The following is a 56580-nucleotide window of genomic DNA, read 5'->3' as shown; positions in this document are numbered from 1 at the left end:
TCCGCGACAGGCCCAAACGACGGGCAATGTCGGCGGTGGCGGCGCGGGCGTCCTCGCGAAGCAGGGACAGCAATTGTTCGTCGGCAGGGGAAATTCTCATATCGTCGAATGATAACGTCGATTCGCCCAATATGCTCGGCATTCAAGGCGAATTCACCCTACCTTATGACGGCGATCCCGCCATAATGTCAGGTTTCGCCAGCCGCCATCTTGCGGCCCGGCCCGGACGGGAGACACCTCATGAGCCTGATCGACACCCTCGCCCCCTTGCGGGCCCACGGCAAGGCCCGCACCACCGGGCTGGACGACGCCACCCTGCTCGACTTCGCCGCGCGCGATCCGCTGCTGGGCGAGGCCGTGGCCGCCGCCGCGCAGGAGTACGCCGCCGTTCGCGCCGAATTCCCGGAGCTGCTGGCGCTGGACGAAAACGCCCAAGCCGCGCAGGTGCAGGCCGGCTTCGTCAATTTCTACGCTGCCGACGCCGCCAACCCCTACGTGGCGCTGACCGCGCGCGGCCCGTGGATCGTCACCCTGAAGGGCGCGGTGCTGTACGACACCGGCGGCTACGGCATGCTGGGCCTGGGCCACGCACCGGCGGCCGTGATCGCGGCGATGAGCAAGCCGCAGGCGATGGCCAACATCATGACCCCGCACGTCTCGCAGCTGCGCTTCACCAATGCGATGCGCAAGGAGATCGGCCAGACGCGCGCCGCCAGGCAAGGCGACAGCTGCCCGTACACCGCCTTCATGTGCCTGAACTCCGGCTCGGAGTCGGTGTCGCTGGCTTCGCGGATCGTGGATGCCAACGCCAAGGTCCAGACCGACGCCGGTGCGCGCCATGCCGGCAAGGCGATCAAGCGGCTGGTGGTGAAGGGCGCCTTCCATGGCCGCACCGAGCGTCCGGCGCTGTACTCCGACTCCAGCCGCAAGACCTACATCCAGCACCTGGCCAGCTTCCGCGGCGAGGATTCGGTGCTGACCGTGGCCCCGTACGACAACGACGCGCTGCGCAAGATCTTCGCCGAGGCCGACGTCAACGGCTGGTTCATCGAGGCGATGTTCCTCGAGCCGGTGATGGGCGAAGGCGACCCCGGCCGCAGTGTGCCGGTGGAGTTCTACAACCTGGCCCGCGAGCTGACCCGCGCCCACGGCAGCCTGCTGCTGGTGGACTCCATCCAGGCCGGCCTGCGCGCCACCGGCTACCTGTCGATCGTGGACTACCCCGGCTTCGAGAACGCCGAGGCACCGGACATGGAAACCTATTCCAAGGCGCTCAACGCCGGCCAGTACCCGCTGTCGGTGCTGGCGGTGGGCGACACCGCCGCAGGCATCTACAAGCGCGGCCTGTACGGCAACACCATGACCGCCAACCCGCGCGCGCTGGACGTGGCCTGCACCGTGCTGGCCTCGCTGACGCCGGAACTGCGCGCCAACATCCAGCAGCGCGGCCGCGATGCGCTCGCCCTGCTGGAGGCACTGAAGGCCGAATTGAACGGCCCGATCACCAAGGTGCAGGGCACCGGGTTGCTGTTCTCCTGCGAGTTGACCAAGCAGTTCAAGGGCTACGGTGCCGGCTCCACCGAGGAATGGATGCGCGAACATGGCATCGGCGTGATCCACGGCGGCGAGAACTCGCTGCGCTTCACCCCGCAGTTCGCGATCAGCGATGCAGAGCTCAAGCTGGTGGTGGCGATGGTCAAGCGTGCCATTCTGGAAGGCCCGCGCATGGCGGCTTGACGGCTGTCCGCTGTTTGCGCGTCAATGCGGGGCGGCCATCGGTCGCCCCGTTTTTTGTCCGGGCCACGCGCCCGTGATGCCTGCCGAACGCGGCCTGTCCAATGAGGCTTGTGCAATGAAAATCGTCGAAGTCGACCACCCGCTGGTGCGCCACAAGCTGGGCAAGCTGCGCGACATCGCCACCGACCCGGTGCATTTCCGCCAGCTTGCCGGCGAGATCGCCGGGCTGCTGGCGTTCGAAGCCACCCGCGACCTGCCCACCGAAGCCATCACCGTGCAGACCTGGGCCGGCCCGCTGCAAGTGCAGCACGTGCGCGGCGAGGACCTGACCCTGGTGCCGATCCTGCGCGCCGGCCTCGGCTTCCTGCCCGGCGTGCAGGCATTGCTGCCCGCTGCGCCGGTCAGCGTGGTGGGCCTGCGCCGCAACGAAACCACCTATCGTCCGGAAGGCTATTACCAGCGCCTGGCCGACCGCATGGAGCAGCGCACCGCGCTGCTGATCGACCCGATGCTGGCCACCGGCGGCAGTGCGGCGGCGGCGATCGGCTTGCTCAAGGACGCCGGCTGCCCGCGCATCAAGTGCATCTTCCTGGTGGCCGCGCCAGAAGGCCTGCGCGCGCTGGAAGCCGCGCATCCGGACATCGAGGTCTTCGTGGCCGCCATCGACGAGCGGCTGGACGAGAATGCGTATATCCACCCCGGATTGGGCGATGCCGGTGATCGCCTGTTCGGCACCCCGGTGGACTGAGCGCCCCTGCCCGTTCGCCGTGGCCCAGCCGGCCATGCCCTGCCTGGCAGCAGTTACCCCGCGCGATGGTAGGGATGGTTGGCCAGCAGCGCGGCAGCGCGATAGACCTGCTCGGCCAGCACCAGCCGCACCAGCATGTGCGGCAGGGTCAGCGGGCCCAGCGACCAGTGTTCGTCGGCGCGGGCGATGACCTCCGGCGCGTGACCTTCGGGGCCCCCGATCAGGAAGGCGAGATCACGGCCCTGCCCGCGCCAATGCTCCAGCCGTTGCGCAAGCTGCTCGGAGGAATGCATCTTCCCGCGCCCGTCCAGCACCACCACGTGGGCGCCCTTCGGCAGCGCGGCCAGCACGCGGGCACCCTCGTCGGCCATCGCCCGGGCGGTGTCGCGGCCCTTGCCGCGCATGCCGGGCTCCACCTCCATCAGCGCCAGCGGCAACCAGTGCGAGAGGCGTTTCTGATATTCGGAAAACCCCTGCGCCACCCAGCCGGGTGCGCGCTCGCCAACGGCGATCAACAGGGCCTTCATCCTGCGCACCCGCCCCCGACCAGGGGAAGCGGCTCAGGCAACCCCGGCCTCGGCGTCGTCCCCCGGGGGCTGGTCGCCGACCGACCACAACCGCTCCAATGCGTAGAACTCGCGCACGCGCGGCAGCATGACGTGGACGATCACGTCGCCCAGATCCACCAGCACCCACTCGGCTTCGCGCTCGCCTTCCACGCCCAGCGGCATCACGTCGAGTTTCTTGGCGAAACGCACCACTTCGTCGGCCGCCGACTTCACGTGGCGGGTGGAGGTACCGGAGGCCACCACCATGTAGTCGCAAACGCTGCTCTTGCCACGCACGTCGAGTTCGACGATGTCTTTGGCCTTGAGTTCCTCCAGGCCGGCGTGGACGGCTTGCAACAGGGCATCCACCGACGGCGGCGGGGTGGGCAAACTGGTCTTGATGACTTGGGCGGCGTTGGTCAAGGAGAAGCGCTCGTTGGACTGGCAGCCATTATAACGGCCGGGACGCGGTACAAATTGAGGCGGGCGATGCAGGCGGCCACCGGTTCAGATACCCAGTCCTGCCAGGGCTCGCCGGCGGCGATGCGACGGCGCAGCTCGGTGGAGGATTCCGGGCGCAATCCGGGCAGCGGCAAGACGGTGAAGCCGCCCTGCGGGCGGCCAGCCAATGCCCCCGCAGGCAGCCCGCGGGGGCTGATCTCCGCCAGCACCTCGGGCGCGGCATCCCGCAGGTGCTGCGCATCCAGCGAGGTCTCCGGGCGCTGCACCACCACCAGATGCGCCAGCGCGAACAACTCGCGCCAACGGTGCCAGGTATGCAATTGCAGCAGGGAATCGGCACCGATCAGCCACGCCAACGGCACCTGCGGGCCCAGCTCGGCCCGCAGCTCAAGCAGGGTTTCGACGGTATAGGACGGCCCTGCACGCCGCAGTTCACGGCGGTCCACGCGCAGCCCGGCCTCGCCGGCCACCGCCAGATCCAGCAGCATGGCACGCTGTTCGGCGTTGGCGTGGGTGCCGACCTTGTGCGGCGGGTCGCCGGCCGGCAACAGGCTGACCTCGGCGCGCAGAGCATCGCGGGCGGCCCGGGCAATGGCCAGGTGGCCGTTGTGCACCGGGTCGAAGCTGCCACCGTACAGCACCCGCAGCGGCGTGCTCACGAGGCCAGCAGGCGCAAGGCGCCGGGGTCGGCCACCGCCAGCAGCAGGCGCTCCAATTGCAACCAGGGATCGAACGATTCACGCCCCGGGCGGGCCCGGCCCTTGGCCACCCGGTCCACCCCACCGGCTTCCACCAGCATGCGCTGCCAACGTTCCGGGGAATGCCGCGACAAGGCCCGTTTGTAGGTCGCTTGCTTGGATTCCCAGATGCGTTGCGCCTTGCATTCGGCGGCAAAATCGCGCGCACGCGCCAGGGTTGCCACGGTGTGCAATTCCTTCACCACCATCCCCATCAACGCGGGGATGGCCTCGCCTTCGGCCTGCAGGCCGGCCACGATGCGCGACACCTGCGCAGGCTGGCCATTCAACGCGGCGTCCATCAACCGGAACACGTCGAAACGTGCCGAATCGGCGACCAGCGCGTCCATGCGCGCAACATCCAGCACGTCGTCCTGCCCTTGCAGCAGCAGCGCGAGCTTGTCCACTTCCTGCGCCGCCGCCAGCAGATTGCCTTCCACCCGCTGCGCCAGTCGCGCGATGGCGTCCGGGGTGGCTTTCAAGCCCCGGCTGCGCAGGCGCTGCCCCAACCAACTCCCCATTTCGTGCGGCTTCACCGGCCAGAACGTGACCAGGTGCCCGGCCTTGGCCACCGCCTCGCTCCATTTGCCGGCATGCGCCTTCGACCATTCACCCGCCACCACCAGCAAGGTCACGTCGGCGGCGGGTTGCGCACAGAAGCCGCTGATCAGCTTCGCGCCCTCGGTACCCGGCTTGCCGGTCGGCAGGCGGATTTCCACCAGCCGCCGGCTGGCAAACAGGCTGGGCGCATGCAGCGATGCTTGCAGTGCACCCCAATCGGCATCGCGGCCTTCCATGTCATGCACTTCGCGCTCGGCGATCCCCTGCGCGCGCGCGGCGGCACGCACCGCGTCGGCCGCCTCCAGCACCAGCAGCGTCTCGCTGCCGGCGATCAGGTAGACCGGGCGCAGCGGCTCCCCGCGCAACTGCGCCGCCAGGCGGTCGCCGGAGAGCTCCATCCCGGCTTACGGTGCCGGCTTGGTGGTGGTGGCATCCACCCGGCGCAGGATGGCCGCCGCCATGTCGCGCTGCAGTTCGCGCACCAGCAATTCGCGCTCGCTGGCCTTGCCGATGGAGTCCACCGCCGGGGCCAGGTAGTCGCGCGACAGCTCCACCGCCTGCTGCGGCACCGCCACGCTGCCGTCGGCACGACGCAGGCTGAACACCACCGCGTAGCGCAGCATGTACTCCTGCGCGCGGCCGGACGGGTCGTGGCTGATGGGCGTGTCGGCCCATTGCTCGGAAATGATTTGCAAGGTGGCCGCACCTTCGCTGGCATCCTGCGGTGCCGCTTTTGCACCGGCGCGTTGCAGGCCGTCGGCCAGCAAGTCCGCCAGCGGGCTGAAGCTGTCCACGGCCAGTACCCGCACCGGGCCGAGGTTGGCCGGCAGGTTGAGCGCATTGCGCAGATGGAAGCCGCAGCCGGACAGCAGCGCGACGGACAGGGCGAGGATGGCGAGGCGACGGGTCATGGCGGCAGTCCAGGAGGTTTTGATCGTCATCCCCGCGAAGGCGGGGATGACGGCATTGTCACACCACGATATTGACGATCTTTCCGGGGACGACAATCACCTTCTTCGGCGCCTGCCCGGCCACGAACGCGGCCACGTTCGGCTCCGCCAGCGCGGCGGCTTCGATCGCCTCGCGCGGGGTGTCCACGCCGACCTCGATCGTGCCGCGCAGCTTGCCGTTGACCTGCACCGCCAGCGTCACCGCATCGCGCACCAGCGCGGCCGCATCCGGTTTCGGGAATGGCACATCTTCCAGCAGCGTTTCCGGATGGCCCAGCACCTGCCACAGCGCGTGGCAGACATGCGGGGTGATGGGATTGAGCAGCAGCACGATCGCCTCGAACGCCTCATGGCGCACCGCGCGGCCCTGCCCGCTCATGTCGCCGAACTTGCCGACGTGGTTGAGCAGTTCCATCAGCGCGGCGATGGCGGTGTTGAAGCTGTGGCGGCGTCCGTAGTCGTCCCCCACTTTCTGGATGGCTTCGTGCACCTGCCGGCGCAAGGTCTTCTGCGCGGCATCAAGCTGCGCGGCGTCAACGGCCGGGTGGTCCGGCTGCGCGGCGTGCGCGTGCACGTCGCGCCACAGGCGGCGCAGGAAGCGCGCCATGCCCTCCACCCCGGCATCGCTCCACTCCAGCGACTGCTCCGGCGGCGCGGCGAACATCGAGAACAGGCGCACGGTGTCAGCGCCGTACTTGTCCACCAGCAGCTGCGGGTCAACGCCGTTGTTCTTCGACTTCGACATCTTCTCGGTGCCGCCGATCGACACCGGCTGGCCGTCGCTGCGCGAAATCGCGCCGATGACGCGCATCCGCTCGTCCTGGATCAGCTCGACCTCGGCGGGGTTGATCCATTCCTTCGCGCCGTGCGCGTCTTCGCGGTAGAAGGTATCGGCAATCACCATGCCCTGGGTGAGCAGGCGGGTGGCCGGCTCGCTGCTGCGCACCAGCCCCGCGTCGCGCAGCAGCTTGTGGTAGAAACGGAAGTACATCAGGTGCAGGATCGCGTGTTCGATGCCGCCGATGTACTGGTCGACCGGCAGCCAGTAGTTGGCGCGCTCGTCCACCATGTCGGCGGCACCCGGTGCCGTGTAGCGGGCGTAGTACCAGCTCGACTCCATGAAGGTGTCGAAGGTGTCGGTCTCGCGCTCGGCCGCGCCACCGCACTGCGGGCAGCAGGTCTTGCGCCATTCCGGGTCGGACTTGATCGGCGAATGCACGTCGCCGCTGGCGAAGGCATCGGCCACGTCCTCGGGCAGCAGTACCGGCAGCTGATCCTCCGGCACCGGCACCGCGCCGCAACTTGCGCAGTAGACCACCGGGATCGGGCAACCCCAATAACGCTGGCGCGACACGCCCCAGTCGCGCAGGCGGAAATTGACGCGACGCCTGCCCTTGCCCTCGGCCTCGAGTTTGGCGGCAATGGCATCGAAGGCAGCATCGAAGTCCAGGCCGTTGAACTCCCCGGAATTGATCAGCCAGCCGCACTCGGTGTGCGCGCATTCGTGCTCGATCCGATCCATGTAGCCGTCAACCACGGCGACGGCGGCATCCACGTCCACCACGTCAACCGGGCCACGTTCGCCCAGCGCCGCAGCCATTGGATCATCGTGCTCCCGCAAATGCGCGGTGATTTCCTCCAGCGCATCGCGGGTGGCGGCATCCACGATCACCGGCATCGCCGGCAAACCGTAGGCGTCGGCGAACTCCCAATCGCGCTGGTCGTGCGCCGGCACCGCCATCACCGCACCGGTGCCGTAGCCCATCAGCACGAAGTTGGCGACATAGATCGGGATGTCCGCGCCAGTCAGCGGGTGCTTCGCCCACTGCCCGGTGGCCATGCCGCGTTTTTCCTGGGTTTCCAGTTCCGCCTCGGACACCCCGCCATGCTTGAGTTCGGCCAGGAACGCGGCCAGTTCCGGGTTGCCTTGCGCGGCTTTCAGCGCCAACGGGTGTTCGCCCGCAATGCTGATGAAGGTCACGCCCATCAAGGTATCGGGGCGGGTGGTGAAGACCGTCAACGGCGCGGCCTCGCCATCCACCTCGAACTGGATTTCCAGGCCTTCGCTGCGACCGATCCAGTTGCGCTGCATGGTCTTGACCGAATCCGGCCAGCCATCCAGCCCGTTCAATTCATCCAGCAGTTCCTGTGCGTAATCGGTGATGCGCAGGAACCACTGCGGAATCTCGCGCTTTTCCACCAATGCGCCGGTGCGCCAGCCGCGGCCATCGATCACCTGCTCGTTGGCCAGCACGGTCTGGTCCACCGGATCCCAGTTCACCACCGAGTTCTTGCGATAGGCCACGCCCTTTTTCAGCAGGCGCACGAACATGCGCTGCTCGTGGGCGTAGTAATCGGGCTTGCAGGTGGCGAACTCGCGGCTCCAGTCGATGGCATAGCCCAGCGACTTCAACTGCCCGCGCATGTGCTCGATGTTGGAATACGTCCACTTCGCCGGCGCGGTTTTGTTCTTGATCGCGGCGTTCTCGGCCGGCAGACCGAAGGCGTCCCAGCCCATCGGCTGCAGCACGTTGTGGCCGGTCATGCGCTTGTGGCGGCTGATGACATCGCCGATGGTGTAATTGCGAACGTGGCCGACGTGCAGCGCGCCGGACGGGTACGGCAGCATCGACAGGCAGTAGTACTTGGGCTTGGCCGAATCCTCGCGCACCTCGAAGGCGCGGGTGCTGGCCCAGAACGACTGGGCGGCGGATTCGACGGTGCGGGGATCGTAAATGACAGGTTCGGACACGGCGGACAACGCTGGAATCGGGCCGGAAAGCCTACCGCAGTGCGGCATTTGCCGCCATGATGACCGTTTCTCGGATATCCGGTTCCCCCCCATGACCCTGGAATGGCTCGGCTACGTGGCCGCCACCTGCACCACGCTGTCATTCGTGCCGCAGGCGGTGAAAACCCTGCGCACGCGCGACACCTCGGGCATTTCGCTGTGGATGTACGTGGTATTCACCTTCGGCATCGCCTGCTGGTTCGGCTACGGCATCTTCCTGGAGTCGTGGCCGATGATCGTCTCCAACGCGATCACTTTCGGCTTGGGTGCGCTGATTTTGCGCTTGAAGTTGAAACACGGCTGAGCACGACGGCGGCCAACAGCCACCAGCCAAACCACAGTGCGAACGCCAGCCGCTGTGCCACCCCCACCCATGCCCCGACGGGAGCCAGCACCGCGATCACCGGCACCAGTACCCCCGCGCCCACGCACGCCAGCGCAAACGCCCACTGCCGCCGCAGCCCCAGCAGCCCCGCGCCGGGCACGAACGCAAGCCACCACAGCATCCACATCAGTGCATGCAGGCGCATGGCCTGCACATCCACGCCACTGGCATCCAGTGCGAATACCCCTTGCAACGCGAACGCCAGCGCCGACAATTGCACCAGCGCCAGCCCGACCCGCGCCGCCCAGCCGGCCTCGCGCAGGCCCGTGCGCAGCCTGTGCGCCGCCAGCGCCAAGGCGAGCCCCGGCAACAAAAACGCCGCCGCGTTGAACAGCATCGCCCCCGGCAAACCGCTAGCCCCGCGCAAGGCCACCGGATGGATGCGATGAGAAAACTCGGGCACGCCGAGGTTGGCCAGCAACAAGGCCAGCGTGAACAGAAGGATGGCGACCAGCACCCAACCTGTCGCCACGTGAATACGTTTCATCCCTGCCTGCTCCACTGGAACACCTCCTCGATGCGCACGCCGAGCGCGTCGGCGATGCGGAAGCCCAATTCCAATGATGGGGCGTAACGCCCCGCCTCCAGCGCGATGATGGTCTGGCGGGTGACACCGCAGGCGTCCGCCAGCGCCTGCTGGGTCATTTCCCCATGCTCGAAACGCAGGCGGCGTATCTGGTTGGTGATGGGGGTGCCGCTCATGCCACCGCCCGCCGATCCCGCCAATACAAGCCGGCCATCACCACCTGCTCACACCACAGGCCTGCCAGCAGCACCAACATCAACGCATGGGCGATAAAGGGGTAGCTGAAACCATGCAAGCGTTCGGTTTCGGAAAACCCCAGCAACACCGCAATACCGATGATGCCCACCACCATCACGCAGCGCGCCCAATTACCGGCGGCCAAGGTGATCTGCGCATCGCGTTCATCGGCCAGCACCTTGCCGCCCCAACGCCGCTTCAATACCTGCGCCAACACCACCCACGCCACGAACAACATGCCGATCTGCCGGCCGGCCGCGCCGGCATCAGGGTTGCGGCCAATGGGCACCGCCGGCTGGAATGCGGGCGCGTGCACGAAACAGGCGGCGATGACGACACTGACGAATGCCACCCCCACCCACGCCTGCCATTCGCCCGGCGCGATCTGCGCCTCAGCCTCGCTGTGCGGGATGCGCTGCACGGCATCCACACACCACCACACGGCAGCAACGAAGACCACGGCCCCCACCCAATCCGCCGGAAACGGGATATCGCGGTACGCGCCGCTGAAAAACAGTGCCAAACCCAACCCGCCCAACAGCAGGCAGGCGATCAATTGGGATCGCGGCGACAAGCTCAGCATGACGTAAACTCCAGAGAACTAAATGTAAGGTGTAATTTACATATCAGTCTCGCAATGTCAATTGTTTTTTACATTGCCTTGTGATTTCACGTCCTTGTCGCCATGTTCTTGTCATCGCAATGCCCATAACTGCCCCCCATGACCAACGCCCCCAATCCCCACGTCTTCGACGCCACCGCCGCCACGTTTGAAGACACGGTGATCCGCAAATCGCTGGAGACCCCCGTGCTGGTGGATTTCTGGGCGACATGGTGCGCGCCGTGCAAGACCCTGGGGCCGATCCTGGAGAAGCTGGCCGCCGAGTATCACGGCGCCTTCGTGCTGGCCAAGGTGGACGTGGACAAGGAGCAGGAGCTGGCGGCCGCGTTCCAGATCCGCTCGGTGCCCACGATTGCCGTCGTGAAGGATGGGCAGTTGCTGGGGGCGGTGCCGGGTGCGCTGCCGGAAGGGCAATTGCGCGAGATGCTCAAGCAGGTCGGCATCGAGCCGGCCGCGGCCCCGGTGGAAGACGCCGTGGCTCAAGCCGCCCCCATCGACCCGCATCAAGAGGTGCTGCGCCTGCGCAACCTGGCCGAGGCCGAGCCGGACAAGGCCGAACACCAGCTTGATCTCGCCCTGGCCCTGCTGCAGATCGGTGCCGCCGGCGAGGCCGAGCAGTTGCTGGACGCATTGCCGGCCAACCTGGCCACCGACGACCGCGCCATCAAGGCCCGTGCCAAGCTGGGCTTTGCCGCCCTGCTCAAGGACGCGCCACCGGCCGAAGTGCTGGAGACGGCGCTGGCCCGCGACCCCGGCGACCTGCGTGCGCGCCACCTGTTGGGGGTGCGCCTGCTGGTGGCCGGCGATGCCGAAGCCGGGCTGGCGCAATTCATCGAGATGCTCCGGCGCAACAAGGCGTTTGGCGACGGACTGGCGCGCAAGACCCTGATCGACGCCTTCCGCGTGCTGGACGACGACGACCTGGTGAGCCGCGTGCGCCGGCAGATGTCGGCGCTGCTGCTGGTGTAAGCGGAAACGCCGGGCCGGCGTCGTACCGCGGATCGGTGGCATTCCCTTGCGCGCGGTGTCCGTCGTATCCTCCGCCCGGGCCTGGGCGCGAGGAACGCCGTGACGGACATGTCTTATCCCGTGATCAACGGCTACCGCATCCTGCGGGTGATCGGCCATGGCGGCATGGCCACGGTGTACCTGGCCGAACAGCTGTCGCTGGACCGCAAGGTGGCACTGAAGGTGATGTTGGCCGAGGCACTGGCCGACGAGGTCAGCCGCGCCCGCTTCGAGAACGAGGCACGCACCATTGCCCGGCTGGAACATCCCAACATCGTCGGCATCTACGAAGTGGGGCGCACCGCCGATGGCCTGCCTTTCTATTCGATGCCGCACCTGCCGCACGGCCACTTGGCCCAGCGCAAGCTGGCCGGCGACCAGCCGCGGGTGGCGTCGATCCTGCGCAGCCTGCTGCAAGGCCTGGACTACGCCCATGTGCGCGGGGTGGTGCATCGCGACGTCAAGGCCGAGAACGTCCTGTTCGATGAAACCGACCGCCCGTTGCTGGCGGATTTCGGCATCGCCCTGCGGCGTGGCAACAATCCGCGCCTGACCAACGCTGGCCTGGCGGTGGGCAGTACCGCCTACATGCCCCCCGAACAGGCGCGCGGACAAACCGTGGACCGCCGCGCGGACCTGTACAGCATCGGCGTGCTGGCTTACGAAATGCTGCTGGGCCGGCTGCCCTACAACGCCGGCGATGCCCTGTCGATGGCACTCAAGCATGTGCAGGAGCCGATCCCGCGCCTGCCCGCGGCACTCAAGCACTGGCAGGACTTCATCGACAAGGCGATGGCCAAGCAGCCCGAGCAGCGCCATGCCAGCGCCAACGAGATGCTGGGCGCGCTGGACGCGCTGGAACGCCGGGCCGGCAAGGCCTTCGCAGCCGTGGAAGTGCCGGCGGCGGAGCAGCCCGTGCCCGCGGCCATCGCCCGCTGGCGCTGGCCCGCCGTGGCCATCGGCGCAGGGCTGACAGCGGTGGCGGTTGCCGCCCTCATTCACTGGCGGCAGCCGCTGCCGGCGACACCGGAAACCACCGCCACGGCCACCACCACCCCGGCCGCACCAACCGCCACCGCACCCTCTTCTCCCCCCGCGCCGGTCATCGACGTCACCAGCGCACCCGACAGCGCCGGGTTGACTGCCTACATCGCCAACGCCGAAGCGCAATTGCGTGCCGGCCAACTGCTGGCACCCGCCAATGGCAATGCCTGGGACAGCGTGGAAGCCGCATGGCGCACCGACGCCACCCATGCCGACACCCTGCGCCTGACCGCATTGCTGTTCGACGCCCTGGGCAGCGCCGCCGAACGCGCGCTGCGCAACGACAACCCGGTGCAGGCCCGCGCCGCCTTCGAACACGCCAGGACCCTGGATGTCCGCCGGGGCGGCACCGGTGTCGCCGTGGTCGCCCTGCGCAAGCGCCTGGATGCCGCGCTGGACGACCGCGTGACCTTGTTGCTAGCCAAGCCGGCCACGCGTGCCGCCGCCGGCAAATTGCTGGCCGCCACCACCCCATGGCTGGAGCTGGAGCCCACCCGCCAGAAGAGCCTGCAGGCCCGCATCGCCGCCATGGCCGGCACGCTTCCAGCCGCCACTGCGGATGCCGTCGCCAAGCCCGCGCCCGCGCCGGCCTCCCCATTGACCTTCCTCACCGTCACCCGCGCCGATTACGCCCGCTTCGCCAATGCCCATGGGCGCGCACCGGCCGAGTGCGGCAAGGGGTTCTTCGGTCGCACCCTGCGCTGGAACAATACCGGCGGCGACCGCCGCCCGGTGGTCTGCGTGTCCGCCGCTGATGCCCTGGCCTACGCCAACTGGCTGGGTGCGCAGGATGGCCACCGCTATCGCCTGCCCAGCGCCGGCGAGGCCGCTGCCCAAGGGCGCTTGCCGCTGGCGGCATGGTTGAACCTGTGCGCCGACCACACCTGCCAGCAGCGTGCCGCCAGCGGCAGACCGCAACCGCTGGACGCCGGCCGCGGCTACGACAACGTGGGCATCGTGCTGGCACGCACGCAGTGACGCACTCGCCTCCGGCCCGGAACCGGCCGGAGGCCTGCGGCGTCAGGCCGCACGCAAGCGGAATTTCGCCACTTGTCCGGCCAGCGCATGGGCCTGGTCGGCCATCGAACGAGCCGCGGCACTGGCCTCTTCCACCAGCGCGGCGTTCTGCTGGGTACCGTTGTCCAGTTCGGTCACGGCCTGGTTGACGACGCCGACCCCTGCCGACTGCTCATCGGTGGCCGCGCTGATGTCCGCCACCAATCCCGACACCTTGCCCACTTCCTTCACCAGCTTGTCGATGGCGTCGCCCGCCTGACGCACCTGCACCGAGCCTTGATCCACCGCCTGCACCGAGGACTCGATCAATGCCTTGATCTCGCGCGCCGAGGTGGCCGACCGCTGCGCCAGCGCCCGCACTTCACCGGCCACCACCGCAAAGCCGCGCCCCTGCTCACCGGCACGCGCCGCTTCCACTGCCGCATTCAATGCCAGGATATTGGTCTGGAAGGCGATGCCGTCGATCACGCCGATGATTTCCTCGATCTTGTGCGAGGCGGTGGTGATCTTCTGCATCGTGGCCACCGCCGACGCCACCACCCGGCTGCCCTCGCCGGCGATGCCGGCGGCATTCTCGGCCAGCGTGCGGGCGTTGCGGGCGTTGGCGGCGTTGTGCTGCACGGTGGAGGCCAGTTCCTCCATCGACGATGCGGTTTCTTCCAGGCTGGCGGCTTGCATTTCCGTGCGCTGCGACAGGTCGTCGTTGCCGGAAGCGATTTCCGCTGCTGCGGCGTTGATGGCCGCCACCGCCTCCTGGATCTGCCCCACCATCTCGGTGAGCTTGTCCACGGTGCCATTGGCGTTGGCCGCCATCTCCCCGAACGCGCCGCCCAGCCGCACTTCCACGCGGTGGGTCAAATCCCCCTCGGCCAAGGCATGCAGGACCCCCTGGATCGTCTGGATCGCCAACTGGATGTTGCCCAGCATGGCATTGACATTGCGCGCCAGCGCCAGATGGAAATCCCGCTTGCCCCGTTCGTCGATCCGCCCGTCCAGGTCGCCGTGCGCCGCCTGCGCGACGATCGAGGCGATCTCGTCCTCGACGGCCAGTTCCAGCGTGCGGTCCTTCCACTCGCCGACATAACTGACCACGCCGCCCTTTTCGTCCAGCACCGGGGTGATGACGACATCGAACGTCAACCCGCCCAGTACCATCCGTTCCGCATGCGGTGCCTGCAACTGCTCCAGCAGCGCGCTCCAGCGGGCCGGATCGGGCGACAGGTTTTCCAGTTGCATGCCCGTCATCGCATCGCAGCGGAACCCGGGCAGTTGCTCGGCGATGGCGGATTCGGCATGGCCGAACGTCTCGCGCATGGCCCGGTTGACGAACGTGACCTTGCGCTTGCCGTCGGCCACCAGCAGGTTGGTGCCGATGTCCAGCGACCGGACGATGCGCGCGGCCTTGTCGGCTTCGCGGCGCATTTCCTCGGTCTGGAAATGCTGGCGTACCTGCATGCTCTTGATGCCGCGCAGCACGTCGCCCAGCTCGTCGCCCCGGGCGATGTCCACCGCCCCGGTGAACACGTTGCCGGCCATTTCACGCAGGACCCGGCTTGCGGCCGTGCAGCGCCCGTTCAAATCCCTGGCCAGCCACCAGCCGGCGAACAGCGAGAACAACGTGCCGGCCAGCAACAGCCCCCATTCCAATGCGGCCGCATGCCCCGCCAGCAGCAGCAACGCCGCCGCCAGCACCGGCCCGAACGCTGCCAGCAGGTAGTAGCGGGCACCCAGCGACAGCTTCCACAAGGGATTCAAGCGCTCGGCCAGCGGCACTTCCACCACCTGCCCGTTGCGGATGGCCACGTTGCGCAGCCGTCCGGCCCGCAATGCCGCGTAGTCGCGCTCGGCCTGCGCCACCAGGGCCCGGCCCGGCTTGCGCCGCACCGACAGATACCCGGTGATATCCCCCTTTTCATCACGAATCGGTGCCACATGGGCATCCACCCAGTAGTGGTCGCCGTTCTTGCAACAGTTCTTCACCAACCCGGTCCATGGATGCCCCTGCTGGAGGGTGGCCCACATGTCCGCGAAGGCGGCCGCCGGCATGTCCGGGTGACGAATGATGTTGTGCGGCTGGCCTATCAGCTCTTCTTCGCTGTAGCCGCTGATTTCGCAGAAATAGTCGTTGATGTAGGTGATCGCCCCGCCCTTGTTGGTGCGGGAAATGATCAGCTCGCCGTCGCGGTATTCGCGCTCGTGCCCGGTGACGGGGCGCTCTTGCAGGGCCTTGCGGGAGAGTCGCGTCCGCCCGCCACCCGCAAGCCCCCTGGAATCTCGTCCGGCGCTTGCGCCACCGTGTTCACCGTCGGCCATGTTCCCCTCGTCCCATTGGTTTTTTCCTGACTCTCGGTAACGACTGTGTTCAGGGAAACTTTAGGAATGCCGGGCTGGCATGCGGCGGCATCCACTAGACTGTACGCATGCCCCCTTCCCCCTCGCTTGGCCTGCGCCTGCAGCGCCTGTTCCTGACCGGCCTGCTCACCCTGTTGCCACTGTGGCTGACCTGGGTGGTGGTGAAGTTCGTCTTCCTGCTGCTGGGCGACCTCAGCCGGCCGCTGGTGGAGCCGGGGCTGCAAAGCGTGGCCGCCGGCAACCCGCTCACGTTCGGCTGGCTGGTGGAGCCCTGGGTGCGCAACGCCATCGCGCTGGTGGCCACGGTGGGGGCCATCCTGCTGGCCGGCTGGCTGACACGGCGGGTGGTGGGCCAACGCCTGCTGGGCTGGTTCGAAGCCCTGATCGCCCGCATTCCGCTGGCCAGCACCATCTACGGCAGCGCGCGCAAGCTGCTGGACATCCTGCAAACCAAGCCGGATGGCACCCAGCGGGTGGTCCTGATCGACTTCCCGCACAACGAAATGAAGACCCTGGGCTTCGTCACCCGGGTGATGCGCGAGCAAGGCAGCGGGCGCGAACTGGCGGCGGTGTATGTCCCCACCACCCCCAACCCGACCTCCGGCTACCTGGAAATCGTGCCGATGGAGAAGATCACCCCCACCGACTGGACGGTGGACCAGGCGATGAGCTTCATCATCAGTGGCGGCGCGGTGGCACCGGACTCGATCCCGTTCTCGCCACCGACACCCGCGCCAGCCCGCGACTGACCGCCGTTCTTCCTGCGGCCTGACATCGGTCAAGGCGGTGCCGCCGTCGCTGGCCGATCATGCCGCCACAGCACTCCCCTCCCCCTTTTTCATCCGGAGCTTCCCCATGTTGTTCGATGTCCTTGGCCTTGTCGACGAAACCACCGCCCGTTCCATCGCGTTTGCGGTCCATGCGCTGGACCCGCAGGCCAAGATCACCGCCAACATCGGCCGCGGCCGCCTGCTGGTGGAAAGCGGCACGCTGAAGGAAGCCGATATCGGCGATGCCCTGCGCGCCGCCGGTTTCCCGGCTTCGCTGGCCCCGGAGCACCCGGAAGGCAGCACCTGCTGCGGCAGTTGCGGCTGATCCCCACGCATCCCCGGCCAAGGCCCGCGCACTGCAGGCCTTGGCGTTTCAGGCACCCACCACGTCCCACCCCAGGCACACCACCTGGTCACGCCCGGTGTGTTTGGCCCGGTACAGCGCCGCGTCGGCACGCCGCACCAGGTTTTCCACCGACAACCCCGGTTCGGCATGCACGCCGATGCTGAGGGTGACATCCCCCGGCAGGGCCTGGCCATGCATCGCCTGCGCCTTCACTGCGGCACGCACGCGCTCGGCGATGCCCAGCGCCACGCCCTGGTCCACACCGTGCAGCAGGATGACGAACTCATCGCCGCCGGCACGCTCGAACAGGTCCCCGGCCCGCAACTGGGCACGCACGGCATCGGCCAGCCGCGCCAGCACGTCATCGCCTGCGGCATGGCCATGGGTGTCGTTGATCACCTTGAAATGGTCGATGTCCAGGCTGATGGCGGCGCAGGCCGTCGCTCCCTCCCGTGCGATATCCGCCTGCAACGCATCCTCGAACCCGCGTCGATTCAATGCGCCAGTGAGGGGGTCGGTCATCGCGCTGCGCCGCAAGCCTTCGGCGGCCCGGAAGCTGGCCAGCATCAGCATGCAGAAATTGAGCATGAACCAGGACGAGACGTCCACGCTGACCCAGACGTCATCGAACCCGAACAAGCCCTGCGTCCAGCCCGGAATGACACTGCCATAGAGCACGCCCAGCACCGCACACCCGGCCAGCATCAGCCGTGCCGGCACCCGCGCCGGGGCTTGGTTCAGTGCCCGCAGATGCCAGCCGATGAGGGTGAACGCACCCAATTCCACCACCGTGAGCGCCATCGTCTGCGCGCCACGCGTGTCCCATCCCAGCCAGGTTGCCAGCACCAATGCCGCCGACAAAGGCATCAGGCCCAGTTCCCATGGCCGCAAAGGGCGTTGCCGGACAAACAGCACCATCGCCCACGCCAGCCCCGTCATCGCCAGGCTGGCCACCAGCACGCCGGCATGCCGCAGCACATCGGCTGCGGCAGGATGGCCCGCTGCGGCCAACATCGGCGCCACCGCATCCAGCAGCGTGGTACCCAGCGTGTAGCAAAAGTGCATCCAGCCCCACAGCGCCACCCCGCGCACCTCGCGCGACAGCCGCGCCAGGTACAGGAACAGCACCAGCAACCCCGCTGCCAGCAGCAGATCCATCAACAGGGCCTGATAGACCTCGTTGGCCAGTGCATCCATACACCCCCTCCCCGACCCGCAGCATGGGCGACGCGCAACCCTTCAAGCATTGCCCGCGCCGCCCGCCGGCGCGACAATGGGCGGATGATCGATACATCCCGCTACCCCCATCTGTCAAGGATCGACAGCCCCGCCGACCTGCGCCGCTTCCCTGCCAGCGAACTTCGCACCGTGGCCGACGAGCTGCGCGCCTACCTGATCGAGTCGGTGGGCAAGTCCGGCGGGCATTTCGGTGCCGGGCTGGGCGTGGTGGAGCTGACCTGCGTGCTGCACTACCTGTACGACACCCCGGAAGACCGCATCGTCTGGGACGTCGGCCACCAGAGCTATCCGCACAAGATCCTCACCGGCCGCCGCGACCGCATCCACACGGTCAAGCAGAAAGGCGGCGTGGCCCCGTTCCCGAAGCGCGAGGAAAGCGCGTACGACACCTTCGGCGTCGGCCACTCGTCCACCTCGATCTCGGCCGCGCTGGGCATGGCGATTGCCAATGCCCGCGCCGGCATCGACCGCAAGGTGGTGGCAGTGATCGGCGATGGCGCGATGACCGCCGGCATGGCCTGGGAAGCGCTGGAACACGCCGGCGGCATGGACGAAGAGCCCAACCTGCTGGTGATCCTCAACGACAACCGCATGTCGATCAGCGAAGCAGTGGGCGGGCTGACCAAGCTGCTGGGGCGGATGACCGGCAACCGCGCGCTCAACCACCTGCGCGAAGGCGGCAAGAAACTGCTGGGCGACAAGCACAGCCCGCCGGCGCGCTTCGTCAAGCGCTGGGAAGAACACTGGAAGGGCATGTTCGTGCCGTCCACCCTGTTCGAGCAGATGGGTTTCCACTACACCGGCCCGATCGACGGCCACGACACCGACGCGCTGCTGGACGTGCTGCAAACGCTCAAGGCCCTGAAAGGCCCGCAGCTGCTGCACGTCATCACCACCAAGGGCAAGGGCTACGAACTGGCCGAAGACGACCAGATCGGCTACCACGCGGTGGGCCCGTTCGACCCCGAGAAGGGCGTGGTGTCGAAGCCGGGCGGTGCGAAGAAGCCCACCTATACCGACGTGTTCGGCGACTGGCTGTGCGACATGGCCGCCAGCGACCCCAAGCTGCTGGGCATCACCCCGGCGATGCGCGAAGGCTCGGGGCTGGTGCGTTTCAGCCAGGAATACCCGCAACGCTATTTCGATGTCGCCATCGCCGAACAGCACGCGGTGACGCTGGCCGCCGGCATGGCCTGCGAAGGCGCCAAGCCCGTCGTCGCCATCTATTCCACCTTCCTGCAGCGCGGCTACGACCAACTGGTGCACGACGTCGCCACCCAGAAGCTCGACGTGCTGTTCGCGATCGACCGCGGTGGCGTGGTCGGCCCGGACGGTGCCACGCATGCCGGCAACCTGGATCTCAGCTACCTGCGCTGCGTGCCGAACATGCTGGTGATGGCACCGGCCGACGAGAACGAATGCCGGCAATTGCTCAGCACCGGCTTCCACCACCCGGGCCCGGCCGCCGTGCGCTATCCGCGCGGCAGCGGCCCCGGCGTGCCGGTGCAGGCCAGCCTGGACACCTTGCCCATCGGCAAGGCGCAGCTGCGCCGCAAGGGTGCAGGGGTCGCGCTGCTGGCGTTTGGCGCGCTGGTGCCGGCTGCCGAACAGGTCGGTGAGGCACTGGGCCTCACCGTGGTCAACATGCGCTTCATCAAGCCGCTGGACCGCGCACTGCTGCTGGAGCTGGCCAGGACCCATGACGGGTTGGTGACGCTGGAAGACAACGTGGTGGCGGGGGGTGCCGGCAGCGGCGTGGCCGAACTGCTGGCCGCCGAAGGCATCGTGCTGCCGATCCTGCACCTCGGCCTGCCCGATGCCTTCCAGCACCACGCCAGCCGCGAAGACCTGCTGGCCGAGGCCGGGCTGGACGTGGCCGGCATCCGCGCGGCGGTACTGAAACGGTGGCCGCACCTGCTGCAAGGCCCGCGCACGCAAGCGGCTTCCTGACCCAAGCAAGGGAGTCGCACTCCCCTGCTCACCCGTACTTACTCATCGGGCCCGATGACGGTGTAGCCCTTGGCTTGCAGCGCGGCCAGATAGCCGTTGGTGCCCAGCATGTCGTTGAGCGAGAGCATGGCGAAGCTGACCGAGTTGCGCTCCAGCGCGGCTTCCGCGGCTTCCAGCCACTTGGCACGCACCTTTTGCCGGGCGTCGCCGAAGCCCAGCCGCTTGCCGATGCCGGCTTCGGTGAAGGCGCTGTTGCACGCTTCCCATTGGTAGGCCGGCGGCAGGCTGCGCAGCGCGGCCACGTCGCCGCTGGCCCAGGCATTGGCGCGGGCGCGCATGGCATCGATGTCGGTTTCCAGCCGCGTCATGGTGTTGTCGAAGCAGGCCAGATCGTCCAGCGTGGTTTTTTTCCACTCCCGCAGCAAGGGCTTGGGGTCGGTGACGACGATCGTTTCCTTCACCTCGGTGACCCGCAACGAATGCGCCTTGATCGCGGCATCGATCACCGGCGTCACGATGTTCTGGCCGTTCAGGCCGGCCCGCTTCATCGCCTCGCCGTACATTTCCTGCGCGGCGAACAGCGGGCGCATCTTCTCCGCACCGCCGCCCACGCCGGGGTAACGCAGCTTCAATGCCTGCCAGCGCGCATACGATGCCGGTGAAACCACGTCCTGCAAGTGCTTGCCATCGGGATTGTTGCGCGCGCCCAGCATTTGCGGCAGCAACAGCAACTGGCTGAAGAACCCGGCCTTCACGTCCAGCGAAACCCATGGCGCGCGGATCACTTCCTGTGCGCCGGCCAGCACCTGCTGCACCTGCTGCGCGCGCCACTGCATCTTGGTCGGCAGCGGGCTGAGCATGCCGAGCACGTAGAGGTCATGGCCGCCCTTGCGCACGATCCACAGCCCCGGGCCGGGTTGTTCGCCTTCCACCACCACGGTGGCCTCGGTGCGAATGCCGTCTGCGGGGAGTGCCTGCGTCGCGCCGGCTTGCTGCGCGTGCAGCGGCAGTGCGCCCAGGGAGGCCAGCAGGGCCATGGTCAATACGGTTGCGCGCATCCAGCCTGTCCTTGTGCAATGGAAGGGCGCAGTGTGCCCGCAAGCCGCGCGGGAAATCCGCATCGCCGCTGAATAACGGAATTTCAACTCGCCATCACGGCAGTGGCGGAATCATGCGGTACCGGCCACCCGGCTTGCAGCGGCACCACCGCGCGTGGATGCTGCCCGTATCGGCTTGATGAAACAGCAGGAGGCCACATGGCCATTCGCGTCGTCCGTCTGGGAACCCCACGCGCCAACGGCGAGGCGCTGCGCGTGGGCACCGTGCGCCGGCCGCCACGCGGGGTGCCGAAGTCGGAATTCGCCAAGCGCGACTTCTACGATGTCTGGCTGCCCACGGTGGCCCCCACGCAGGAGGCGATGGACATCGCCCATGCCGCCGTCACCGACAAGGACTGGGCTGGCTTCTTCAGGCACTACCGTGCCGAGATGAAGCGACCCGATGCCCAGCACGCCATCGCATTGCTGGCGGCGATGTCGCACGCCGTGGATTTTTCCGTGGGCTGCTATTGCGAAAACGAGGCGCATTGCCATCGCCACGCACTGCGCGAATTGCTCCGCGAGGCCGGCGCGGCCATCGTCTGAGCGGGTCGTCCGTGGTCAGCCCTGCGAGCGCTTGACGGGCTTCGCACCCGCGGCCGCATCGGCGATCCGCCACAGGTAAAAGCTGGCGTAACTGCGATACGGCCCCCAGCGTTCACCGCGCGCGGCGAGCGCTTTCGGTGCCGGCATCGCATCCAGTTTGTCCACCGCCTGCGCGCCCTTGCGGATGCCGAGGTCGTCGATCGGCAGCACGTCGGGGCGGCCGAGGCGGAACATCAGCATCATCTCCACCGTCCAGCGACCGATGCCGCGCACCGGCACCAGCGCCGCGACGATGGCGTCGTCGCTCATCGTCGCCATCCTCCGCAGGCTGGGGATTTCACCGGCCTCCTCGCGCCGCGCCAGATCCCGCAAGGCCAACGTCTTGTTGCCCGAGACGCCGCAGCCACGCAGCGTGGCGTCGTCGATGCGCGCCAGCGTGTCGCAATGGAAGCGATCGCTGCCGATGGCGGTTTCGACGCGGCCGACAATCGTCGCCGCCGCCTTGCCGCTGAGCTGTTGGTAGAGGATGGCGCGGGCCAGCGCATCCACCGGGTCGAAAGGTTTGCGCCACTGCGGGTTGGCCTCGATCGGGCCCAGCCGTCGCAGCCACGCGCCCAGCTTGCGGTCACGCTTGCACAGGTGCGCAAACGCCTCCTCCACATCGAATCCACGCGCCACGGCCCGCCCCGCCTCAGCCACGCAACCGGTCGTAGGCATGCAGCAGCCAGCCGGTGATCAGCAGGCCGCCACCGAAGGGAGCCAGCACGGGGGTCAGCCCCAGCAAGGCCGCCGCCAGCAGGCTGCCGCTGAACAGGAACGCCCCCACCAGCAGCATCGCCAGTGCCAGCAGGCAGGTGGGCCGCTGCGCCAGCGGTGCCAGCGCGGTCAATGCCAGCCCGTGGGCAAAGGCGAATACCGCCGCCTGCACCAGGCGCGGCTGCAGGCCTGGCGCGGCCGCATGCATGGCATAGGCGGCAAGTGCCACCGACAGGCCGGCCAGCAGGCTGCCAAGTGCGGCCAGGTAGCGGCGCTGGAGGACGAAACCGGGGGGATTGGAGGTGTGCATCCGTGCATTCTGCCAACACCCGTGGCTGCAAATGCAAACGCCGCGTCAAGGACGCGGCGTTTGTGGTGGCTCCGGGTGCGGATGCGGCTTACTTCACCGGCCAATAGACATCGAACTGGCCATTCTCGGTGAACGAGCCCGCCACGCCGGACTTGTAGTCTTCGTAAGCACGATCCTTGGCATCGTAGCCGTGGGTGGCCGCCCATGCATGCAGGGCATTGCGCACGCCTTCCAGCTCGGCCATGTAGCCGGTATAGGACGCCATCGCCACCTTCATCGGCGGGTTCTGCACGAACAGCACCGGGGCACCGGCCGGGATCGCCACCTTGCCAACGTCGCCGCCATCCTTGCGACGCACCACCTGGGCCACGTCGAAGGTATAGGTCTCGCGCCCCATGTCGGTGGTGATGATGCGCACCGGGCCCACGGCCTCCAGGCCATTGGCATCCATGGTGCGCTTGATCCATTCGCTGTTGGCGGTGATCGAAGCCTGGATTTGCGCGTTGCCGCGGTCCACGGCACCGGCACTGACATACAGGATGGCCTCGGCCGGGCGCTCCACCACCTTCGGGGTGGTCATCTTCATGCCGTTGGCCGCGTAGTCCACGTTCGGGACCGACGCCAGCATGGTGGTCAGGCGCGCCAGCCCCAACTTCATGTCGTCACCGACGTGGCGGCCCACGTACAGGCCGGCGTAGCGGCCCAGCAGATTCCAGCCGTAATCCACGTCGTAGGTCTGGGTGATCTCGACGTTGCGGTTGTTGCGGCCGGTGAGCTTGAACATGAACGCGGTGCGCTTGTTCTCGCCACGCTCGATGTTGCTGATGTTGATGGCGATCTTCTCGCGCGGCACGCTCTCGACGATCTCGTAGGAGCCCTGGCCCAGGCGCTCTTCCTTGGAGTTGAAATCGAGCTTGGCACCCACGCCTTCGGCCGGGCCGGACAGGGTCAGCTGCATGGCGGGATCACGCAGCACCAGCGGATTCCAGTCCTTGAAGCGGCGGAAGCTGTTCAAGCTGTCGAACACGATGGTCAACTTGCGATTGGTCTCGACCTTTTCGGCCAGATGGCGCGAGGACGGCAGCACCAGCCCCACCACGAGGTACAGGACGAAAACGATCACGAGGGAAATCAGGATCTCGAGCAAACGAGTCATTCGGGAATCTCCGGGGAAGGCCGCAGGCGGCCAGGGGCCGCACAGACCCGCCATCCTAGCAAATCAAGGCGGCCGCATGCGAGAGGCTGCGCCAACGCAAACCGCGACACCCCGCACCGTTCCGCAGGCCGATCACACCAATTGCAACTCGAACGCCTTCAGCACCGCCCGCGTACGGTCGCGTACGCCCAGCTTCGACAGGATGTTGGAAACGTGGTTCTTGATCGTCCCTTCGGCCACGCCCAGCGAATTGGCGATTTCCTTGTTGGAAAAACCCGAGGCCATCAAACGCAGGATTTCGGTTTCGCGGTCGGTGAGCGGGTCCGGCCGCTCGAGGCTGACGAACTCGTTGCGCATGTGCTCCAGCCCCGACAGCAGGCGCTGGGTGACCGCCGGCTGCACCAGCGAGCCACCGGCCGCCACCGCCTGGATGGCATCCACCAGTTGCTCCAGCGAGACATCCTTCAGCAGGTAGCCCTTGGCGCCGGCCTTGATCCCCGCCAGCACCAACGCATCATCGTCGAAGGTGGTCAGGATGATGGTGGGCGGCAGCGTGCCGGCGCGGCCCATCGCCTGCAACGCCTCCAACCCCGACATCACCGGCATGCGCATGTCCATCAACACCACGTCGGGCTTGACCTGCGGAATCAGCTCCACGGCCTGGCGGCCGTCGAAGGCCTCGGCCACCACGTCCACGCCCTCGGCCAGTGCCAGCAACGAGCGAATGCCCTGGCGCACCAGGGTCTGGTCGTCGACCAGGAAGACACGAATCATGCTGCAACTCCTTCAGGCAGACGGGTGGCGGCATTGGGCGCCACCGGCAAGGTGATGGTGATCTTGAAGCCCTGGCCACGGCGGCTGGCGATGTCCAGTTTGCCGCCATGCTCGCGCAGGCGCTCGCCGAGGCCACGCAGGCCATTGCCGGGGTCCAGTTGCTCGCAGCCGCGCCCATCATCGCGCACCTGCAGGACCACGTTGCTGCCCTCGCGCCGGGCCTGCAGCCACAGGTTGCCGGCATCGGCATGGCGCACCGCGTTGGTGATGGCTTCCTGCGCGCAGCGCAGCAGCACGTGCGCGCGCTCGGGGTCGTCCACGGTGAGCGGGGTTTCGATGTCCACGTGGATGTCGAGCTTGGGCACGTTCTCGGCCAGCGGCCGCAGCGCAGCGCCGAGGTCGATGGCACCGCCCTCGCGCAGCTGGCTGACCGCCTCGCGCACGTCGGTCAGCAACAGCCGGGCCAGCGTGTGCGCCTGTTGCACATGCTCCTTGACGCGCCCTTCCGACAGGTGCCCGGCCACCTCCAGGTTCAGGCTGAGCGCGGTCAGGTGGTGGCCCAGCAGGTCGTGCAACTCGCGCGAGATGCGGGTGCGCTCGTTGACCCGCGCACTGTCGGCCAGCAAGGCGCGGGTGGCACGCAACTCGGCGTTGAGCCGGCGCTGCTCCTCCCGCGCCTGCGCCTGCTGCATGGCAACGAGGCTGACGATGAAGACGAAGCCCGAAAACCCCGCGTACAGCATCGACTGCATCAGGGCTTCCAGCGGCGGGAATCCCAGCCAGCGGATGAACACCGGAGCCACCGCCAGCTGCCCGGCCAGCAACCAGGCCACCCCCAGCGACAGGGGCAGGCGCCAGGGCAGCACGCAGGCACCCACCATCAACAACACGCTGCCCAGGCCGGATCGGTTGAAATAACTCACCCCCAGCGCCGCCAGGGTCAGCACCACCAGCAAGGGGTAATCGGCCAGGTGCCGCCCGCGCCCGCCCAGGTTGCGGGTCAGCCACGCATACCCGGCACCGAACGCCAGATAGGCCAGCCAGCCCTGCCACGGCATCGAACGCAGCGCCAGCGCCTCCTCGCCGGCACCGGACAGGCGCGGCCCCAGCCAGGAATACAGCAGCGGCAAGCCCACCACCGCCCAGGTGAACAGGCCGGCGTAGCGCAGCAAACGGGTATGGGAAAGTTGGGCGAACATGCCGCCTTATACCGTTTCCGGGGCCCTCCCGGCTTGCACCGAAGGTCATGGTCGCATCCCGGCGGCGCATGCGATAATCCCCGCTTGGCGTGCAACCGCGCGCCGTCTGCTGCAGATTCGGAGTTGCAAGGAATGATGATCGCCATCCGCGACGTGCGTGAGCACGAGCTGGATTCCGTCCTGGCCCTCAACAACACGGCTGGCCCCGCGATCCTCCCGCTGGACGCGGCCAAGCTGCGCCAGCTGTACGACAACGCGGAGTATTTCCGGGTGGCCGAGCGCGACGGTGCCATCGCCGGCTTCCTGATCGGCTTCGGTGCCCACCAGCGGCACGACAGCAGCAATTTCGCCTGGTTCCGCCAGCGCCACCCGGATTTCTTCTACATCGACCGCGTGGCGGTGGCCAGTCGCCGGCGCGGCGGCGGCGTCGGCCGCGCGCTGTATGCCGACGTGCAAAGCTATGCCGAGCTGCGCTATCCGCAACTGGCCTGTGAAGTCTTTCTCGAGCACGGCGCCGACCATGCCCTGCTCTTCCATGGCAGCTTCGGCTTTCGCGAAATCGGCCAGAACGTGATGCAGGGCGCCGAAGGCCCCGGCCACGACGTGCGCGCGGCCATGCTGATGAAAACCCTGTGCAGCTACCCGTGGGTGCGCGAGACCTACGGCGACGCCCTGCCCGACGTGCCCTGGCTGCAGCGGCCGCGCCACCTCGCCGCGCCGCACGCGACCGAGACACGCGCATGAGCGCGCAGGTGGATTACGCCCAGGCCGGGGAACTGAAATTCGGCCAGGTGGGCATCGCCAACCTGCGCGTGCGCACGCTGGACGTGGCGCAACTTGTCGCGGAAATGCGCGAGCGCGTGCAGCGCGCACCCAACTTGTTCGCCCGCGCCGCGGTGGTACTGGATTTCGGCGGCCTGCTGCAGGCTCCCGGCGTGGACGAGGCCCACGCGCTGGTGACGGGCCTGCGCGAGGCCGGGGTGCTGCCGGTGGCGCTGGCCTACGGCACCAAGGAGATCGACGCACTGTCGCAGCAGCTCGGCCTGCCGCTGCTGGCCAAGTTCCGTGCCCAGTACGAACGCAGCGACACCACGCCGGCTCCGGCACCCGCATCCGCGCCTGCACCAACCCCGCCGCCCCCCGTGACGGCCGTCGCGCCCGGGCTGATCCAGACCGCCCCGGTGCGTTCCGGCCAGCAGGTTTATGCCGAACAGCGCGATCTCACCGTGCTGGCCACGGTGGGTGCTGGCGCCGAAGTGCTGGCCGATGGCAGCATCCACATCTATGGTGCCTTGCGGGGCCGCGCGCTGGCCGGCGCGCAGGGCAACGAATCCGCCCGCATCTTCTGCCGCGAGTTCCACGCCGAACTGGTCGCAGTGGCCGGGCAATACAAGGTACTGGAAGACATCCCGGCAGCGCTGCACGGCAAACCCGTGCAAGTGTGGCTGGAACACGGGCAACTCAAGCTGGCGGCGCTGGATTGAAGCACAATCCATCCACGCCCCCGGTGCGGGGCCTGCCCCGCTGCCGCAACCACGGTCACGGCCGGGCAAACCCGGCTCTATAACAGACAACTTCAGGACGGAGGAAGCCAACTTGGCCGAAATCATCGTAGTCACCTCGGGCAAGGGCGGTGTGGGCAAGACCACGACCAGCGCCAGCCTGGCAACCGGCCTTGCCCGCCACGGCAAGAAAGTGGCGGTCATCGACTTCGACGTCGGCCTGCGCAACCTCGACCTCATCATGGGCTGCGAGCGCCGCGTGGTGTACGACTTCGTCAACGTGATCCACGGCGAAGCCACGCTCAAGCAGGCGTTGATCAAGGACAAGCGCTTCGACAACCTGTTCGTGCTGGCCGCCAGCCAGACCCGCGACAAGGATGCGCTGTCGCGTGACGGCGTGGAGAAGGTACTGAAGGACCTGGCTGCCGACGGCTTCGACTTCATCATCTGCGACAGCCCGGCCGGGATCGAGAAGGGTGCGTTCCTCGCCATGTATTTCGCCGACCGGGCGGTGGTGGTGGTCAACCCGGAAGTCTCCAGCGTGCGCGACTCCGACCGCGTGCTGGGGCTGCTGGCCTCCAAGACCCACCGCGCCGAACGCAGCGACGGCGAAGTCACCGCGCACCTGCTGCTGACCCGCTACAGCCCCGCGCGGGTGGAACAGGGGGAAATGCTGTCGATCAAGGACGTCGAGGACGTGCTGGGCCTGAAGACAATAGGTGTCATCCCCGAATCGGGCGACGTGCTGAACGCTTCCAACAAGGGCGAGCCGGTGATCATGGACGCCGAATCCATCGCCGGCCAGGCCTACGACGATGCGGTGGCGCGACTGCTGGGCGAGGAGCGCCCGCTGCGCTTCACCACGGTGGAAAAGAAAGGCTTCTTCAGCAAGTTGTTCGGGGGTTGAGGCATGGCCATTTTCGACTTCCTCAAGCCCAAGAAGAACACCGCGCAAACCGCCAAGAACCGCCTGCAGATCATCATCGCGCAGGAACGCAGCTCGGCCGGCGCGCCGGACTACCTGCCGCTGATGCGCCGCGAGATCCTGGAAGTGATCCGCAAGTACGTGAACGTGGATACCGACGCGGTCAAGGTGGACGTGGTCAAGGACGGCGAGCACGACGTGCTGGACATTTCGGTATCGCTGCCGGAACGCGGGGCCACGCCGGCCTGAGCGGCACGCGCCCGGCACCATGAGCGTCCTCACCCTGGCCGACATCGGCTTCGATGCCCCGCGCACGCTGCTGGCCCGCTACGGGCTGGCGCTTGCGCAGGTGGCCGACGGCGCGCCCATTCCCGGCAGCTACTGGGGCGAGGCCGAGGCCGGCATCATCGGCACCACCGTGTACGCGCGCGCCGACACCCCCGTGCATTCGCTGCTGCACGAAGCCGGCCACCTGATCGTGCTGCCGCCGGAACGCCGCGCCGGCGTGCATACCGACGCCACCGACTCGGTGCCCGAAGAAGACGCGGTCTGCGTGCTGCAGGGCCTGCTGGGCGATGCCCTGCCCAACGTTGGCCGCGAGCGGGTCTGGGCCGACATGGACGCCTGGGGCTACACGTTCCGGCTGGGCTCCGCCCGCGCCTATGTCGAGCACGATGCCGACGACGCCTGGCGGTGGCTGCACGCGCACGGGCTGATCGACGCCCGGCGTTGCCTGCAATTTCCGCCACCGCAGGCCTGAGCCACGCTCACAGTTCCTGCAGCGGCTCCAGCGCCGCCGGCGCGTCGGGCATGCGCACGGCACGCCGCCCGGCGTGGGTTTCCCACCACCAGAACAGCCAGCCCGCCACCGAGAACGCCGCCGCGCCCAGCGCCAATGCCAGCATGCTGCCGCTGAGCAGGGGCGACAACAGGCCGGCCACCAGCGCATTCACCAGCAGGCCGATGAACGCCTGCAACGACGACGCCCCGCCGCGCTGCTGCGGATACATGTCGAGGATGGCCAGGGTGATGATGGGAAACGCCAGCGCGATGCCGAAGGCGTTCAGGCTGGTCGGCAACACCGCCCATGGCACCACCGGCAACGGCACCAGGGCCGCCTGGGCGATATTCAGCACGGCGGCGAGCAGGCAGCAGGCGAACCCCAGCGCGGCCATGCGCGCGCCCGTCACCCGGCCCGCCGCCCTGCCGGACACGAACGCACCCAGCATCATCCCGCTGATCATCGGAATGAAGAACCAGCCGAACTGCTGCGGACCCAGCCGCAACCGTTCCAGCACGAACACCGGTGCCGACGCGATGTACACGAACAGGGCACCGAAATTCAGCGCCGCAGCCGCCGACAGGCGCCAGAACCGCGCGTTGCGCAGGATGCCGGCATACCCGCGCAGCAACGCCCGCGGATGCAACGGCAGCCGCGCTGCCGGCAGATGGGTTTCCGGCAGCGCACGCCAGACCGCGGCCAGCAGCGCCAGCGCGAAAGCCGCCAGGAACCAGAAAATCGCCGGCCAGCGCGTCCAGCCCAGCAGCCAGCCACCCAGCACCGGCGCCACCGCCGGGGCGATGCCGAAGATCATCGACACCTGGCTCATCAGCCGCTGCGCATCGTGCCCGTGCAGCACGTCGCGAATCACCGCTCGCCCCACGATCAGACCGACGCCGGCACTGAGACCCTGCAGCGCGCGGAACACCAGCAATTGCGGCAACGTGACCGCCAACGCGCAGCCCATCGACGCCAACGCGAACACCAGCAACCCGGACACGATCACCCGCTTGCGCCCCAGCGCATCCGACAGCGGCCCGTGCAGCAGGCTCATCGCCGCATACGCCAGCAGGTAGACGCTGATGGTCTGCTGCATCGCCAGCGCATCCGCCCCCATTTGCGCACCGATCTGCGGGAACGCGGGAAACAGGGTGTCGATGGAAAACGGGCCGAACATCGCCAGCCCGCCCAACAGCAGGGCCATGCGGCGGTTGGATGGAATGGATGCAGGCATCCGCGTATTGTAGGCAGGCGCAGGCGGCATCGTCGGGCCTGCGCGAGAACCTTGCGTTCTGCCGACACGCCGATTCCGCCCGGCACATGCGCGCCGATGGCCGCGCCTCCCCACCGAAATCCGTGCTTATCGGAAAACCGGCGTGGAACCGTGGCATGGCGCATGCATGGTTCCATTCACGCGTCGCCATGGCGAACGGACTAGAGTAGGCACGCACCTGTTCGCCACGCTGCCCGGTTCACCCTGCCCCGTTGAGTCAACGTCACCGGAGGATGTATGGACGTGATCAGCCGCCTCGCCACGCGCTACGCACAAGGCCGCGAAGAGGAAATGTCGATCGACGACTACCTGGCCCTGTGCAAGGCCGACCCGATGGCCTACGCCACCGCCGCCGAACGCATGCTGCACGCGATCGGCGAACCGGAGATGGTGGATACCCGCGAAGACCCGCGGCTGTCGCGCATCTTCGCCAACAAGCTGCTGCGCCGCTACCCGGCGTTTTCCGAGTTCTACGGCCTGGAAGATGCCATCGAGCAGGTGGTGAGCTACTTCCGCCACGCCGCGCAGGGGCTGGAGGAGCGCAAGCAGGTGCTGTACCTGCTCGGCCCGGTGGGCGGTGGCAAGAGCTCGATTGCCGACCGCCTGAAATACCTGATGCAGAAAGTGCCTTTCTACGCACTGAAAGACTCGCCGGTGAACGAATCCCCGCTGGGCCTGTTCGACCCGGTGGAGGACGGCCCGCTGCTGGAGCAGGAGTTCGGCATCCCGCGCCGCTACCTGCAACGCGTGCTGTCGCCGTGGGCGGTGAAACGGCTGGAGGAATACGGCGGCGACATCCGCAAGTTCCGCGTGGTCAAGCGCCACCCCAGCATCCTGCAGCAGGTCGCCATCGCCAAGACCGAACCGGGCGACGAAAACAACCAGGACATTTCCAGCCTCGTCGGCAAGGTGGACATCCGCAAGCTGGAACACTACTCGCAGGACGACACCGACGCCTACAGCTACTCCGGCGGGCTGTGCCTGGCCAACCAGGGCCTGCTGGAATTCGTGGAAATGTTCAAGGCACCGATCAAGGTGCTGCACCCGCTGCTGACCGCGACCCAGGAAGGCAACTACAAGGGCACCGAGGGCTTCGGCGCGATCCCGTTCGACGGCATCGTGCTGGCGCACAGCAACGAAAGCGAGTGGATGGCGTTCCGCAACAACCGCAACAACGAGGCCTTCCTCGACCGCATCTACATCGTCAAGGTGCCGTACTGCCTGCGGGTGTCGGAAGAAGTGAGGATCTACGAGAAACTGATCCGCGAATCCTCGCTGGGCAAGGCCGTCTGCGCCCCCGGCACGCTGAAGATGATGGCGCGCTTCTCGGTGCTTACCCGCCTGAAGGAACCGGAAAATTCCTCGATCTTCAGCAAGATGGAGGTGTACGACGGCAAGAGCCTGAAAGACACCGACCCGCGCGCCAAGAGCTATCAGGAATACCGCGATTACGCCGGCGTCGACGAAGGCATGAACGGCATCTCCACCCGCTTCGCCTTCAAGATCCTGTCGCGGGTGTTCAACTACGACAGCAGCGAAGTGGCCGCCAACCCGGTGCACCTGATGTACGTGCTGGAACGGCAGATCCAGCGCGAGCAGTTCCCCGCGGAACTGGAGCAGAAATACACCGGCTACATCAAGGAATACCTGTCGCCGCGCTATGCCGAGTTCATCGGCAAGGAAATCCAGACCGCCTATCTGGAAAGCTACAGCGAGTACGGGCAGAACATCTTCGACCGCTACGTCACCTACGCCGACTACTGGATCCAGGACAGCGAATACCGCGACACCGACACCGGCGAGGTCTTCGACCGCTCCGCGCTGAACGCGGAACTGGAGAAGATCGAAAAACCCGCCGGCATCGCCAACCCCAAGGACTTCCGCAACGAAATCGTCAACTTCGTGCTGCGCGCGCGCGCCAACAACCAGGGCAAGAACCCGAAGTGGACCAGCTACGAAAAGATGCGTGCGATCGTCGAGAAGAAGATGTTCTCCAACACCGAGGAGCTGCTGCCGGTGATCAGCTTCAATGCCAAGGCCAGCGCCGAGGACGCGCGCAAGCACGAGGACTTCGTGTCGCGCATGGTGGAGAAAGGCTATACCCCCAAGCAGGTGCGGCTGCTGTGCGAATGGTATTTGCGGGTACGCAAAAGCAGCTGATCGTGGGCACCCAGGCAGGAGGCTTCGCAGATGGCATTGCAGATCATCGACCGCAGGCTTTCCGGAAAGAACAAATCGGTGGGCAACCGCGAGCGCTTCCTGCGCCGCTACAAGGCGCAGATCGCCGACGCCGCAAGGCGCGCGGTGTCCAGCCGCGGCATCCGCGAGATCGAGCAGGCCGAACGCATCGGCATTCCGCGCAAGGACATCAGCGAACCCAGCTTCCACCACGGTCGCGGCGGCATCCGCGACACCGTCCATCCCGGCAACCCGGGCTATGTGCGCGGTGACGCGATCAAGCGGCCGCAAGGTGGGGCTGGCGATGGCGGCTCACGGGCCAGCGACCAGGGCGAAGGCGAGGATGACTTCACCTTCACCCTGAGCAAGGACGAGTTCATGCAGCTCTTCTTCGAAGACCTGGAGCTGCCGCACCTGCTGCGCACCCACATCGGCGACACCCCGCAATGGACAACGCGGCGCGCCGGCTTCAGCACCGACGGCACCCCCCACAACCTCGCCGTGGTGCGCACCATGCGGCAGGCGCTGGGGCGGCGAATTGCGCTGTCCAAGGCCGGCAAGCGCACCCTGGATGAGCTGGAAGCGCAGTTGCAAGCGCTCCATGCGGAAGGCCACGGCGACGGCGGCGAGGCGCGCGCGCTGGCCGAACGCATCGGGCTGCTGCGCAAGCGCATCGGCAAGACGCCCTACCTGGATCCCATCGACCTGCGTTTCCGTGCCCACACCCGGGTACCGGTACCGGTCAGCCGGGCGGCGATGTTCTGCCTGATGGATGTTTCCGGCTCGATGGACGAGGCGCGCAAGGATCTGGCCAAGCGTTTCTTCATCCTGCTGTACCTGTTCCTGACCCGGCATTACGAAAAAATCGACATCGTGTTCATTCGCCACCACACGCAGGCGGCGGAGGTCAGTGAGGAGGACTTCTTCCATTCCCGCGAAACCGGCGGCACCGTGGTCAGCAGCGCCCTGCACCTGCTCGACGGGATCATCCGCAACCGCTACCCGCCGGGCGACTGGAACCTGTACGTGGCGCAGGCCAGCGACGGCGACAATTTCTCCACCGACAACGGCAACTGCGGCACCCTGCTGCGCGAACGCATCCTGCCGCTGGTGCGCCATTTCGCCTACGTGCAGGTGGTGGAGGACGAGCAGGAGCTGTGGCAGGAATACACCACCCTGCAAGGGCAATTCGACAACTTCGCCATGCGCAAGGCCACCGCCGCCGGCGACATCTACCCGGTATTCCGCGACCTGTTCCGCAGGGAGGGCGCGCCGGCATGATGCCCGTCAACCCCTCGCTGTACCCGGTCATCGAACGCCGCCGCGGCGACAACCCGTGGAGGCTGGCCGACGTCGGCGAGCGTCGCCGGCACACGGTGCCCAACGCGCCGCTGCCGGCCGGCCCGCGCCCGCCGCAGCCGTTGCCGGCACCGGCCGACTGGACGTTCGAGCTGATCGACCGCTACCACGACGCCATCGCCGCCACTGCCGCACGCTTCGGGCTGGATACCTACCCGAACCAACTGGAAGTGATTTCCTCCGAACAGATGATGGATGCCTACGCCAGCGTGGGCATGCCGGTGAACTACCGGCACTGGAGTTTCGGCAAGGCGTTCCTGTCCACCGAGCGCAATTACCGGCGCGGCCACATGGGGCTGGCCTACGAGATCGTCATCAATTCCAACCCCTGCATCGCTTACCTGATGGAGGAAAACAGCACCGCGATGCAGGCACTGGTGATTGCCCATGCCGCCTATGGCCACAACAGCTTCTTCAAGGGCAACTACCTGTTCCGGATGTGGACCGATGCCTCGTCGATCATCGATTACATGGTCTATGCCCGCGACTACATCGCCAAGTGCGAGGAGCGCCACGGCTTTGACGCGGTGGAACGCCTGCTGGATTCCTGCCACGCGCTGTCCAGCGTGGGCGTGGACCGCTACCGCCGCCCCGCCAAGCGCAGCCTGGAGCAGGAGCTGACCCAGCGCGAGGAACGCCGGCGTCACGCCCAGCAGCAGGTCAACGAACTCTGGCGCACCCTGCCCGCACACGCATCGGCCAGCGCCACCGGCCCCGAGCAGGCGCGGTTCCCGGCCGAGCCGCAGGAAAACGTCCTGTACTTCATCGAAAAGAACGCCCCGTTGCTGGAGCCGTGGCAGCGCGAGATCGTGCGCATCGTGCGCAAGATCGCCCAGTATTTCTACCCGCAGCGGCAAACCCAGGTGATGAACGAGGGCTGGGCCACGTTCTGGCACTACACGCTGATGAACACGCTGTATGACGACGGCTACCTGCACGACAGCGTGATGCTGGAATGGCTGTCCTCGCACACCAACGTGATCTTCCAGCCGCCACCGGACCACCCGGCCTACAGCGGCATCAACCCCTATGCGCTGGGGTTCTCGATGTACCGCGACCTGCGCCGGATCTGCGAAGCCCCCACCCCCGAAGACCGCCGCTGGTTCCCGGACCTGGCCGGCAGCCCGTGGCTGCCCGCCCTGGACTACGCCATGCGCAACTTCAAGGACGAAAGCTTCGTCGGGCAATATCTCAGCCCGCATCTGATCCGCGAGCTGCGCCTGTTCGCCATCCATGACGATGCCGACCTGCCGCAGCTCACCGTCAGCGCCATCCACGACGACGATGGCTACCGCGAACTGCGCCAACTGCTGTCGCGGCAATACGACATCGGCATGCGCGAACCCGACATCCAGGTCTGGGACGTGAACCTGCGCGGCGACCGCTGCCTCACCCTGCGCCACGTTCGCAACCAGGAGCGCCCACTGGCCGATGACACCGGCGAGGTGCTCAAGCACGTGGCCCGCCTGTGGGGCTTCCCGGTACGCCTGGAAAGCGTGGACGCCCGCGGCGAACACCCGGAGGTGCAGGAAGCCTTGCCGCCGGCCGCCCCCTGAATCCCGCCGCCCACACCTGTATAATCACCGCACACGGAGGGAGAAGCGCGCATGTCACCGCTGCGCTGCCGAAGGCGCAACCGCCCGGAATCGCTCAGGCCGAAGACCGCCGTGTGACCACACTCTGGAGAGATCGTCACGTCCGTGTTGCGGGCGATGCCGGCGCCGAAGGGGCAAGAAGTCGTGCGGAATTCCTCCCCCGCCGCGCGCTTCCAAACTCTCAGGCAGAAGGACAGAGACGGGCATCCCTTCCCCGCGCCCCGCGCCTTCGGATGCCACCATGTCCCAGCCCAGCTTGCGCTCGCTCGAGCAACACGACGCTTTCATCGCCCGCCACATCGGCCCCAACGATGCCGAAATCGCCTCCATGCTGGGCGTGATTGGCCATGACAGCCTGGAAGCCTTCACCGACGCGATCGTGCCGGCGTCGATCAAATCCGCCGCCCCGCTGGCGCTGCCGGAATCGATGACCGAAGTCGACGCGCTGGCGAAGATCCGCGCCATCGCCGACAAGAACCAGGTGTTCCGCAGCTTCATCGGCCAGGGCTACTACGGCACCCACGTGCCCAACGTCATCCTGCGCAACATCCTCGAAAACCCGGCCTGGTACACCGCCTACACCCCTTACCAGGCGGAGATCTCGCAAGGCCGCATGGAAGCGCTGATCAACTTCCAGACCATGGTCGCCGACCTCACCGCCATGGACATCGCCAACGCCTCGCTGCTGGACGAAGCCACCGCCGCCGCCGAGGCGATGACGCTGGCGAAGCGTTCCGCGAAGTCGAAGTCCGACACCTTCCTGGTGATCGGCGACACCCACCCGCAGACCATCGCGGTGCTGCAGACCCGCGCCGAGCCGCTGGGCCTGAAGGTGAACGTGGTGCGCGGCACCGACGCGGTGCACGCCGCCATCGCCGAAGGCGACTACTTCGGCGTGCTGGCGCAGTACCCGGCGTCCAGCGGCTGGATCGCCGACTGGGAGAAGGACGCCGAGGCCATCCACGCGCACAACGCGCTGTTCGTGGTCGCCACCGACCTGCTCGCCCTGACCCTGCTGAAGGCACCTGGCGAGATGGGTGCCGACATCGTGATCGGCAACAGCCAGCGCTTCGGCGTGCCGTTCGGCTTCGGTGGCCCGCACGCCGCGTTCATGGCCTGCCGCGACGCCTTCAAGCGCAGCATGCCGGGCCGCCTGATCGGCGTGTCCATCGACGCCGACGGCAACCCCGCCTACCGCCTCACCCTGCAGACCCGCGAGCAGCACATCCGCCGCGAGAAGGCGACCTCCAACATCTGCACCGCGCAGGTGCTGCTGGCGGTGATGGCGGCGATGTATGCCGTTTACCACGGCCCGGACGGCCTCAAGCGCATCGCCCAGCGCGTGGCGCGCTACACCGCCATCCTCGCCGCCGGCCTGCGCCAGCTGGGCCACGCCACCGTGCATGCGACCGCGTTCGACACCCTGTGCATCGACGCCGGCGACCAGTCCGCCGCACTGCTCGAACGCGCCCGCGCACACCGCGCCAACCTGCGCGTGCGCCAGAACGGGTCGATCTGCATCTCGCTGGATGAAACCACCACCCGCGCCGACCTCGAACTGCTGTGGAACATCTTCGGCGAAGGCAAGCCGCTGCCGTCGATCGACGCGCTGGACGCCAGCGCGCCGTCGCTGATCCCGGCGGAACTGGCGCGCACCAGCGCGTTCATGACCCACCCGGTGTTCAACACCCACCACAGCGAGCACGAACTGCTGCGCTACCTGCGCACGCTGGCGGACAAGGACCTGGCGATGGATCGCACCATGATCCCGCTGGGCAGCTGCACCATGAAGCTCAACGCCACCGCCGAGATGATCCCGATCACCTGGCCGGAGTTCGGCAACATCCATCCGTTGGTGCCGGCCGAGCAGGCGCAGGGCTACAAGGAACTGATCGCCGGGCTGGAAGCGATGCTGGTGGAAGCCACCGGCTACGACGCGGTCAGCCTGCAGCCCAATTCCGGCGCGCAGGGCGAATACGCCGGCCTGCTGGCGATCCGCGCCTACCACGCCTCGCGCGGCGAGGGCCATCGCAACATCTGCCTGATCCCGGAATCGGCGCACGGCACCAACCCGGCATCCGCCAACATGTGCGGGATGAAGGTGGTGGTCACCAAGTGCGACGCCAACGGCAACGTCGACGTGGAAGACATCCGCGTGCAGGCCGAGAAGCATTCGGCCAACCTCGCCGCGCTGATGATCACCTACCCGTCCACCCACGGCGTGTTCGAGGAGGACGTGGTCCGCATCTGCGAGATCATCCACCAGCACGGCGGCCAGGTGTACACCGACGGCGCCAACATGAACGCGCTGGTCGGCCTAGCCAAGCCCGGCAAGTGGGGCTCGGACGTCTCGCACCTCAACCTGCACAAGACCTTCTGCATCCCGCACGGCGGCGGCGGCCCCGGCGTCGGCCCGTGCGCGGTGAAGTCGCACCTGGCGCCGTTCCTGCCGGGCGCGCTGCGTGCGGACGGCGTGCGCACCGCCGGCACCGGCAACGGCGCGATGGTCGCGGCAGCCAGCTTCGGCAGCGCCTCGATCCTGCCGATCAGCTGGATGTACATCGCGATGATGGGCCGCGACGGCCTGCGCAAGGCGACCCAGGTGGCGATGCTCAACGCCAACTACATCGCCAAGCGGCTGGCCCCGCATTACCCGACGCTCTATACCGGCCGCAACGGGCTGGTGGCGCACGAGTGCATCCTCGACCTGCGCCCGCTGGAGAAGCTCTCCGGCATCAGCGCCGAGGACGTGGCCAAGCGTCTGGTGGACTTCGGCTTCCACGCGCCGACGCTCAGCTTCCCGGTGGCGGGCACGCTGATGGTGGAGCCGACCGAGTCCGAATCGCAGCACGAACTGGACCGCTTCATCGACGCGATGATCCAGATCCGTGCCGAGATCCAGGACGTGATCGACGGCAAGCTGGACCGCGCCGACAACCCGCTGAAGCACGCCCCGCACACCGCCATGCGGGTCAGCGCCAGCGCGTGGACGCACGCCTACCCGCGCGAGCTGGCGGCGTTCCCGCTGCCCAGCCTCAAGCAGGTCAAGTACTGGCCGCCGGTGGCGCGCGTGGACAACGTCCACGGCGACAAGAACGTGATGTGCGCCTGCATCCCGGTGGACGCGTACAAGGACTGAGCCACTACGGTGGTGCCCTCGAAACGCAACAGGCCCCGCACCGCGGGGCCTGTTCGTTTCCGGCGATCGCGCGGGATCAGACGCCGCGCGATTTCAGCCACGCATCGATCTGCGGCAGCCGCTGCTGGCGCAGCTTCACCCGGGTCTGGATGCCGTTGACCACCCGCGCGGCATCGCGGCGCGAGGTCGGCGTGATGTACTTCTCCGCGAAGGCGTTGATCCTGTCCACCATCGCCAGCTCGGTGGACGCGCTGCCCAGTCCCGGGTAGTAACGCGCCAGCGAGGTACTGTCCACCAGCGTGTTGACCTTCTCGCGGTGCGCCACCGCGAAATCGAACGCCAGTTCCGGATGCTCCCGCGACACGCCGGAAATCATCGACGCGCCATTGGTGGCACCGGGCTCGTCGGTCAGTGCCATGTCCAGCGCACGCTGCGCCAGGGCCTTGTCCTTCGCCATTGCCAGCAGGCCGTAGTACTGGTCGCGCAGCATCGAGGACTTCTCCGCCCTGGCCAGCATGTGCAGGCGGTCCCAGGTGGCCGCATCGGCATTGCGTGCCACCATGCCCAGCACGCTGCGGCGCAGGTCCGGCGACAACGATGCCGGGTCCTGCAAGAAGGCATCGAAGCGGCGACGCGCTTCGGCCAGCACCCGCGCATCTCCCAGTTCGCCGAGGACGGCAATCAGGCTGGTGCGCAATTGCTTGGTGGACGACGTATCGCCAGCGCGGATGTCCCAGCCCAGTTGCGCGAACTTCGGTGCCAGCCGCGCGGTCACGAACGTGCGGATCGCCGCCTGCCGCTTGGCATCGCCCTTGTACAGGTCATCCAGCCCGCCGAGTGCACCGGCCACCATCTGCCACAACTCCGGCGCGGCATCCAGCGGCACCTGCATGGCCAGGTCCAGGCTGTCGGCCTCCGGCTGCATGCCGATGGCCGCCAGCGCACTGGTATCCATCATCACACCCATCTGGTCCACCACCGGCAAGCTTGCGAAGCTGGCCGTCAGCGTCTTGAACTGCGCCGGCGCATACAAGGTACGGAAATAACCCTTCTGGCCGGCGTTCACCAGCACCGGGCCGCCGCAGCCGGGCAAGCCGATCTCCGCCTTGCCATCCACCAGCACCGGCACCACATGGCCATCCACCGTCCGCAGCTTCACCGGCACCCGCCACCGCAGCGGCGTCTTGCCGGGGCGGTCCACGGTGTATTCGCCCTGCTCCAGCAGCAACCGGGTTTCGCCGGCAACGCAGGTGCTGGATGCGCGAATCAGCGGCACGCCGGGTTGCAGGGTGAAATCGTGCGCCACCTGCACGAATTGCTTGCCGGGCGCGGCCTTTTCGACCTCGGCCCACAGGTCGTCGGTCACCGCATTGCCATAGGCGTGGGCGGCGATGTAGCTGCGCACGCCGTTGCGCCACGCATCCTCGCCCACGTAGTCCTCCAGCATCGAGATCACCGCCGACCCCTTGCCGTAGGTGATGCCGTCGAACGCCTGGCTGGCCTGCTCCACCGTGGCCACGTGCTGCACGATGGGATGGGTGGTGGCGTAGGCGTCTCCGCCCATCGCGCCACGACTGGTGAAGGCGGCATCGACGCCACTGGTATCCCATTCGGGATGCAGCTTGCGGCTGGTGCGGCCTTCCATCCAGGTGGCGAAGCCTTCGTTCAACCACAGATCATCCCACCAGCGCATGGTGACCAGATCACCAAACCACTGGTGGGCGATCTCGTGCGCGGCGGTGGTGAACACGCGCTGCTGGTCGCCGACGTTGGAGGTGGCCGGGTCCAGCAGCAGCGAGGATTCGAAGGTGAAGATCGCGCCCCAGTTCTCCATCGCGCTGAAGAACTGGCTGCGCCCCGGCGCGGCGATGTTGTCCAGCTTCGGCAGCGGATAGCGCACGCCGAAATACGCGTTGTATTCGCGCAGCACGTCGCGGCTGGCCTCCAGCGCGAAGCGCGCCTGCTCGGCCTTGCCCTTCTGCGCGATCACGCCGATTTCCACGCCGTCGTCGGTCAGGGCGGCGCGCTCGAAATCGCCCACCCCGAGGAACAGCAGGTAGGTGGACATCTTCGGGGTTGGCTTGAACAGCGTCAGGGTGCGGCCATCGCCGAGGGCGCGGGTGCTGGCCACCGGCATGTTGCTGACCACGGTGTCCGCAGCCGGGGCGGTCACCGCCAGGCGGAAGGTGGCCTTGTGGCTGGGCTCGTCCCACGACGGGATGAAGCGCCGGGCGTCGGAGTTCTCGAACTGGGTGTAGATCGCGCGCTTCTTGCCGGACTCGGTGGGGTAATCCAGCGCGAAGATCCCGTTGGCCTGGGTGCCGATCTTGCCGCTGTAGTCGATCGACAGCAGGTAGCTGCCCACCGGCAGCGGCTGGTCGAACGTGAAAGTAGCGGTCTGGGCGTTGGCATCCACGCTGCTCTTGGGCACCAGGGCCTTGCCCTGCGCACGGCCCAGGCTGACGTTGCCGAAGGTCATGTCGACCGCATTCAGCGTGATCGACCGGGTCGGCGCCAGCACGTCGACGTTGATCCGCACCTTGCCGTCGAACGTCATCCGGTCGGCATGCGGCACCACCTCGACATCGTAGTGGGTCGGCCGCACGTCGCGCGGCAACTGGGTGGTGGGCTGGGCCGCATCCCCGCCACCGCAGGGAACGGGAACATCGGCGCACGAAGGTGCCGCCGATGCATGCAGCGAAACGCTGCCAAGGGCCAGAGCGATGGCGGTGACGAGAAGACGGCGCATGGGACATCCGGGAGATCGGGGAAGGCACCGATCATCCCGTTCCCACCGGCCGCTGCACACGGCCGGAAGTCATGCCAAGTCAAACCAGATGCAGCATGACCGAAATGTAATGACAGATGCTGCCTGCCAGCACGAACCCATGCCAAATCGCATGCGACCAGCGCAGCTGCGGGCGCATGTAGAACCAGGTGCCGCCGGTATAGGCCACGCCACCTGCCAGCAGCCACAGCAGCGAGGCCGTGCCCAGCGCATGCATCATGGGCTTGATTGCCAACACGATCAGCCAGCCCATGCCCACGTAGATCAAGGTGGACAAGCGCTTGAAGCGTCCGGTGTAGAACAGCTTGAACACCACCCCGGCCAGCGCCAGCGCCCAGATGGTGCCGAACAGCCACCAGCCGGTGGGACCGCGCAGCCCCACCAGGGTGAATGGCGTGTAAGTGCCGGCAATCAGCAGGTAGATCGCGCAGTGGTCGAACACCTTCAGCCGGCCTTTGAGCACCGGATGCGAGATCGCGTGGTACAGGGTGGAGGCGGTGTACAGCAGCAGCAGCGTCACCCCGAACACGATCGCCCCGGCCAATTGCCAGCCATCACCGAAGATGGCCGCCAGCGTGACCAGCACCGCGCCCGCAGCCAGTGCCGCCGCCGCACCCAGGCCATGGGTGAGCGCATTGGCGAATTCTTCGCGGGCCAGCCGCAGCTGGTGCAGGGAGAGCGGCGGTGGAAGCGTGATGGTGGCAGACTGCATCCGCGCAGCATACCACCACGTATGCGCCCGACCCGCAGGTCGGACGCAGCATGCGTGCCTCGGCTTTACGCGAACGGGTCTTTCAACACCATGGTGTGATCGCGGTCGGGGCCGGTGCTGACGATGCTGATGGGGCAACCGGCCAACTCTTCCAGCGCTCGCAGGTAGGCGCGCGCCGCAACCGGCAGCTTGTCCCATTCGGTAACGCCGTGCGTGTTCTCGCTCCAGCCCGGGAATTCCAGATAGACCGGTGTGCATTCATCCCAGCCCTGCGCATCCAGCGGCGCGTATTCGCTGCGCTTGCCGTGGTACTCGTAGGCGATGCAGACCTTCAGCTTCTCCATGCCGTCCAGCACGTCGAGCTTGGTGATGCACAGGCCGGAAATGCCGTTGATCGCCACCGCGCGCTTGAGCGCCACGATGTCCATCCAGCCACAGCGGCGCGGACGGCCGGTGGATGCGCCGTATTCGGCGCCGCGGTCGCGGATGCCCTGACCCACTTCATCGTCCAGTTCGGTCGGGAACGGGCCGCCGCCGACGCGCGTCGCGTACGCCTTGGCGATGCCCAGCACGTAGTCGATCGCGTCCGCGCCCACGCCGGCGCCGGCCAGCGCGCCGCCGGTGGTGGTGTTGGAGCTGGTGACGTAGGGATAAGTGCCGTGGTCGATGTCGAGCAGCGCGCCCTGCGCGCCCTCGAACAGCACCCGCTTGCCCTGCTTGCGCAGCTCGTGGCAGATGCCGGCCACGTCGGACTTCATCGGCTCGACGTATTCGCCGAACGCCAGCGCCTCGGCATACACGGTGTCGAAATCCACCGGCTCCACGCCCAGGTACTGGGTCAGCACGAAGTTGTGGTAATCGAGCGCGGCGCGCAGCTTCTCGGCCAGCTGCTCGGGGTAGTGCAGGTCGGCGATGCGGATGCCGCGGCGCGCCACCTTGTCCTCGTAGGCCGGGCCGATGCCGCGGCCGGTGGTGCCGATGGCCTTGCCGCCGGCGGCCTTCTCGCGCGCCTGGTCCAGCGCAATGTGGTACGGCATGATCAGCGGCGCGGCCGGGCTGATCTTCAGGCGCGAACGCACCTCCACGCCCGCCGCCTCCAGCTCCTCGATCTCCTTGCACAACGCGGCCGGCGAGATCACCACGCCGTTGCCGATCAGGCACAGCGCGTCGTCACGCAGGATGCCGGACGGGATCAGGTGCAGCACCGTCTTCTTGCCATTGATGACCAGGGTGTGGCCGGCGTTGTGCCCCCCCTGGAAGCGCACCACCGCACCGATGTCCTCGGTGAGCAGATCGACGATCTTGCCCTTGCCCTCGTCGCCCCACTGGGCGCCCAACACCACGACCGACTGGCCCATGGCCATACTCCTGAGTTTCTGGCGGCCATCGGGGCCGCTGGATGGGTATGCCGGCACACATGCCGCCGTATGCCAACCGCCATCGGGGCGGCCGGCGGCAACACCTGCACCAGACACGGAAAAAGCCGAGGCGAACCCCGGCTTTCGTGCATTCTACCCGCTTCCAACCCTGGCCGCGACTGCGCCCTGTTACAGCGGTACGGCGTGCAACGCCACCTGCTCGCCGGTGGTGCCGAAGCGGCCCTTCTCGTCACGCACCACCTGCGCCGACGCGCAGCCGGCATCGTGGGTGAAGAACAGCCGCACCTCGCGCGCCAGCATGTCCTGCAGAAACGCGGATTTCTCGTCGATCAGGGTTTCCGCACAGCGGTCGTAACCCATCGTGATCGGCACGTGCACCCACGGCCGCCCGGGAATCAGATCGGCGCAGAACACCACTCCCCCATGCGCCCGCCCGTCCACCCGGCGCGGACCGAGGATTTCCGCCAGCAGCAGGCCGGGGGTGTGGCCCTCGCTGTGGTGGAAGCGCACGGCATCGCCCAGCGCTTGCGAATGCGCGCCGTCCACCAGCTCCAACCGCCCACTGGCCTGCAACAGTGCCGGCAGTTCGGGGATGAAGCTGGCGCGGTCGCGCGGATGCGGGTGCAGCGCACGCTGCCAATGGGCTTGACCGACGATGAAGGTGGCATTGGGGAACAGCAGCGACGGCGCGCGGCCTTCGGCCCACGGCGCCAGCAGGCCGCCGGCATGGTCGAAGTGCAGATGCGAGAGCACCACCACGTCGATGTCTTCATGGCTGAAACCGGCCTGGGCCAACGATTCCAGCAGCACATGGTGGTCCTCCACCACGCCGTAGCGTTCCCGCAACTGCGGTGGGAAGAAGGTGCCGATGCCGGCATCGAACAGGACCGTCTTGCCGGCCACCGGCGAGGCCAGCAGGGCGCGGCAGGCCAAGTCGATGCGGTTGTGCGCATCCACCTGCACCCAGCGCTCCCACAATGCGCGCGGGGCATTGCCGAACATCGCGCCGCCATCGAGTTTTTGCGTGTTGCCGCTGATCGACCAGAGTTTCATGCCGGCCAGTCTACCGCCGCGTGATTCACGGCAGGGTGATGACTTCCGCCTTGCCGACTTCGTTGCGTGGGTCGGTGCCGCCCAGCAGGCGGTTGCCGCGCCGGTCCCATTCCACCGTCTGCAAATTGCCCCAGACATGGCTGGAACCACGTCCGCCTTCGGCGCGTGCCGGCGGCAGGTCGATGGCATGGCCCATTGCCTGCAACGCCTTGGCGGCATCGGCGGAAATGGCGTCCTGCTCGGCATCGATCACGTCGGGCAACCACTGGTGGTGGTAGCGCGGCAATGCCGCCACTTGCTGCGCATCCAACCCGTCGTCATAGCCGAGAATGCCCAGCAGGACCATGGTGATGATGCGGCTGCCACCGGGCGTGCCCAGCACCGCGACCTTGTCCTTCGATTCCATGAAGGTGGGCGTCATCGAACTGAGCATGCGCTTGCCCGGCTTGGGCGCGTTGGCCTCATAGCCCATCACGCCGAAGGCATTGGGGGTGCCGGGCTTGAGCGCGAAATCATCCATCTCGTCGTTCAGCAGCACGCCGGTCCCGGGCGGGACCAGGCCGGAGCCAAACAACAGGTTCACCGTCTGGGTGGCCGCCACGCGGTTGCCGTCGGCATCGATGATCGAAAAATGCGTGGTTTCCTCGTCTTCCAGCGGCGTCGGTGCCCCCGAGAGCAGGGTACTGGGGGTGGCCTTGTCGGGGTTGATGGAGGCGCGCAGGCCGGCGGCGTAGTCGGCGCTGGTCAACAATGCCTGCGGCACCTGCACGAAATCCGGGTCACCGAGGTAGAACGTGCGGTCACGGTAGGCGCGGCGCATCGCCTCCACCACCAGGTGCACGCGCCGGGCTTCCGGCAGCGCCCGCAAATCATAGGGCGCGAGGATTTGCAGCATCTGGGCCAGCGCGATCCCGCCCGAGGAGGACGGCGGCGCGGTGGTGATGTCCCAGCCGTGGTAGCGGAAGCGGAGCGGGTCGCGCTCCTTCACCCGGTAACCGGCCAACTCTTCCAACCGCCACTGCCCGCCCTGCGCATTGACGCCGGCCACCAGCCTGCGCGCCACCGGGCCGCGATAAAACCCGTCGAAGCCCTGCCGGGCCAGCAATTCCAGGGTGTTGGCAAGATCCGGCTGGCGGAAGGTCTGGCCCACCTGCATCGGTTTGCCGGCGGGCGAAAACACCGCGCGCGTGCCCGGGTAGCGATCCATCACCGCGCGCCGCTCCAGATAGCCATCGGCCATCCGCGCATACACGGGGAACCCGTTGCGGGCGATGCGGATGGCCGGCGCCAGCGATTGCGCCAACGGCAACTTGCCGTATTGGCCGGCAACGTGCACCAGCATCGCCGGCAAACCGGGAATGCCGGCCGACCACGGGCCGTTCTGTGCGCGGTCGCTGTCCAGGTTGCCGTGCGCATCGAGGAACTTCGCCGGCGTAGCCGCCGCCGGCGATGTTTCGCGGCCATCCACGAACACATCGCGGCCGGACCTGGCGTCATGCAGCAACCAGAAACCGCCACCACCCAGGCCCGAGCTGATCGGCTCCACCACCGACAACGCGGCGGACACCGCCACCGCCGCGTCGAAGGCATTGCCGCCTTCGCGCAGGATTTCGATGCCAGCCTCGGTGGCCAGCGCATGGCCGGACGCCACCGCCGCGCCGGGTGGACGCGCCGGGGTTGCCGGTGCTTGTGCTGCTGCCGACACCGACAGCAGCAAGGTGCCCAGAACAATCGCGAGGCGCGTCATGGCATCCCCTCAGGGTGGCGGGCCGCACAGGTGCGGCCCGGCGCGTGCGGATCAGGGCGCGATGGCCGCCTTCAGGATCGCCACCAGCTTGCCGGCGGCATCACCGGACGGCGGCAAGCCGCGCGGATCGACCGCGGAGACGTAAGCGCCGTTGCCGGCCTTGGTGACCCGCACCAGGAACTTGGTGTCCAGATAGTCGACATCGTAGGTTCCCAGGATATCGGCCTTGTTGGCGATGCGGACGCCAGCGGTGGCGCCCAGCACTTCGCCAACCTTGGTAAAGACCGCATCGCGCTCGCCGGCGGCGGCAAACCCGGTGGCGGCGACGGCCCCGGTGGCGGCTGCCGCAGTGCCGCTGTTGGCAACGGCCGGCAGGGTCATGGCCTTGTCGACCGACGGGCGGTCCAGCTCCGGCGGCACTTCCAGCGGTCGCAGCTCCGCGCTCTGGGTGTACAGCTCGTTCTTCTTCTTGAACCAGTGGCATCCAGTCACGCTGCTCACCAGCAACACGGCGGCAAGAGGGGCGGCGACCTTGGACACGCGGAAAGTGCGATACATCTGGTTCTCCTGTCAGGCCGCGAGGTTGCGGCTGCGTTGTTCGAGTTGGCGGATGGCCGCATGCAGGCGACGGGCCTGCTCGGCATGTGCCGATGATAGCGGCTGCAGCGGCAGGCGCAGGCCATGGCCGATGCCATCGAGTTCCAGCAGGGCTTTCACCGGGATCGGATTCGGTTCCACCCCGAGGAAGTGATAGAGCGCGTCCAATTCCGCATCCAGCGCCTGCGCGCCGGCGGCATCACCGCTGCGGGCCAGGTCGCAAAGGCGACGGAAACTGGCCGGGACCACGTTGGAAGCCACCGACACCACGCCATCGGCACCGGCCAGCATCGCCCGCGATGCGGTTGGATCATCGCCGCTGAACACCGCGAAATCCTCGCGCCGCAGCGGCAACAGCGCCTGCATGCGCTCGTCCTCGGCGCGCGCCTCCTTGATCCCGATGATGTTGGGATGCAACGACAGCTCGCCGGTGGTCTCCGGGATCATGTCGCAGCCGGTGCGCCCGGGGACGTTGTAGAGCAGCACCGGCAACCCGCCCTCGTCGGCCACTGCGCGGTAATGCGCCAACAGCCCTGCCTGGGTGGGCCGCACGTAGGGCGGCGTCACCACCAGCGCGGCGTCGGCCCCCAGCGCGGCCGCGCGCCGGGTGCAGAGGATGGTCTTGGCGGTATTGGACTGGCCGGTCCCGGCCAGCACCGGTATCCGGCCGCCGCAGGCGTCCACCGCGATGCGCAGCAGGCGGTCGTATTCATCGTCGAACAAGGCCGCGGCCTCGCCGGTGGAACCGGCCACCACGACGGCCTGGGTACCGGCCTCCAGTTGCGCCTGCAGCAGGCGCCCCCAGGCCGGAAAATCGATGTCGCCGGACGCCGTGAACGGCGTGGCCAGCGCGGTGATGCTGCCGGAAAGTCGCAAGGGAAAATGCTCGGGAAGGGGGACGCGGGGAAAAGGTGCGCAATGGCGCGCCTGCGATCTTACTTGCGGCTGGAAAGCGCCGGCAAGTATGCTGGAAGGCATGCCGCCATGCCGCGCGGCACCCCATCGCTTCGGACCACCGCATTGAGCAAGACCGCCGCCCGGCCCTCCACCAACGAAAACCACCTGCTGATCACCGCGTACACCACGCATCCGCAGTCGCCGCTGCTGGCGGTCACCCGCCGCATCACCGATTCCGGCTGCAACCTGGTGGACACGCGGCTGGCCACGGTGGGGCGCGACGTGTCGGTGACGGCGCTCGTCACCGGCTCCTGGGACGCGGTGGCCAAGCTCGAAACCATGCTTGCCAAGCTGGAGCGCGAAGAAGGCCTGAAGCTGGTGTGGTACCGCACCGGCCCGAAGCCGCTGCAATCCAACCTGCTGCCCTACATCGTCGAGGTGGTCGCCGCCGACAAGCCGGGCATCCTGTTCCAGCTCGCCGATTTCTTCGACCAGCAGGGCATCACCATCGAAAGCCTGCACTGCTCGCGCTACCGGGCGATGCAGACCGGGGCCGACATGTTCTCGGCGCAGCTCACCATCGGCGTGCCGGCCGACATGCACATCGCCGTGCTGCGCGACGACTTCCTGGAATTCTGCGACCACCTGAACCTTGACGCGATCATGGATCCCATGAAGTATTGAGGCCGATGATCGAACCCGGCGACCGTATCCCCGACCTGCCGCTCGCGCTTTCCAGCGACACGTCCGTCACGCTCGGCGACTATGCCGGCCACTGGCTGGTGTTGTATTTCTACCCGAAGGATTCCACCCCCGGCTGCACCACCGAGGGGCGCGATTTCAACGCCCTGCTGCCGGCGTTCAAGCGCGCCGGTGCCACCGTGCTGGGGGTTTCGAAAGACTCGCTGAAGTCGCACCGGAACTTCTGCGCCAAGCAAGGTTTCCAGTTCGACCTGGCCAGCGATGCCGACGGCGCGCTGTGCGATGCCTTCGGCGTGATCCAGCCGAAGAAACTCTACGGCCGCGAATTCCTCGGCATCGTCCGCAGCACCTACCTGATCGACCCGACGGGCGTGGTTCGCCAGCAATGGCAACCCGTGAAAGTGGCCGGCCACGCCCAGGCCGTGCTGGACGCACTCAAGGCACACCAAGCCCAGTGACCACCCGCATTCAACATCCTTCCCACTGCCCCGCCCTGCGGGTCGCGGTGGCCCGCTGCTGTTCGACCCAAAGGATTTCCCCATGACGCATGGCAAGCGCATCTACGTCCTCGACACCAACGTGCTGATGCACGACCCCACCGCGCTGTTCAAGTTCGAAGAACACGACGTCTACCTGCCGATGCAGGTAATGGAAGAGCTGGACAACGGCAAGAAGGGCACCAGCGAAGCCAGCCGCAATGCGCGCCAGGTCAGCCGCTTCCTCAATGAATTGATCGAGGCCCATGGCAGCACCGACATCAGCCAGGGCATCCGCCTGCAACGCCCGCAGGGCCTGCAACTGCGCGGCGCCGACAGCGTCGGCCTGCTGCGCTTCCAGACCCGTGATTTCGATGCCGGCAAGCGCTTCGGCATGGTCATCCCGGACAACAACATCCTCGGCGCGATCCTGGTCCTGAAGGAATCGGATCCCGGCGCGCCGGTGGTGTTCGTGTCGAAGGACATCAACCTGCGGATCAAGGCCTCGATTGCCGGCATCGACAGCGAAGATTACGAAAACGACCGCGCGCTGGACGATTTCAACCTGCTCTACACCGGTGCCACGCCGCTGCCCGAGGATTTCTGGCAACGCCATGGCAAGGACCTCAAATCGTGGACCGACAAGGGCCGCACCTATTACGAAATCGCCAGCCTCGACGGCGAGGACTGGCACCCCAACCAGTTCGCCTTCCTGCCCGGCGACGAACAATCCGAACTGAAGGTCGTCCGAATCGAGGCCGGCAAGGTGGTGCTGCAGATCGTCGATGATTTCCGCCACAACCAGCATTCGGTGTGGGGCATCACCGCACGCAACCGCGAACAGAACTTCGCACTCAACGCATTGATGGACCCGGAGGTCGACTTCGTCACCCTGCTGGGCACCGCCGGCACCGGCAAGACGTTGCTGGCGCTGGCCGCCGGCCTGGCGCAAACGATGGACCAGCAGCGCTACCGCGAGATCATCATGACCCGCGCCACCGTCAGCGTGGGCGAGGACATCGGCTTCCTGCCCGGCACCGAAGAGGAAAAGATGACGCCGTGGATGGGCGCGCTGACCGACAACCTGGAAGTGCTGACCCACAACCAGGAAGGCGGCAGCTGGGGCCGCGCGGCCACCAATGATTTGCTGGCCAGCCGGATCAAGATCCGCTCGATGAACTTCATGCGCGGGCGCACCTTCCTGTCGCGCTACCTGATCCTCGACGAGGCGCAGAACCTCACGCCCAAGCAGATGAAGACGCTGATCACCCGCGCCGGCCCCGGCACCAAGATCGTCTGCCTCGGCAACGTGCAGCAGATCGACACGCCCTACCTCACCGAGACCACCTCCGGCCTGACCTACGCGGTGGACCGCTTCAAGCACTGGGCGCACAGCGCGCACGTGATCCTGCGGCGCGGCGAGCGGTCGCGGCTGGCGGACTACGCCTCCGAGGTGCTGTAGCCGGCCTCCCGCGCTGCGTCCACGTGGCGCAGCGCGGCGGCGAGATCGCCGAAATAGACCGGCGGCCCGTCGCGGCGCACGATCTCCGCGCGCACCAGCTTGCGCAGCACGCGCAGGTTGGCGCCGCTCAGCAGCACTTCCACGCCGCGGCGACGCAGGTTCTCGATGGTCGATTCCAGCCGCTTGAGGCCGGTGGCGTCCACCAGCGGCACCCGCTCCAGGCGCAGCAGCACCCAGCGCGGCGGCTCCCGCGACCACGACAACGCGCGCTCCAGCGAGTCCACCGAGCCGAAAAAGAACGGCCCCTCGATGGCATAGACCAGCGCCCCCTTCGGCAGCGCCTCCAGCCCGGCCTCGGCCAGTTCGTGGCGCAGGCTGGCCTGTCCGTGCTCCACCACCGATACCGAAGCGCTCATCCGGCGCAGGAACTGGAACATCGCCAGGATCACGCCGATGTTCACCGCCACCACCAGGTCGGTGACGATGGTCAGGACGAAGGTGATCAGCAGGATCGCCACGTCCGCGCGCGGCGCCTGCCGCACCATCCGCAGGAAGCGGCGCGCCTCGCTCATGTTCCATGCCACCAGGAACAGGATCGCGGCCAGCGCGGCCAACGGCACCTTGCCGGCATAGGGCGCCAGCACCAGCAGGATCAGCAGCAGGGTGACCCCGTGCACCACGCCGGCCAGCGGCGAGGTGCCGCCGTTGCGGATGTTGGTGGCGGTGCGGGCAATCGCCCCGGTGGCGGCGATGCCGCCGAACAGCGGCGACAGGATGTTGGCCACGCCCTGCCCGATCAGCTCCTGGTTGGAATCGTGGCGGGTGCCGGCCATTCCGTCGGCCACCACCGCCGACAGCAGCGACTCGATCGCGCCGAGCATGGCGATGGTGAATGCCGACGGCAGCAACTCCACCAGCCGGTCGAAACCCGCCACGGGCAATTGCAGCGCCGGCAACGCGCGCGGGATGGCCCCGAAGGTGGATTCGATGGTGGCAACGCCCCGCAGGTCGAAGGCCATCACCACGGCGGTGGCCACGAGCATCGCCAGCAGCGGGCCCGGCACGCGCGCCAGCCCCGGAATGCGCGAACCCCAGACCGCCAGCGCAAGGCTGAGCAGGGCCAGCAGGGAAGTCGCCGGATGCAGGTGGTTGAAGGACTGCAGCAGATGCCAGGTCTTCAGGTAGAACGGCCCGTCGCCGGGCGCCGGCAGGCCGAAGAAGTACTGCCACTGGCCCACCCAGATGATCACCGCGATGCCGGCGGTGAAGCCCACGATCACCGGGTCGGGAATGAAGCGGATCACCGCACCCAGCCGCGCCAGCCCCATCGCCACCAGGATCACCCCTGCCATCAGCGTGGCCAACAGCAGGCCGCTGACGCCGAACTGCGCCACCACCCCGGCCAGGATCACGATGAAGGCACCGGTCGGGCCGGCGATCTGTATCCGCGAGCCACCGAACAGCGACACCGCGATGCCGGCGATGATCGCCGTGTACAGCCCCTGCTCCGGCTTGACCCCGGAGGCGATGGCGAACGCCATCGCCAGCGGCAGCGCCACCACCCCGACGATCACCCCGGCGGTGATGTTGGGCAACCAGTGCTCGCGCCGGAACAGCCCCGCGCGCGCGGCTTCGACCAGCGCGATCATGCTTCCTCCTCCGCCTTGAGCCGCACGCCGCGTCCGCCGCCACTGCTGGCGGCGCGCTCGCCGATCAGCTCCACCCCCGCCGCATCCAGCGCAGCCACCACCTTGACCAGCGAATCGACCACGCCGCGCACATGTCCATGGCTGAGTTCCATGCGCTGGATCGTGGGCAGGGACAGGCCGGCCTTTTGCGCCAGCGTTTTCTGGTCGATGCCAAGCAGGGCGCGCGCGGCGCGCATCTGGGCCGAAGTGATCACGGGAGCTCCGTTCGGAATGATCCGATAAAAAACAGCATAATTAATGTTCAAAACATCAACATGGCCGTATTTTACCGCCATCCTGCAGGCGGATCCGCCATCCCCATCACGAAAAAACCCCGCCGCTGCCGCCGGGTGGCGACATGGACGGGGTCATCGAGGGAAGGCCGCCGTGCAAGCGGCGGCCGGGGTTCGCAACCGGCTCGACGGGCCTCAGGCCCGCGCGAACACCAGCGCGGCGTTGGTGCCGCCGAAGCCGAAGCTGTTGGACATCACCACATCCAACTTGGCGTCACGGCTCTCGCGCACGATCGGGAAGCCCTCCGCGCCGGGATCGAGGTTGTCGATGTTGGCCGAGCCGGCGATGAAGCCGTCGCGCAGCATCAGCAGGCTGTAGATCGCCTCGTGCACGCTGGCCGCGCCCAACGAATGGCCGGACAACGCCTTGGTGGAGGAGATCGGCGGCGTCGCATCGCCGAACACCTCGCGCACCGCGTTCAGTTCGACGATGTCGCCCAGCGGCGTGGAGGTGCCGTGGGTATTGAGGTAGTCGACCGGGCGATTCACGCCTTCCAGCGCCATGCGCATGCAGCGCACCGCGCCCTCGCCGCTCGGTGCCACCATGTCGGCACCGTCGGAGGTCACGCCGTAACCGACCAGTTCCGCGTGGATATGCGCGCCACGCGCCACTGCGTGGTCCCAGTCTTCCAGCACCAGCATGCCGCCGCCACTGCCGATGACGAAGCCGTCGCGGCCGGCGTCGTACGGCCGCGAGGCCTTCTCCGGCGCGTCGTTGCGGCCGGACGACAGCGCGCCCATCGCGTCGAACATCACCGTCATCGTCCAGTCCAGGTCCTCGCCGCCGCCGGCGAACACGATGTCCTGCGCGCCGTGGCGGATCAGGTCGGCACCGGCGCCGATGCAGTGCGCGGAGGTCGCGCAGGCGGCACTGATGGAGTAGCTCAGGCCCTTGATCTTGAACGCGGTGGCGAGGTTGGCCGACACCGTGGAGCACATCGTGCGCGGCACCATGTAGGGGCCGACCTTGCGCACGCCACGGTCGCGCAGGATGTCGGCGGTCTCCACCTGCCAGCGGCTGGAACCGCCGCCGGAACCGGCGATCAGGCCGGTGCGCGAGTCGCTGATCTGCGCCTCGGACAGGCCGGCGTCGGCGATCGCATCGCGCATGGAGACGTAGCTGTAAGCCGCGGCATCGCTCATGAAGCGCTTGAGCTTGCGGTCGATGACGGCGTCGAGGTCAAGGTCCACCGCGCCGCCGATCTGGCTGCGCAGGCCGCGCTCGACCGAGTCGGGCAGCGTGCGGATGCCGGAGCGGCCCTCGCGCAACGCGCGCGAGACGCTGTCCAGGTCGTTGCCGAGGCAGGACGCGATGCCCATGCCGGTGATGGCGATGCGGCGCATGTCAGGTGCCCTCCACGGTATTGAACAGACCCACGCGCAAATCCTTGGCGGTGTAGATCTCCTGCCCGTCCACCAGCGTGCGGGCGTCGGCCTGGGCCATCACCAGCTTGCGGTTGATGACGCGGGTGACGTCGATTTCATAGGTCACCACCTTGGCGGTGGGCAGCACCTGGCCGGTGAACTTCACCTCGCCGCAGCCCAGCGCGCGGCCGCGGCCGGGCGCGCCCAGCCAGGTCAGGTAGAAGCCGACCAGCTGCCACATCGCATCCAGGCCCAGGCAGCCGGGCATCACCGGGTCGCCCAGGAAGTGGCACTGGAAAAACCACAGGTCCGGACGGATGTCGAGTTCGGCGCGGACGAAGCCCTTGCCGTGGCTGCCGCCGTTGTCGCTGATCTCGACGATGCGGTCGAACATCAGCATCGGGTCGGCCGGCAAGCGCGCGGTACTGTTGGGGAACAGCTCGCCGCGGGCGCTGGCGAGCAACTGCTCGCGGGTGAACGATGACGCGCGGGTCATGGAATGGCCCAAGGGGAAATGCGCGAGTGTACCTGCAGGCCGGCGACATACCTAGACGTATTGCCGGCGCGGAGACTCTTCATCGGATCGCCCGGGTAAAACAATTTTGAAATCGTGTGCAGCGCGGGAAATCGGCCTGAAAGCATATTAAGCTCGAACCCGGCTCCCCACCCGGTACCTCCCACGTGTCGCACGCCACGCCCGCCTCGCTGCTGACCATCTTCGGCGCCACCGGCGACCTCGCCCGCCGCATGCTGCTGCCCTCGCTGTACAGCCTGCAGGCCGAAAAACTGCTGCCGGACGGCATGCGCATCCTCGGCACCGCGCGCAGCGAGCTGGACCGCGACGCCTTCGTGCAGATGGTGGCCGACAGCATCCACCAGCGCATCCCCGCGGGCGAACGCGACGACGCCGCGCTGCGCGGCCTGCTGGAGCGGGTGGATTTTTTTTCGGCCAGTGCTGACAACGTTGTCAGCATGCGTCAGTTGAGCGAGAAGATCGCCGACCTGCGCAGCGGCGACGTGCTCTACCACATGAGCACCGCACCGAAATTCTACGGCCCCGCCTGCCAGGCGCTGGCCAGCCACGGCGCGGCCGGCCCCGGCACCCGGGTGATGCTGGAAAAACCCATCGGCAAGGATCTGGCCAGCGCGATCGCGATCAACGACGCGGTGGCCGCCGCCTTCGACGAGGAGCGCATCTTCCGCACCGACCACTACCTCGGCAAGGAAGGCGTGCAGAACCTGATCGCGTTGCGCTTCGGCAATTCGCTGTTCGAGCCGCTGTGGAGCGCGCGCCACATCGAGCAGGTGCAGATCACGGTCGGCGAAACCGTGGGCGTGGAGGGGCGCGGCGACTACTACGACGACTCCGGCGCGCTGCGCGACATGTTGCAGAACCACCTGCTGCAACTGCTGTGCCTGGTGGCGATGGAACCGCCGGCGCGATTCGACCCCACCGCGGTGCGCAACGAGAAGATCAAGGTGCTGCGCTCGCTGCGGCCGATCGACCACGTCAATGTCGCCACCGAATCGGTGATCGGCCAGTACACCGCCGGTGCCAGCGAAGGCAAGGTGGTGCCGGGCTACGCCGAGGAACTGGGCCGCGCCAGTCGCACCGAAACCTTCGTCGCCCTGCGCGCGCACGTGGACAACTGGCGCTGGTCGGGGGTGCCGTTCTACCTGCGCACCGGCAAGCGCCTGCCCTCGCGCAGCACCGAGATCTACATCCAGTTCCGCAAGGTGCCGTATTCCATCTTCGGCGGCCCGGCCGCCACCGACATGCAGCCCAACGGGTTGTTGATCCGCCTGCAGCCGGAAGAGCGCATCGAACTGGACCTGATGAGCAAGACCCCGGGGCTGGACCGTGCCGGCCTGCGTCTGTCACAGGTGGCGCTGGATCTGGATATGCACGAGGAATTCGCCAGCGCGCGCAAGCGCATCGCCTACGAACGCCTGTATCTGGATGCCATCGAAGGCAACGGCACCCTGTTCGTGCGCCGCGACGAAACCGAGGCCGCGTGGCAATGGGTGGATGCGATTGCCGACGGCTGGCGCAACACCGGCATGGTGCCGAAGCCGTATCCGGCCGGCACCTGGGGGCCCAGCGCCACGGTGTCGCTGGTGGACCGGCTGGGCCACGGCTGGCGCGAGTAAGGAAGGCGGCACGATGGGCTGGATCGAACACGATTATCCCGACGCGCAGACGCTGGTCGCCCGCGTCTCCGCCACGCTGGAAGCCACCTGCCGGCAGGCGCTGGCCGCCCGCAGCCACGCCGTGCTGGCATTGGCCGGTGGCCGCACGCCGCTGCCGGTCTACGCGCACCTGGCGAATGCCGGGCTCGCTGGCCGCATCCTCGCGCTGCCCACCGACGAACGCTGCGTGCCGCATGACCACCCGGCCTGCAACCTGCGCAACCTGCGGGAGGCGTTTGACAGCGCGGCTCTTGCTCTTGTCCGTCATTCCCGCGTAGGCGGGAATCCAGCTTCTGATCTTTCGAGGCAACAGCAAGAGCTGGATTCCCGCCTTCGCGGGAATGACGATCAGAGTCCCTACGGGAACGATGGCGCTCTTTCGCGACACGCAGACACCGGTATCGACGTCCACCCACTCACCACCGCCGAGGGCGATGTCGACGCCTCGCTCGCACTGGCGCGCACCTGGCTGGCTGCACATCCGCAGCCGTTCGATGCGGTGTTGCTGGGCATGGGCGCGGACGGCCACTTCGCGTCGCTGTTCCCGGGCGCGGCCAACCTCGCCGAAGGACTGGCGCCGGACAGCGGCGCCGATGCCATCGCCACCCTTC

53 protein-coding genes and 1 riboswitch (2 of these 54 only partly in view) are annotated in these 56580 nt (G+C 67.4%); of the genes, 23 read left to right on the top strand and 30 right to left on the bottom strand.

Features of this window, described 5'->3' with window-relative positions; translation table 11 throughout:
- Nucleotides 1–100: the start of an Lrp/AsnC family transcriptional regulator gene (locus ACE3OK_RS03545; protein ID WP_374248295.1), read on the bottom strand. The gene continues 332 nt to the left of window position 1, outside the view; only the first 100 of its 432 coding nucleotides appear in the window; its start codon is at nucleotides 98–100; its stop codon lies off the left edge, out of view.
- A gap of 140 nt (nucleotides 101–240) precedes the next feature.
- Between ACE3OK_RS03545 and ACE3OK_RS03540 the strand changes: the two genes are divergently transcribed.
- Nucleotides 241–1737, top strand: a complete 1497-nt coding sequence (locus ACE3OK_RS03540) for an aminotransferase class III-fold pyridoxal phosphate-dependent enzyme (RefSeq protein ID WP_374248160.1) — start codon at nucleotides 241–243, stop codon at nucleotides 1735–1737.
- 115 nt (nucleotides 1738–1852) lie between these two features.
- Nucleotides 1853–2485 carry a uracil phosphoribosyltransferase gene (gene upp, locus ACE3OK_RS03535; RefSeq protein ID WP_374248159.1) on the top strand — a complete coding sequence of 211 codons (633 nt, stop codon included), beginning with the start codon at nucleotides 1853–1855 and terminating at the stop codon, nucleotides 2483–2485.
- 53 nt (nucleotides 2486–2538) lie between these two features.
- Here the strand turns inward: upp and rlmH are convergent, their stop codons facing one another.
- The 6 genes from rlmH to leuS are packed head-to-tail and all read right to left on the bottom strand — an operon-like array spanning nucleotide 2539 to nucleotide 8504.
- Nucleotides 2539–3012 (bottom strand): 23S rRNA (pseudouridine(1915)-N(3))-methyltransferase RlmH, encoded by a 474-nt coding sequence (gene rlmH / locus ACE3OK_RS03530; protein WP_374248158.1) that lies wholly within the window; start codon nucleotides 3010–3012, stop codon nucleotides 2539–2541.
- Nucleotides 3013–3045: 33 nt separating this feature from the next.
- Entirely contained in the window at nucleotides 3046–3456 is a 411-nt protein-coding gene (rsfS, locus tag ACE3OK_RS03525; protein WP_374248157.1) for a ribosome silencing factor, read from the bottom strand.
- Nucleotides 3453–4154 carry a nicotinate-nucleotide adenylyltransferase gene (gene nadD / locus ACE3OK_RS03520; RefSeq protein ID WP_374248156.1) on the bottom strand — a complete coding sequence of 234 codons (702 nt, stop codon included), beginning with the start codon at nucleotides 4152–4154 and terminating at the stop codon, nucleotides 3453–3455. Before nadD ends, rsfS begins: the two co-directional genes overlap by 4 nt.
- Nucleotides 4151–5191, bottom strand: a complete 1041-nt coding sequence (gene holA, locus ACE3OK_RS03515) for a DNA polymerase III subunit delta (protein WP_374248155.1) — start codon at nucleotides 5189–5191, stop codon at nucleotides 4151–4153. The genes nadD and holA overlap by 4 nt, the downstream gene beginning before the upstream one ends.
- 6 nt (nucleotides 5192–5197) lie before the next feature.
- Nucleotides 5198–5704, bottom strand: coding sequence for an LPS assembly lipoprotein LptE (lptE, locus tag ACE3OK_RS03510; RefSeq protein ID WP_374248154.1), 507 nt, complete (start codon nucleotides 5702–5704; stop codon nucleotides 5198–5200).
- Nucleotides 5705–5762: 58 nt separating this feature from the next.
- The gene (gene leuS / locus ACE3OK_RS03505) at nucleotides 5763–8504 is read right to left on the bottom strand and encodes a leucine--tRNA ligase (protein ID WP_374248152.1); all 2742 of its coding nucleotides are present in this window, start codon (nucleotides 8502–8504) and stop codon (nucleotides 5763–5765) included.
- An 82-nt stretch (nucleotides 8505–8586) separates the two neighbouring features.
- Between leuS and ACE3OK_RS03500 the strand changes: the two genes are divergently transcribed.
- On the top strand, nucleotides 8587–8838 hold the full coding sequence (locus tag ACE3OK_RS03500) for a SemiSWEET transporter (protein WP_374248151.1): 252 nt from the start codon (nucleotides 8587–8589) through the stop codon (nucleotides 8836–8838).
- Here the strand turns inward: ACE3OK_RS03500 and ACE3OK_RS03495 are convergent.
- The 3 genes from ACE3OK_RS03495 to ACE3OK_RS03485 are packed head-to-tail and all read right to left on the bottom strand — an operon-like array spanning nucleotide 8786 to nucleotide 10265.
- Complete coding sequence (locus ACE3OK_RS03495) at nucleotides 8786–9406, bottom strand: DUF998 domain-containing protein (RefSeq protein WP_374248150.1); 621 nt, start codon at nucleotides 9404–9406, stop codon at nucleotides 8786–8788. The genes ACE3OK_RS03500 and ACE3OK_RS03495 overlap by 53 nt on opposite strands.
- Nucleotides 9403–9621, bottom strand: coding sequence for a helix-turn-helix transcriptional regulator (locus ACE3OK_RS03490; RefSeq protein ID WP_374248149.1), 219 nt, complete (start codon nucleotides 9619–9621; stop codon nucleotides 9403–9405). Before ACE3OK_RS03490 ends, ACE3OK_RS03495 begins: the two co-directional genes overlap by 4 nt.
- Nucleotides 9618–10265 carry a hypothetical protein gene (locus ACE3OK_RS03485; RefSeq protein WP_374248148.1) on the bottom strand — a complete coding sequence of 216 codons (648 nt, stop codon included), beginning with the start codon at nucleotides 10263–10265 and terminating at the stop codon, nucleotides 9618–9620. The genes ACE3OK_RS03490 and ACE3OK_RS03485 overlap by 4 nt, the downstream gene beginning before the upstream one ends.
- Nucleotides 10266–10403: 138 nt before the next feature.
- Here ACE3OK_RS03485 and trxA point away from each other — a divergent pair, with 138 nt between their 5' ends.
- The gene (gene trxA / locus ACE3OK_RS03480) at nucleotides 10404–11273 is read left to right on the top strand and encodes a thioredoxin (protein ID WP_374248147.1); all 870 of its coding nucleotides are present in this window, start codon (nucleotides 10404–10406) and stop codon (nucleotides 11271–11273) included.
- Nucleotides 11274–11381: 108 nt separating this feature from the next.
- Nucleotides 11382–13334, top strand: coding sequence for a bifunctional serine/threonine-protein kinase/formylglycine-generating enzyme family protein (locus ACE3OK_RS03475; RefSeq protein ID WP_374248146.1), 1953 nt, complete (start codon nucleotides 11382–11384; stop codon nucleotides 13332–13334).
- 42 nt (nucleotides 13335–13376) lie between these two features.
- On the opposite strand, the gene ACE3OK_RS03470 is transcribed toward ACE3OK_RS03475, so the two are convergent.
- Nucleotides 13377–15686, bottom strand: a complete 2310-nt coding sequence (locus tag ACE3OK_RS03470; RefSeq protein WP_374248145.1) for a methyl-accepting chemotaxis protein — start codon at nucleotides 15684–15686, stop codon at nucleotides 13377–13379.
- A gap of 107 nt (nucleotides 15687–15793) precedes the next feature.
- Here ACE3OK_RS03470 and ACE3OK_RS03465 point away from each other — a divergent pair, with 107 nt between their 5' ends.
- Both ACE3OK_RS03465 and ACE3OK_RS03460 read left to right on the top strand, forming a co-directional pair.
- Complete coding sequence (locus ACE3OK_RS03465) at nucleotides 15794–16474, top strand: DUF502 domain-containing protein (protein WP_374248144.1); 681 nt, start codon at nucleotides 15794–15796, stop codon at nucleotides 16472–16474.
- A gap of 106 nt (nucleotides 16475–16580) precedes the next feature.
- A complete protein-coding gene (locus tag ACE3OK_RS03460; protein WP_374248143.1) occupies nucleotides 16581–16820 on the top strand; it encodes a hypothetical protein in 240 nt (79 codons plus the stop codon).
- Nucleotides 16821–16868: 48 nt separating this feature from the next.
- On the opposite strand, the gene ACE3OK_RS03455 is transcribed toward ACE3OK_RS03460, so the two are convergent.
- Nucleotides 16869–18038 (bottom strand): GGDEF domain-containing protein, encoded by a 1170-nt coding sequence (locus ACE3OK_RS03455; protein ID WP_374248142.1) that lies wholly within the window; start codon nucleotides 18036–18038, stop codon nucleotides 16869–16871.
- 84 nt (nucleotides 18039–18122) lie between these two features.
- Between ACE3OK_RS03455 and dxs the strand changes: the two genes are divergently transcribed.
- On the top strand, nucleotides 18123–20030 hold the full coding sequence (gene dxs / locus ACE3OK_RS03450) for a 1-deoxy-D-xylulose-5-phosphate synthase (RefSeq protein ID WP_374248141.1): 1908 nt from the start codon (nucleotides 18123–18125) through the stop codon (nucleotides 20028–20030).
- 38 nt (nucleotides 20031–20068) lie between these two features.
- Here the strand turns inward: dxs and ACE3OK_RS03445 are convergent, their stop codons facing one another.
- Complete coding sequence (locus tag ACE3OK_RS03445; RefSeq protein WP_374248140.1) at nucleotides 20069–21088, bottom strand: TraB/GumN family protein; 1020 nt, start codon at nucleotides 21086–21088, stop codon at nucleotides 20069–20071.
- 198 nt (nucleotides 21089–21286) lie between these two features.
- Here ACE3OK_RS03445 and ACE3OK_RS03440 point away from each other — a divergent pair, with 198 nt between their 5' ends.
- A complete protein-coding gene (locus ACE3OK_RS03440; protein ID WP_374248139.1) occupies nucleotides 21287–21673 on the top strand; it encodes a DUF488 domain-containing protein in 387 nt (128 codons plus the stop codon).
- A gap of 15 nt (nucleotides 21674–21688) precedes the next feature.
- Here the strand turns inward: ACE3OK_RS03440 and ACE3OK_RS03435 are convergent, their stop codons facing one another.
- From ACE3OK_RS03435 to ACE3OK_RS03415, 5 genes are all read right to left on the bottom strand, one after another.
- Complete coding sequence (locus tag ACE3OK_RS03435; protein WP_374248138.1) at nucleotides 21689–22351, bottom strand: DNA-3-methyladenine glycosylase; 663 nt, start codon at nucleotides 22349–22351, stop codon at nucleotides 21689–21691.
- Between the two features lie 13 nt (nucleotides 22352–22364).
- Nucleotides 22365–22739: a DUF423 domain-containing protein gene (locus tag ACE3OK_RS03430; protein ID WP_374248137.1), complete on the bottom strand. Its 375-nt coding sequence runs from the start codon at nucleotides 22737–22739 to the stop codon at nucleotides 22365–22367.
- 88 nt (nucleotides 22740–22827) lie between these two features.
- Nucleotides 22828–23895: a polyketide cyclase gene (locus ACE3OK_RS03425; RefSeq protein ID WP_374248136.1), complete on the bottom strand. Its 1068-nt coding sequence runs from the start codon at nucleotides 23893–23895 to the stop codon at nucleotides 22828–22830.
- Between the two features lie 132 nt (nucleotides 23896–24027).
- A complete protein-coding gene (locus tag ACE3OK_RS03420) occupies nucleotides 24028–24669 on the bottom strand; it encodes a response regulator (RefSeq protein ID WP_374248135.1) in 642 nt (213 codons plus the stop codon).
- Nucleotides 24666–25868, bottom strand: coding sequence for a sensor histidine kinase (locus ACE3OK_RS03415; RefSeq protein ID WP_374248134.1), 1203 nt, complete (start codon nucleotides 25866–25868; stop codon nucleotides 24666–24668). The genes ACE3OK_RS03420 and ACE3OK_RS03415 overlap by 4 nt, the downstream gene beginning before the upstream one ends.
- A gap of 132 nt (nucleotides 25869–26000) precedes the next feature.
- Between ACE3OK_RS03415 and ACE3OK_RS03410 the strand changes: the two genes are divergently transcribed.
- The 5 genes from ACE3OK_RS03410 to ACE3OK_RS03390 all read left to right on the top strand — a co-directional run bounded on the left by ACE3OK_RS03410 (nucleotide 26001) and on the right by ACE3OK_RS03390 (nucleotide 29055).
- The gene (locus tag ACE3OK_RS03410; protein WP_374248133.1) at nucleotides 26001–26612 is read left to right on the top strand and encodes a GNAT family N-acetyltransferase; all 612 of its coding nucleotides are present in this window, start codon (nucleotides 26001–26003) and stop codon (nucleotides 26610–26612) included.
- On the top strand, nucleotides 26609–27352 hold the full coding sequence (gene minC / locus ACE3OK_RS03405) for a septum site-determining protein MinC (protein WP_374248132.1): 744 nt from the start codon (nucleotides 26609–26611) through the stop codon (nucleotides 27350–27352). The genes ACE3OK_RS03410 and minC overlap by 4 nt, the downstream gene beginning before the upstream one ends.
- 112 nt (nucleotides 27353–27464) lie before the next feature.
- A complete protein-coding gene (gene minD / locus ACE3OK_RS03400) occupies nucleotides 27465–28277 on the top strand; it encodes a septum site-determining protein MinD (RefSeq protein ID WP_374248131.1) in 813 nt (270 codons plus the stop codon).
- Nucleotides 28278–28280: 3 nt separating this feature from the next.
- Nucleotides 28281–28544, top strand: a complete 264-nt coding sequence (gene minE / locus ACE3OK_RS03395; protein WP_374248130.1) for a cell division topological specificity factor MinE — start codon at nucleotides 28281–28283, stop codon at nucleotides 28542–28544.
- 19 nt (nucleotides 28545–28563) lie between these two features.
- The gene (locus ACE3OK_RS03390; protein WP_374248129.1) at nucleotides 28564–29055 is read left to right on the top strand and encodes a hypothetical protein; all 492 of its coding nucleotides are present in this window, start codon (nucleotides 28564–28566) and stop codon (nucleotides 29053–29055) included.
- Nucleotides 29056–29062: 7 nt separating this feature from the next.
- On the opposite strand, the gene ACE3OK_RS03385 is transcribed toward ACE3OK_RS03390, so the two are convergent.
- On the bottom strand, nucleotides 29063–30280 hold the full coding sequence (locus ACE3OK_RS03385) for a multidrug effflux MFS transporter (protein WP_374248128.1): 1218 nt from the start codon (nucleotides 30278–30280) through the stop codon (nucleotides 29063–29065).
- 306 nt (nucleotides 30281–30586) lie between these two features.
- Between ACE3OK_RS03385 and ACE3OK_RS03380 the strand changes: the two genes are divergently transcribed.
- From ACE3OK_RS03380 to gcvP, 4 genes are all read left to right on the top strand, one after another.
- On the top strand, nucleotides 30587–32509 hold the full coding sequence (locus ACE3OK_RS03380) for a PrkA family serine protein kinase (RefSeq protein ID WP_374248126.1): 1923 nt from the start codon (nucleotides 30587–30589) through the stop codon (nucleotides 32507–32509).
- Nucleotides 32510–32539: 30 nt separating this feature from the next.
- Nucleotides 32540–33808: a YeaH/YhbH family protein gene (locus ACE3OK_RS03375; protein WP_374248125.1), complete on the top strand. Its 1269-nt coding sequence runs from the start codon at nucleotides 32540–32542 to the stop codon at nucleotides 33806–33808.
- Complete coding sequence (locus ACE3OK_RS03370; RefSeq protein WP_374248124.1) at nucleotides 33805–35442, top strand: SpoVR family protein; 1638 nt, start codon at nucleotides 33805–33807, stop codon at nucleotides 35440–35442. The genes ACE3OK_RS03375 and ACE3OK_RS03370 overlap by 4 nt, the downstream gene beginning before the upstream one ends.
- A 114-nt stretch (nucleotides 35443–35556) precedes the next feature.
- A riboswitch (glycine riboswitch) is annotated at nucleotides 35557–35688 on the top strand.
- A gap of 34 nt (nucleotides 35689–35722) precedes the next feature.
- On the top strand, nucleotides 35723–38620 hold the full coding sequence (gene gcvP, locus ACE3OK_RS03365; RefSeq protein ID WP_374248123.1) for an aminomethyl-transferring glycine dehydrogenase: 2898 nt from the start codon (nucleotides 35723–35725) through the stop codon (nucleotides 38618–38620).
- Nucleotides 38621–38696: 76 nt separating this feature from the next.
- Here gcvP and ACE3OK_RS03360 read toward each other — a convergent pair whose 3' ends face one another.
- From ACE3OK_RS03360 to dapA, 7 genes are all read right to left on the bottom strand, one after another.
- On the bottom strand, nucleotides 38697–41369 hold the full coding sequence (locus ACE3OK_RS03360) for a M1 family metallopeptidase (RefSeq protein WP_374248122.1): 2673 nt from the start codon (nucleotides 41367–41369) through the stop codon (nucleotides 38697–38699).
- 79 nt (nucleotides 41370–41448) lie between these two features.
- Nucleotides 41449–42120: a hemolysin III family protein gene (locus tag ACE3OK_RS03355; RefSeq protein ID WP_374248121.1), complete on the bottom strand. Its 672-nt coding sequence runs from the start codon at nucleotides 42118–42120 to the stop codon at nucleotides 41449–41451.
- Between the two features lie 65 nt (nucleotides 42121–42185).
- Nucleotides 42186–43478, bottom strand: coding sequence for an adenylosuccinate synthase (locus tag ACE3OK_RS03350; RefSeq protein ID WP_374248120.1), 1293 nt, complete (start codon nucleotides 43476–43478; stop codon nucleotides 42186–42188).
- Nucleotides 43479–43667: 189 nt separating this feature from the next.
- Nucleotides 43668–44552 (bottom strand): MBL fold metallo-hydrolase, encoded by an 885-nt coding sequence (locus ACE3OK_RS03345; protein WP_374248118.1) that lies wholly within the window; start codon nucleotides 44550–44552, stop codon nucleotides 43668–43670.
- A gap of 25 nt (nucleotides 44553–44577) precedes the next feature.
- The gene (gene ggt, locus ACE3OK_RS03340) at nucleotides 44578–46299 is read right to left on the bottom strand and encodes a gamma-glutamyltransferase (protein ID WP_374248117.1); all 1722 of its coding nucleotides are present in this window, start codon (nucleotides 46297–46299) and stop codon (nucleotides 44578–44580) included.
- Between the two features lie 51 nt (nucleotides 46300–46350).
- Complete coding sequence (locus ACE3OK_RS03335) at nucleotides 46351–46857, bottom strand: hypothetical protein (RefSeq protein WP_374248116.1); 507 nt, start codon at nucleotides 46855–46857, stop codon at nucleotides 46351–46353.
- A gap of 12 nt (nucleotides 46858–46869) precedes the next feature.
- Nucleotides 46870–47772, bottom strand: coding sequence for a 4-hydroxy-tetrahydrodipicolinate synthase (dapA, locus tag ACE3OK_RS03330; protein WP_374248115.1), 903 nt, complete (start codon nucleotides 47770–47772; stop codon nucleotides 46870–46872).
- 108 nt (nucleotides 47773–47880) lie between these two features.
- Between dapA and ACE3OK_RS03325 the strand changes: the two genes are divergently transcribed.
- From ACE3OK_RS03325 to ACE3OK_RS03315, 3 genes are all read left to right on the top strand, one after another.
- Nucleotides 47881–48477, top strand: coding sequence for a glycine cleavage system protein R (locus ACE3OK_RS03325; RefSeq protein ID WP_374248114.1), 597 nt, complete (start codon nucleotides 47881–47883; stop codon nucleotides 48475–48477).
- A 5-nt stretch (nucleotides 48478–48482) separates the two neighbouring features.
- On the top strand, nucleotides 48483–48953 hold the full coding sequence (locus tag ACE3OK_RS03320) for a peroxiredoxin (RefSeq protein WP_374248113.1): 471 nt from the start codon (nucleotides 48483–48485) through the stop codon (nucleotides 48951–48953).
- A gap of 82 nt (nucleotides 48954–49035) precedes the next feature.
- Nucleotides 49036–50433 (top strand): PhoH family protein, encoded by a 1398-nt coding sequence (locus tag ACE3OK_RS03315; protein ID WP_374248112.1) that lies wholly within the window; start codon nucleotides 49036–49038, stop codon nucleotides 50431–50433.
- Here ACE3OK_RS03315 and ACE3OK_RS03310 read toward each other — a convergent pair.
- From ACE3OK_RS03310 to fabA, 4 genes are all read right to left on the bottom strand, one after another.
- Entirely contained in the window at nucleotides 50412–52082 is a 1671-nt protein-coding gene (locus ACE3OK_RS03310) for a SulP family inorganic anion transporter (RefSeq protein WP_374248111.1), read from the bottom strand. The two genes, ACE3OK_RS03315 and ACE3OK_RS03310, sit on opposite strands and share 22 nt — an antisense overlap.
- On the bottom strand, nucleotides 52079–52336 hold the full coding sequence (locus tag ACE3OK_RS03305; RefSeq protein WP_374248110.1) for a helix-turn-helix domain-containing protein: 258 nt from the start codon (nucleotides 52334–52336) through the stop codon (nucleotides 52079–52081). Before ACE3OK_RS03305 ends, ACE3OK_RS03310 begins: the two co-directional genes overlap by 4 nt.
- A 213-nt stretch (nucleotides 52337–52549) precedes the next feature.
- A complete protein-coding gene (gene fabB / locus ACE3OK_RS03300; protein ID WP_374248109.1) occupies nucleotides 52550–53758 on the bottom strand; it encodes a beta-ketoacyl-ACP synthase I in 1209 nt (402 codons plus the stop codon).
- 1 nt (nucleotide 53759) lies between these two features.
- On the bottom strand, nucleotides 53760–54275 hold the full coding sequence (gene fabA / locus ACE3OK_RS03295; protein ID WP_374248108.1) for a 3-hydroxyacyl-[acyl-carrier-protein] dehydratase FabA: 516 nt from the start codon (nucleotides 54273–54275) through the stop codon (nucleotides 53760–53762).
- Nucleotides 54276–54460: 185 nt separating this feature from the next.
- Between fabA and zwf the strand changes: the two genes are divergently transcribed.
- Both zwf and ACE3OK_RS03285 read left to right on the top strand, forming a co-directional pair.
- Nucleotides 54461–55930, top strand: coding sequence for a glucose-6-phosphate dehydrogenase (zwf, locus tag ACE3OK_RS03290; protein WP_374248107.1), 1470 nt, complete (start codon nucleotides 54461–54463; stop codon nucleotides 55928–55930).
- A gap of 13 nt (nucleotides 55931–55943) precedes the next feature.
- Nucleotides 55944–56580, top strand: the 5' portion of a protein-coding gene (locus ACE3OK_RS03285; RefSeq protein ID WP_374248106.1) for a 6-phosphogluconolactonase. Its footprint extends 212 nt past the window's final position; the window shows 637 of its 849 coding nt (coding positions 1–637); it begins with the start codon at nucleotides 55944–55946; the stop codon falls past the right edge of the window.

Source organism: Thermomonas sp., assembly GCF_041905325.1.
Taxonomy (GTDB): Bacteria; Pseudomonadota; Gammaproteobacteria; order Xanthomonadales; family Xanthomonadaceae; genus Thermomonas.
This window is presented reverse-complemented; position numbering and strand designations above follow the sequence as displayed.

Coding starts and splice junctions, on each gene's coding strand:
- ACE3OK_RS03540 (WP_374248160.1), top strand. CDS start 241: ATGAGCCTGATCGACACCCTCGCCCCCTTGCGGGCCCACGGCAAGGCC.
- upp (WP_374248159.1), top strand. CDS start 1,853: ATGAAAATCGTCGAAGTCGACCACCCGCTGGTGCGCCACAAGCTGGGC.
- rlmH (WP_374248158.1), bottom strand. CDS start 3,012: ATGAAGGCCCTGTTGATCGCCGTTGGCGAGCGCGCACCCGGCTGGGTG.
- holA (WP_374248155.1), bottom strand. CDS start 5,191: ATGGAGCTCTCCGGCGACCGCCTGGCGGCGCAGTTGCGCGGGGAGCCG.
- lptE (WP_374248154.1), bottom strand. CDS start 5,704: ATGACCCGTCGCCTCGCCATCCTCGCCCTGTCCGTCGCGCTGCTGTCC.
- ACE3OK_RS03500 (WP_374248151.1), top strand. CDS start 8,587: ATGACCCTGGAATGGCTCGGCTACGTGGCCGCCACCTGCACCACGCTG.
- ACE3OK_RS03495 (WP_374248150.1), bottom strand. CDS start 9,406: ATGAAACGTATTCACGTGGCGACAGGTTGGGTGCTGGTCGCCATCCTT.
- ACE3OK_RS03490 (WP_374248149.1), bottom strand. CDS start 9,621: ATGAGCGGCACCCCCATCACCAACCAGATACGCCGCCTGCGTTTCGAG.
- ACE3OK_RS03485 (WP_374248148.1), bottom strand. CDS start 10,265: ATGCTGAGCTTGTCGCCGCGATCCCAATTGATCGCCTGCCTGCTGTTG.
- trxA (WP_374248147.1), top strand. CDS start 10,404: ATGACCAACGCCCCCAATCCCCACGTCTTCGACGCCACCGCCGCCACG.
- ACE3OK_RS03475 (WP_374248146.1), top strand. CDS start 11,382: ATGTCTTATCCCGTGATCAACGGCTACCGCATCCTGCGGGTGATCGGC.
- ACE3OK_RS03470 (WP_374248145.1), bottom strand. CDS start 15,686: ATGGCCGACGGTGAACACGGTGGCGCAAGCGCCGGACGAGATTCCAGG.
- ACE3OK_RS03465 (WP_374248144.1), top strand. CDS start 15,794: ATGCCCCCTTCCCCCTCGCTTGGCCTGCGCCTGCAGCGCCTGTTCCTG.
- ACE3OK_RS03460 (WP_374248143.1), top strand. CDS start 16,581: ATGTTGTTCGATGTCCTTGGCCTTGTCGACGAAACCACCGCCCGTTCC.
- ACE3OK_RS03455 (WP_374248142.1), bottom strand. CDS start 18,038: ATGGATGCACTGGCCAACGAGGTCTATCAGGCCCTGTTGATGGATCTG.
- dxs (WP_374248141.1), top strand. CDS start 18,123: ATGATCGATACATCCCGCTACCCCCATCTGTCAAGGATCGACAGCCCC.
- ACE3OK_RS03445 (WP_374248140.1), bottom strand. CDS start 21,088: ATGCGCGCAACCGTATTGACCATGGCCCTGCTGGCCTCCCTGGGCGCA.
- ACE3OK_RS03440 (WP_374248139.1), top strand. CDS start 21,287: ATGGCCATTCGCGTCGTCCGTCTGGGAACCCCACGCGCCAACGGCGAG.
- ACE3OK_RS03430 (WP_374248137.1), bottom strand. CDS start 22,739: ATGCACACCTCCAATCCCCCCGGTTTCGTCCTCCAGCGCCGCTACCTG.
- ACE3OK_RS03425 (WP_374248136.1), bottom strand. CDS start 23,895: ATGACTCGTTTGCTCGAGATCCTGATTTCCCTCGTGATCGTTTTCGTC.
- ACE3OK_RS03420 (WP_374248135.1), bottom strand. CDS start 24,669: ATGATTCGTGTCTTCCTGGTCGACGACCAGACCCTGGTGCGCCAGGGC.
- ACE3OK_RS03415 (WP_374248134.1), bottom strand. CDS start 25,868: ATGTTCGCCCAACTTTCCCATACCCGTTTGCTGCGCTACGCCGGCCTG.
- ACE3OK_RS03410 (WP_374248133.1), top strand. CDS start 26,001: ATGATGATCGCCATCCGCGACGTGCGTGAGCACGAGCTGGATTCCGTC.
- minC (WP_374248132.1), top strand. CDS start 26,609: ATGAGCGCGCAGGTGGATTACGCCCAGGCCGGGGAACTGAAATTCGGC.
- minE (WP_374248130.1), top strand. CDS start 28,281: ATGGCCATTTTCGACTTCCTCAAGCCCAAGAAGAACACCGCGCAAACC.
- ACE3OK_RS03390 (WP_374248129.1), top strand. CDS start 28,564: ATGAGCGTCCTCACCCTGGCCGACATCGGCTTCGATGCCCCGCGCACG.
- ACE3OK_RS03385 (WP_374248128.1), bottom strand. CDS start 30,280: ATGGCCCTGCTGTTGGGCGGGCTGGCGATGTTCGGCCCGTTTTCCATC.
- ACE3OK_RS03380 (WP_374248126.1), top strand. CDS start 30,587: ATGGACGTGATCAGCCGCCTCGCCACGCGCTACGCACAAGGCCGCGAA.
- ACE3OK_RS03375 (WP_374248125.1), top strand. CDS start 32,540: ATGGCATTGCAGATCATCGACCGCAGGCTTTCCGGAAAGAACAAATCG.
- ACE3OK_RS03370 (WP_374248124.1), top strand. CDS start 33,805: ATGATGCCCGTCAACCCCTCGCTGTACCCGGTCATCGAACGCCGCCGC.
- gcvP (WP_374248123.1), top strand. CDS start 35,723: ATGTCCCAGCCCAGCTTGCGCTCGCTCGAGCAACACGACGCTTTCATC.
- ACE3OK_RS03360 (WP_374248122.1), bottom strand. CDS start 41,369: ATGCGCCGTCTTCTCGTCACCGCCATCGCTCTGGCCCTTGGCAGCGTT.
- ACE3OK_RS03355 (WP_374248121.1), bottom strand. CDS start 42,120: ATGCAGTCTGCCACCATCACGCTTCCACCGCCGCTCTCCCTGCACCAG.
- ACE3OK_RS03350 (WP_374248120.1), bottom strand. CDS start 43,478: ATGGGCCAGTCGGTCGTGGTGTTGGGCGCCCAGTGGGGCGACGAGGGC.
- ACE3OK_RS03345 (WP_374248118.1), bottom strand. CDS start 44,552: ATGAAACTCTGGTCGATCAGCGGCAACACGCAAAAACTCGATGGCGGC.
- ggt (WP_374248117.1), bottom strand. CDS start 46,299: ATGACGCGCCTCGCGATTGTTCTGGGCACCTTGCTGCTGTCGGTGTCG.
- ACE3OK_RS03335 (WP_374248116.1), bottom strand. CDS start 46,857: ATGTATCGCACTTTCCGCGTGTCCAAGGTCGCCGCCCCTCTTGCCGCC.
- ACE3OK_RS03325 (WP_374248114.1), top strand. CDS start 47,881: ATGCCGCGCGGCACCCCATCGCTTCGGACCACCGCATTGAGCAAGACC.
- ACE3OK_RS03320 (WP_374248113.1), top strand. CDS start 48,483: ATGATCGAACCCGGCGACCGTATCCCCGACCTGCCGCTCGCGCTTTCC.
- ACE3OK_RS03315 (WP_374248112.1), top strand. CDS start 49,036: ATGACGCATGGCAAGCGCATCTACGTCCTCGACACCAACGTGCTGATG.
- ACE3OK_RS03310 (WP_374248111.1), bottom strand. CDS start 52,082: ATGATCGCGCTGGTCGAAGCCGCGCGCGCGGGGCTGTTCCGGCGCGAG.
- fabB (WP_374248109.1), bottom strand. CDS start 53,758: ATGCGCCGCATCGCCATCACCGGCATGGGCATCGCGTCCTGCCTCGGC.
- fabA (WP_374248108.1), bottom strand. CDS start 54,275: ATGACCCGCGCGTCATCGTTCACCCGCGAGCAGTTGCTCGCCAGCGCC.